Below are 56,760 nucleotides of genomic sequence, written 5' to 3'. Positions count from 1 at the left end.
TCGCGGGCGATCAGGTCCGTGATGTCGGCGATCTTCTTGCGCAGCGGCGTCGGGTCTATGCCGTGTTCCTTGTTGTAAGCCACCTGAATCTCGCGACGTCGGTTGGTCTCGTCGATCGCGGTGGTCATCGAATCGGTCATTTTATCGGCGTACATATGCACCTGCCCCGACACGTTACGGGCGGCGCGGCCGATGGTCTGGATCAGGGAGGTGGTCGAACGCAGGAAGCCTTCCTTATCCGCGTCCAAGATCGACACGAGGGACACCTCGGGAAGATCAAGGCCCTCGCGGAGCAGGTTGATGCCGACGAGCACGTCGAACTCGCCCAGCCGCAGGGATCGCAGGAGCTCGACTCGCTTCAGGGTATCCACGTCGGAGTGGAGATACTGCACCTTGACGCCGTGTTCCACGAGGTAATCCGTCAGGTCCTCGGCCATGCGCTTGGTCAAGGTGGTCACGAGCACGCGTTCGTCCCGTTCCGCGCGCTGGTTGATCTCGTCCAAGAGATCGTCGATCTGGCCCTTGGTCGGTTTGACGACGACCTCCGGGTCCACCAACCCCGTGGGGCGGATGATCTGTTCGACGTAGCCATCGGCCTGACCCAACTCGTATTTGCCGGGGGTCGCCGACATGTACACGGTCTGGCCGATCCGCTCCAGGAATTCGTCCCATTTCAGCGGGCGGTTATCCATCGCGGACGGCAGCCGGAAGCCGTGTTCGACCAGGGTGCGCTTCCGGGACATATCGCCTTCGTACATGCCGCCGATCTGCGGGATCGTCACGTGCGACTCGTCGACGATCAGCATGAAGTCATCCGGGAAATAATCCAGCAGACAGTGAGGCGCTGAACCGGCCTCACGACCGTCGATATGGCGCGAGTAGTTCTCGATGCCGTTGCAGAAACCCATCTGCTCCATCATCTCGAGGTCGTAGGTCGTGCGCATGCGCAGCCGCTGGGCCTCGACGAGCTTATTCTGGTCCTCCAGCTCCTTGAGCCGCTCCCCCAGCTCGTGATTGATGGAATCGACGGCCCGGGCCATGCGTTCCGCGCCGGCCACGTAGTGCGAGGCCGGGAAGACGTACATTTCGTTTTCTTCCCGGATCACCTCACCGGTCAGCGGGTGGAGGGTGTGAATCGACTCGATCTCGTCACCGAAGAACTCGATGCGGATCGCGTTTTCTTCGTACATCGGGATGATTTCCACGGTGTCCCCCCGGACCCGGAAGGTGCCGCGGTGGAAATCCATGTCATTGCGCGCGTACTGCATGTTGACGAACTGCCGCAGCAGCTGGTCGCGATCGATCTCGTCCCCCTGCTTGAGGGTGACCATCTGCGCGACGTACTCCTCCGGAGTGCCGAGACCGTAAATGCACGAGACCGTGGACACCACCACGACGTCACGCCTGGTCAGCAAGGCGTTGGTGGCCGAGTGGCGGAGCCGCTCGACCTCGTCGTTGACCGAGGAATCCTTCTCGATGAAGGTGTCCGTCTGCGGGACGTAGGCCTCGGGCTGGTAGTAGTCGTAATAGGAGACGAAGTATTCGACCGCGTTATTCGGCAAAAGCTCCCGCAGCTCATTGGCCAGCTGGGCGGCGAGCGTCTTGTTCTGGACCATGACCAGGGTAGGACGCTGCACCGATTCGACCAGCCACGCGGCCGTGGCCGATTTTCCGGTACCGGTGGCGCCCAGCAGGACGATGTCCTTCTCGCCGCCTTCGACGCGCTCGGTCAGCTCGGCGATAGCTTTCGGCTGATCACCTGCGGGCTGATAATCGGATATGACCTCGAAAGGCGCGACGACGCGGTGGATCTCCTGTGCCAGACTCATAGCCTCCAGGCTACCTCGATTCGCACGAATGTTCGATGAATCCCGCCCACGGCGTAGAGACTTCCCGACCGCCGCTCGCCCGGGCTACGCCAGGAACTCGTCTCGATACTGCCGCACGACGTCGTCGAAATTTTCGTCCCGGACGAATCCGAGGGCCAGCATCCGGTCCACCGAAAAATCCCCCGGCCACGAACACACGATGTCCATGACGGACGGATCGGCCCGGTCCCTGACGAGGTCCCGCGCCCCGGAACCGCCGACTCGTTCCAGGGCATCCAGCATCTCGGCCACGGTCACCGAGATCCCGGGGATGTTCATCCCGCGCCAGGACCCGAGGTCATCGCCGGGAATCTCCAGCGCTCGCACCAGGTTCGCCACGGCCGCCTGGGGCGAGGACAACCACATCCGCGTCTCGTGGGGCACGGGGCATTCGGCGGGCATTCCGTTCAGGGGCTCTCGGATGATCCCCGAGGCGAAGGACGAGGCCGCCGAGTTGGGCTTACCCGGTCGCACCGAGATGGTCGGAAGGCGGCAGATTCGGGCGTCGACAAATCCCTTCCTCGAGTATTCATTGACCATCAGCTCGCCGATGGCCTTGAACGAGCCATAGGTGGAGTCCGGCTGTTCGGCCCAGGTCTCTTCGACCACGCGAGGCATGGGGCCTCCGAAGACGGCGAGGGAGCTCGTGAAGACGATTCGTGGCCGGTTGCCCGCAGCCCGCAGGGCCTCGAGCAACTCGCGCGTGCCCTCGACGTTCACGCGCATCGCCTGATCGAAGTTTTCCGCCGATCCCCCGGACAGGACCGCGGCCAGGTGATAGACCGCGACGGTGTCCCGTCCCACCGTCTCGGCGAGAAGCTCGGGATCGGCCAGATCCCCGACCACGGAGCTGACCCTCGGATCGTCGACGCGGCTCTCGGCCAGGTCCACAGAGACGATGCGATCGAAGCTCACCCCCAAGTCGCCGGCGTCCTGTCGGCGTAATAGCTCCTCCGTCACACGATTGCCGAGAAATCCTGCGCCTCCCGTGACGATGATTTTCATGCCGTCTCCTCTCTGACCGCGTTCATGGTCTGGTTCATGTGTGATCTCATGGCCTCCCGGGCGCCCTCGGGGTCGTGCGACTCCAACCGTTCGAGGATTGCTCCGTGCCAATGAATCGCTTCGCGCCGCACCGACTCCGCGGCTGATGTCTCCAAGCGGACGGCCCGCAGAACCTCTTCCAGCGGCCGGTAGGTCGCCTGCAAAAATTCGTTTCCGGCGGCCTCGATGATGGTTCGATGAAAGGCGATATCCGCTTCCACAGCGCGTTCGACATCGGCGGCTCCGGTAGCCGATTCCGCGGCCTTCATCTCCTCGAGGTGCCGGCGGAGCACTCCGAGCCGCGACGGGGTGATCCTGACGGCCGCAAGCTCCGCCGCTCCAATCTCGACCACGTGACGCACCTCGGTGAGCTGTTCGACCAGGTTCCGTCGTTCGCCCCTCATCGAGCCCCTGAGCTTCATGAGTTCCACGTTCAGCAGGTCCCAGTTTTCCAAGGGGGCGAGCCGGTTGCGTTTGCCGTGCTGAACCAGAATCACGCCCCTGCCCGCGAGGTTCTTGATGGCCTCGCGGATCGTGAGCCGAGAGACGTCGAGCTCTTCCGCCAGCACGGCTTCCGAGGGCAATTCCTCGCCGATGCGATAGTCGCCCTCGGCAATGCGATCGAGAATCTTGCGACCGACTCGTTCGGCCAGATTCCTGGACATCTGAGACTCCTCGACAGGTCAGTGGACGGTGGGTTGATTGACAGTATGGCACAGATCATTACACTGATCAGATATCTGACCACTTCTGATGTGTGGCATCCACCACCGTCCAGAATGAGAAGTCGATGGAGATTTCATGTCCCCCTTAATCCTCGTGCTCCTGGGGCTCGCCTCGGTGGCCGTCATCTTGGCCCTGATCATCAAGGCCAAAGCCCATCCATTCCTCGCCCTGCTCCTGGTGTCCGTGGCCCTGGCCCTCGTCGCCGGAATCCCCTTCGACAAGATCGTGCCGATGCTCGAAGAAGGGATGGGGTCGACCCTCGGCTCGGTCGCGCTGATCGTGACCCTTGGGGCCATGCTCGGCAGAATCATCGAGGTGTCGGGCGGCGCGGACGTCCTGGCCAAGATGCTGCTCACCAAATTCGGTCCCGACAAAGCCCCGTGGGCCCTGGGCACCGCGGCATTCATCTTCGGCATCCCCGTCTTCGTCGACGTGGCCCTGATCGTGCTGATGCCGATCATCCTGTCGGTGGGGCGCCGGCTCAAGGGCAATATGCTCAATTACGCGCTACCGACGGTCATGGGCCTGCTCACGGTGCACGTGGTGCTCCCACCCCACCCGGGCATCGTCGGCGGCTCCCAGGTCCTCGGCGCCAATATCGGCATGGTGCTCCTGCTCGGCTTCGTCCCGGCCGTCATCATGTGGTTCGCGGCCCAATTGAGCATCCCGTTCATCACCCGGCGCATCTTCTCGCCGGTTCCCGCCCTCGACGGTGCCGATCACGCGGAGAACGAGGACGACGCCGAGGCGACCCAGTCTTTCCCCGTCGTGGACAACCCGCCGCGCCCCGGCGTCGTGATCCTCATGATCCTGATACCCCTGGTGCTGATCATGACGCAGACGATCACGTCCATGGTTCTTCCGAAGGACCATTCGGTCGTCCAGTTCTTCTCTTTCGTCGGGGCGTCCCCGATAGCGCTGGTCATCGGCGTGGTCATCGCGACCGTCACCCTCGGATACCGACGCGGCTGGGGCCTCGCGCAAGCCGAGGACGTCATCAACTCGTCCCTGCCCCCGGTCGCCGCGGTCATCCTCATCACGGGCGCCGGTGGCACGTTCGGTCACGTCCTCCAGGAAACAGGAGTCGCCGACGCCGTGGCCAACGCCCTGGCCGGAACCGGCCTGCACGTTCTGGTCCTCGCGTGGCTGATGGCGGCCCTGATCCGGGCGGCCCAAGGATCGGCGACCGTGGCCACGTTGACGACCGCTCCCCTGATCGCTCCCCTCGTGACATCGATGGGGCTCGCCCCAATCCAGGTGGCCTTGGTGGCTGTGACCATCGGAATCGGCTCCATGGCACTCTCCCACGTCAACGACTCCCTGTTCTGGGTGTGGGCCCGATACAACCAGGTCAGCACCGCGACCGGCCTGAAGTCTTACACGGTGCTGACCACCACGACCTCGATCGTCGGTTTCGTGGTGGCCCTGATCATGTGGCCGATCGTCTCGGTCATCGCCTAACAACCCGCTGAGGAGAAATCCATGAACACCAGTCCACGCCGGCTCCTCGTCCTCGACGACGACCCGACCGGATCTCAATGCGTCCACGACGTCCGCGTGGCCTTCGATCTGGATCCATGCCTGATTCGCTCTTCCCTCCGCGAGCCTGGTTCCACGTGCTTTGCCCTGACCAACTCGCGGTCCCTGAGCGAGGAGGACGCGGTGGAGATTAACCGGCGCACCCTCGCCGGGTATCTCGAGACGGCCGAGACCTCGGATGGGCCCCTCCACGTGGTGTCCCGTTCCGACTCGACCCTTCGCGGACACGTCATCGCGGAGCCGAATGCGCTCGCCGACACCCTGGCCGACCACGGGCTGACGGTCCACGGGTTCCTGTTCTGCCCCGCCATGATCGAAGCCGGGCGCTTCACCGAGGAAGATATTCACTACGCCGTCGTCGACGGCACCCCGAGGCCCGTGGCCGAGACGGATTTCGCCCGGGACGCCACTTTTGGCTACGGCCGGTCGGACCTCGCGCAGTTCCTGGAGGAGAAGTCCCACGGGGCCGTGAAGGCGGAAGATGTCCTCCGCATTTCGCTGGAGGACATTCGCACCGGAGGCACCCCGCGGGTCGCGGAGATCCTGGCGCGGGCGACGAACCGCCGATGGGTCGTCGTGAACGCGACCGATTACGCGGACATGGATATCGTCGCGGAGGCCGTGACCCTTCTGGAGGAACGAGGCCATCGGTTCATCACCCGGTCCGGTCCCTCGTTTGTCCGCCCCCTGTCGGGCCAGCGGGACCCCCGCATTCTCGGCCCGGACGATATCTGCATCGACCCTCGTCGCTCGACGCACGGTCTCGTCGTGGTCGGCTCCCACGTGGGCCTGACCACCGAGCAGCTGCGGGTCGTCCAAGAACGCGGCGATCTCGTGGAGATCGAGCTGAACGTCGCGGAGCTCTTGGACCCAGCCCGGCGAGAACGGCACCTCGAACACACCACCCGCGATATCCGCCGCGCGCTCGAGCACGATGACGTGGCCGTCTATACGAGCCGGTCGCTCGTCTCCGACGCCGACCCTGCGGAGTCGCTGAGGATCGCCCGAAGCGTGTCGGATGCCGTGGTCGAGGTCGTGCGCCGCACCCGTGACGCGCATCCCGCGTGGGTCATCGCCAAAGGCGGGATCACGTCCCACGAGGTCGCCGCCCGCGGGCTCGATATACGCGCCGCGAACGTCGCCGGGCAGTTCTTCCCCGGCCAGATCTCGCTCTTTGAGCCGGTCACCGCACCGGATGACATCCGGGCGTGCCCCTACGTCGTCTTTCCCGGAAACGTCGGCTCCACGGAAGCGTTGGCCGAGGTCATCGAGCGGCTGCAAACGGCCACGGCCTAGAAATTTCCACCACGCGAAGGAGAAAACTCCATGTCAGAGAGCATGAAAGTCGGTTGGATCGGACTCGGCGCCATGGGGGCGCCGATGGTCGCGGCGGCCTCCCGGGCCGGGCATTCCATCACCGCCTTCGACCTGAACCCCGAGGCCCTCGCCGGGCTTCCGCCCGAGGTCGGCCCGGCACGGTCCGCCAGGAAGGCCGCGGAGGGTGCCGACGTCGTCGTCATCATGGTCGCGACGGGAACACAACTGAATTCCGTGCTCTTCGGCGAGGATGGGATCTCCGAGGTCCTCTCCCAGCGGACCACGGTTCTCGTCATGTCGACGGTGGGGCCGGCGGCCCTCCAGGAGGCGGCGGACTCCCTCGCGCCCATCACCCGTCGAATCGTCGACGCGCCCGTCTCGGGCGGGGTGGCACGTGCCCGCACCGGCGAGCTGCTCGTCATGGTCGGCGGCGACGCCTCGGACGTGGCCACCGTGGCGCCCCTCTTGGAGGCCGTGGCGGCAACCTATCCCGTGGTCGGTGCTCAACCCGGTGACGGACAGAAGTTTAAGGTCGTCAATCAGCTGTTGTGCGGGGTTCACATCGCGGCGGCCGGGGAGGCCCTGGCCCTCGCGGACTCGATGGGGCTCGACGTGGAGCAGTGCCACCGGGTCTTGGGATCCGGAGCGGCCCAATCTTTCATGTTTCAGGACCGCGGGGCACGCATGCTCCGCGAGGAGTACGACGACGTCCGCTCGGCCCTGAACATCTTCGTCAAGGACATGGGGCTCGTGACCGACGCCGCCCGGCAATCCGATCAGCCGGTGCCTCTGGCCTCCGCGGCCGAACAACTCTACGTCAGGGGGCGCCGCGAGGGCCTGGGCCGCCTGGACGATTCCGTGATCTACCGGATGCTCCGGCAACGGTAACCCGGTGGGAGGCCGCGGGGCCCCGCCCGCGCTAGGACAACCGGTCCCAGAGCTCCGCGACCTGAGCCGCGGTTTCGTCCTGGGACCCGGAGTTATCGATGACCCAGGTGGCGGCCTCGCGGCGTTGCGCGTCCGTCGCCTGGGACGCGATGCGGGCCCTGGCGTCCTCGACCGACATCCCCCGGGCGCCGACCAGTCGATCAACGCGAACTTCCTCCGGGGCCTCGACCACGATGACCCCGTCGAAGGATGCGGCCTGTCCCGTCTCCACGAGGAGCGGAATGTCCTGAACGATGACTCCGGAGAATTCCGGGCTCGCCTGCGCATCGGCGACCTGACGGCGGGACTCGGCCCGCACGGCCGGGTGGACGATGCCGTTGAGAGTCTCTCGGGCCTCGGGATCCGCGAAGACGGTCTGGGCCAAGGCCGCGCGATCCAGGCGCCCCCGATCGTCGAGGAGGTCCCGCCCGAAGGCCTCAACCACACGTTCCAAGACCTCGGAGCCCGGCTCCATGAGCTGCCGTGAGATCGCGTCGGCGTCGACGACAACCGCTCCGTGCCCCGCGAGCAAACCCGCCACGGTGGACTTCCCCGACCCGATGCCACCGGTCAACGCCAGATGCCAGGTTTTCTCCGTCATTCTTGCCCTCCACGACCTCGATGGATATCCCACTCAGACTAACCGTTGCCCCGGCCGTTTCCGCACCCGGGCCTGCCCGTACACTGGTCGGGTGACCGAAACAGCCGACACGAGAGCCCGCGCCTACACCGTTCTGTCCTCACGCGAGCCCGCCGAGGCCCTGGTGGAGATCAAGCGCAGCGAATTCATCGGACATGTCCTGCGAGTCGAGACGGAACGCGAGGCGAGGGACTACATCGAGCTTCTGCGGAAGCGTTACCACGACGCCCGGCACGTGTGTTCGGCGTTCGTGGTGGGTGCCGACCGGGAGATTCAACGTTCCTCGGACGACGGCGAACCCGCGGGCACCGCCGGAATTCCCATGCTTCAGGCCCTGCTCTCCCACCGGACGGGACCTTCGGAGGCAGGACAAACCGACCTGTCGGACATTTGCGCGGTGGTCGTCCGTTACTTCGGCGGCATCAAACTGGGCGCGGGAGGGCTGGTGCGCGCCTACACCGAGGCCACCGTCGAGGCGTTGGGCGCCGCCCGGCTCGTGAGCCGACGCCGGATGCGGCACGGCGCCATCGAGGTCCCCCACTCGGAGGCTGGGCGGCTCGAAAACGAGCTGCGTCAGGCCAACATCAGCGTCCTCGGCACCGAATACACCTCGCGGAAGGCGGTGTTGAGCATCGCCGTTCCCGACCAGGAGGACCGTTTATCTCGCGCGGAAGCCCAGGTGGCGGCCACGTCGTCCGGAAGCCTCGACATTTCCTGGAAGGAGACCGGCTGGGTCGATCTCTGACGCGCAGGCTGCCCCACAGCTGACGCGCATCGTGCAGACACGCAAAAGGCCCCTCACCCGGCAGGGTGAGGGGCCTTTTATCAGCTATTCCCCGCAGGGAAACCGACCGGCTTAGTTGTTGCCGGTGAGCTTCTCGCGGAGGGCAGCCAGCGCCTCGTCGGAAGCGAGCGTGCCGGAATCGGCAGGCGCCTCGGAGGAGTAGCTGGCCGGAGCCGGGGCCGATGCGGAGGAAGCGGACGAGGAGGAAGAGGACGACGATCCGGTGGCCGCGGTAGCGGCGGCGTCGGCATCCTCGGCCAGGGCCTTGCGGACCTGCTCCTTGTGAGCCTCCCAGCGAGCCTGGGCGTCAGCGTACTGCTGCTCCCAGGTGGCACGCTGTGCTTCGTAGCCCTCGAGCCATTCGTTGGTCTCGGGATCGAAGCCCTCGGGGTACTTGTAGTTGCCCTGCTCGTCGTATTCGGCGGCCATGCCGTACATGGCCGGGTCGAACTCGGTGCCGTCCGGGTCGACGCCCTCGTTGGCCTGCTTGAGGGACAGCGAGATGCGGCGGCGGTCCAGATCGATGTCGATGACCTTGACGAAGAGCTCTTCGCCCACGGAAACGACCTGCTCGGCCAGATCCACGTGGCGAACTGCCAGCTCGGAGATGTGGACGAGGCCCTCGATGCCGTCTTCGACGCGAACGAACGCACCGAAGGGAACCAGCTTGGTGACCTTACCGGGAACGACCTGGCCCAGCGCGTGAGTGCGGGCGAAGGTCTGCCACGGGTCTTCCTGAGTGGCCTTGAGCGACAGCGAAACGCGCTCGCGGTCCAGATCCACCTCGAGAACCTCGACGGTGACTTCCTGACCGACCTCGACAACCTCGGAGGGGTGGTCGATGTGCTTCCAGGACAGCTCGGAGACGTGAACGAGTCCGTCGACGCCGCCGAGATCCACGAACGCACCGAAGTTGACGATCGAGGAAACGACGCCCGTGCGGACCTGTCCCTTTTCGAGCTTGTTGAGGAAGGAGGAACGGACCTCGGACTGGGTCTGCTCGAGCCATGCACGGCGGGAAAGGACCACGTTGTTGCGGTTCTTGTCCAGCTCGATGATCTTGGCCTCGATCTCCTGACCGATGTACGGCGCCAGATCGCGGACGCGACGCATCTCGACCAGCGAAGCCGGGAGGAAGCCGCGGAGGCCGATGTCGAGGATGAGGCCACCCTTGACGACCTCGATGACGGTGCCGGTGACGACGCCGTCCTCTTCCTTGATCTTCTCGATGTCGCCCCAGGCACGCTCGTACTGAGCGCGCTTCTTGGACAAGATCAGGCGGCCTTCCTTGTCCTCCTTGGTCAGGACGAGAGCCTCAACCTCATCACCAACGGCAACAACTTCACCGGGATCGACGTCGTGCTTGATGGAAAGTTCGCGGGACGGGATGACGCCTTCGGTCTTGTACCCGATGTCCAGCAGAACTTCGTCGCGGTCAACCTTGACAACTTCGCCAGAAACAAGATCGCCGTCGTTGAAGTACTTGATGGTCTCGTCAACGGCCTTGAGGAACTCTTCTTCGGTTCCGATATCGTTGATCGCGACCTGCGGGGTGTTGGTGGTCATGTAGTAGGGGCTCCGATGTGGATAGATTATGTACTCGGTCGACCCCGCCCTGTCCAGTGGACGTGTTGGGACGAAGCCGAACATTTATTGGACTGCGCGCAGAAAGAACGCGCCCTACTAGTGTATGGCTTGCGGCAAACCGGGTCAACGCTAGCCGCCGGGAAATTCACCGCGTGTCACGGTGTCCCGGGGCGCGCAACTGCCTGCCTCACCGGTCAAGGCGCCGCGTCGCGCCCGTGCCGCCGCGGAGATTCGACCTCTCACGGGACGCCGTTTAGAAATCGAAGTCGCAGTAAGGCTCGTCGTCGACCGAGAACAGGCGCGTGGCCTGCAGGACTCCTTCTCCGCGAAGCACGCCGAAACGGGCCTCCACGTGACAGCCCCGGAAGGCCGCCGAAGCCAACCGGTCCACCGACAGGCGGACGCGGGGTGCACCGGGTGCCAACTCGGCGTCGTCCTCGGACTGGGTTCCGCGCCGCCCCGACTCCGGGAGATATTCGGAAGCCGTCACGGTCCCGACGCCGTCCGTCACCCGCAGAGCGTAGGCTCCGGTCACCAACTCCACGGGGTCGTCGATCAGCAGGACCAATTCGCCGTCCGTGGGGTAACTGCGCGACTCCAGCACCGTCTTGACGTCAAGGATGCGGGTCCAGATCAGGTCGACGTCCTTGGTCAGGCGCACGTCGCGAGGATTCCTCACCAGATTCCCCAGCGGCTGGCCCGGGGCCCCCTCGAACGTCAAGTAGTCGATGAGGTCCAGCTGGAACAGGTGGTCCCAGAGGCCGGCCCACGCCGCGGTCGTCGCCACCTGAAAATCGACCACCTTGACCCGAGAGGACTCTTTATCCCACCCCTCATGTTCGATCACCGCGTAGCCGTCGACGCCCCGCGGGCCCCGATAGACGAAGGCCTCGCACGCGCGCCGCGGATCCAAGGATTCCTTGTCCAGCGAGACGATGCCGAGCCCGTCCTCCATGGTCGACGTCAATCGGGAAATCTGCCCCGGGATGATCTCGACACGTCGGCGGTTGAGATCCCGGGCCAGCTCCAGCAGGCCCCGGGGCTCCGCCTCGACGATCGATCCGCCGTCGGCCCCGGTGGCCTCGAGCACCTCGGTCAGAATCCGGGGCTTGGCCCGCAGATTGACCTCATAGGTGCACTGCCGGGAACTGATGCCAAAGCCGAATCGGCCGTAGATGCCGCCCTCGGTCGCGGTCAGGCCGGCCAGCGGAAAGCCGTTTCGCTGCGCCGTCTCCAGCTCCGAGTGCATCATGGAGCGCAAGAGCCCCTGCCGACGATGCGTCGGGGCGACCCCCACACCGGAGATTCCCCACAGGTCGATCACGTCCTTGCCCGCGTTGATGCGCAGGGGGAACCCCAGGATCGTCGCGACCGGCTTGGGCCCGGACCCGGCCCACTCGGGAAGATCGGTCGTGTCTTCGAAGCCTCGGAGCACGAATCCCGCGGCCTGATCCCGGCGGGCACGATAGTCCTGCACATCGGCGGCCCCGGGATCCTGGTGGAATCCGTGGGCGATGCGGGCCATCATCCGCCGATAGTCCTCGGTGGCCTTACCGTCCTTCCCCAGGAATTCGGTGATGTGGATCGGTTTCAGGGTCATCGTGGTTCTCCCTCGTGGTGTGGAAAGGTTCGGTCGCGTCGGCGGGGTCAGTGCGCGGCGTCGTTCCATGAACGGCCGTGCCCCATCTGGACCTCCAGCGGAACGGACAGATCGACGGCGCCGCCCATCTCGTCCTGCAGGATCTTCTCGGCCGCTTCGAGCTCCCCCGGCGCGACTTCCAGGATCAATTCGTCGTGAATCTGCAGGAGCATGCGAGATTGCAATGATTCCTCGCGAAGCCGGCGGTCCACGCCGAGCATCGCCTTCTTGATGATGTCCGCGGCCGAGCCCTGAATCGGGGCGTTGAGGGCGGCGCGTTCCGCCATTTCCCGGAGCTGACGATTATCCGACTGCAGATCCGGCAGATACCGGCGGCGCCCCAACATGGTTTGGGTGTAACCGTCCTTGCGCGCCTGATCGACGACGTCGCGCAAATACGTGCGGACGGCGCCGAAACGCTTGAAGTAATTGCTCATGAGCCCCCGGGCCTCGTCGACACCGATGCGTAGCTGTTTGGACAGACCGAAGGACGACAGGCCATAGGCCAACCCATAGCTCATGGCCTTGACCTTGGACCGCATCTCGCCGGTGACCTCGGAGGGATCGACGCCGAAAACCTGCGAGCCGACGAACCGGTGCAGGTCCTCTCCGGAACGGTAGGCCTCGATCAGCCCCTCGTCCCCCGAAAGGTGCGCCATAATCCGCATTTCGATCTGCGAGTAATCGGCGGTCAGCAGCGTCTCGAAACGCACCCCGTCGATCTCTCGGGGATCCACCACGAAGACGCCGCGAATCTTGCGCCCCTCATCCGTGCGGATCGGGATGTTCTGAAGATTGGGGTCCGTCGAGGAGAGTCGTCCGGTCGAGGCGATGGCCTGTTGGAAGGTCGTGTGGATCCGCCCGTCCGAGGCGACGGACTTTTTCAGGCCCTCGACCGTCTGCTTGAGCTTCGTCTGGTCGCGGTACCGCATGAGGCCGGTCAGGAACCGCTCCCCCGGCGACTCCGGGTCCGCGTTCTCCAGCAGGTTCTGCAGCGACTCGACGTCGGTCGAATACCCCGATTTGATCTTGCGGGTCTTGGGCATCTCCAGCTCGTCGAACAGAACGGTCTGAAGCTGCTTCGGGGAACCCAGATTGACCTCGTGACCCGCTGCCTGCCACGCGCCGTCCTGGGCCTGCTTCGCCTGCCCGGCAAAGTTGTCGATGAATCCATCGAGGGCTTGCTCGTCCACCGAAACGCCCAGCCGCTCCATCGAGCCCAAAACCTGGGTCAGGGGAAGCTCAAGGTCGCGCGAGAGCTCGGTCATGTCTTTCTCGGCCAGCTCGGCGTCGAGCCGCACGCTCAGGGCCTCGGTCAACGACGCGAGCTGGGCCTCGAAAGAGGTGTCCACGGCCGTGTCGAACAACGCCTCTTGAGCCTGCTGGCCTTCGGGCTCCGGAAGGGAGGTGCGAAGGTACTGCCCCACCAGGTCCTCGAACACGTGCTCACGGCGCCGCTGAAGAGGGATGAAACCGCACAGATAGGCCGACAGCCCCGGGTCGTCGACGACGCCGCCCAGGGAAACCCCCAGCTGAGCGAAGGACTTGTACGCGTCTTTGGCGTTGAAGACGATTTTGGGCTCGGATTCGTCTTCGAGCCACGCGGTCAGCGCCGACTGTGTGGCTTCGTCGAGTTCTCCCCACGGCAGCCACGCCGCGTGGGGACCCGAGACCAGGGTCAGGCCGCGGATTTCGCGCTCGTGGGCATGTCCCACCTCGCCGGTCCCGTAGAGGGGCCGCAGCGTGACCGCCGCGGCGGCTCGCGCCGATGCGTGCTCTTCGGCGGCGCTGGAGTCCTGCGCGGCGCGCCGCAACCACTCGGTCAGCTCGGCCGCGCTGCCCGGCTCGACGACCTCGTCGATCGCGCTCTCCGCGGCCGCCGGTTCCGAGGTGTCTTCGCCGTAGACGGCGAACAAGCGATCCCTCAGCGTATTGAATTCGAGTTTGTCGAAGAGCTCGTTGATGCGCTCGCGGTCGGGCCGCGGTTGCGCGGTCTCGTCGACCGTCAGCGGTAGCTGGACGTCGGTCACCAGCCGGTTGAGGCGGCGATTGCGGCGAACGTCCTCGACGTGGGCGCGCAACGATTCGCCCTTCTTGCCGGTGATCTCGTCCGCGTGGCTCAGGATCCCTTCGAGGTCACCGTATTTGGCGATCCACTTGGCCGCGTACCCGGGGCCCACGCCCGGAACACCCGGCAGGTTGTCGGCCTTCTCCCCCGTGAGGGCCGCCAGATCGGGGTACTTCTCCGGCGGAACGGCGTACTTCTCCTCGATGGCCGCGGCATCCATCCGCGGGAGGTCCTTGGTGACCCCCTGGCGTGGGTAAAGGACCGTGACCTTGTCGTTGACCAGCTGGAAGGCGTCGCGGTCACCCGAGACCACCAGAACTTCCATCCCGGCCTCGGCGCCCAGAACGGACATGGTCGCGATGACGTCGTCGGCCTCGAAGCCCTCGACGCTCACGCTGCGGATGTTCATGGCGTCCATGACCTGCTGGATCAGGTCGATCTGGCCGATGAATTCCTGCGGCGTCTCATCGCGTCCGGCTTTGTACTCCGGGTACTGCTCCGAGCGGAAGGTCGGTCCGGACAGGTCGAAGGCCACGGCGACGTGGGTCGGCTGTTGCCCCTTGATCAGATTGATCAACATGGCCACGAAGCCGTACACGGCGTTGGTGCATTGACCGGTCGAGGTCGAAAAATTCTCGGCCGGCAGGGCGAAAAACGCCCGAAAGGCCATCGAGTGTCCGTCGATGAGCAATAGGCGCTGGTTGGCGTTCTGGCTACTGGGCGTAGAAGATGAAGCGGAAGTCACCCCTCAATCCTAATCGCAGCCCGTCGACAGATGTGAGTCCCGCTATGACGAATAACCCCTATACAGAGTCCTTGACCCGCGCCGGGGTCCCAGAAGAATTCCACGAGCGCTTCCGCGAGCACGGTCTGGGCGGCCTCACCGAAAAGCTCGGCGTGGTGTTCGAGGTCATGACGCCCGAGAAATTCGTGGCCCGAATTCCCGTCGAAGGCAATGAGCAACCCTTCGGAATTCTCCACGGAGGGGCGCACCTGGTGCTCGCGGAGTCGCTGGGGTCGCTCGCGGCGGGACTCGCGGGAGGACCCAATAAGCAGCCCATGGGGATCGACATTAACGCCACGCACCAGCGCGCGGCCTCCCAGGGGTGGGTCACCGGGACCTGCACTCCTCTTCACATCGGCAAGTCGATGTGCGTCCACGAGATCGTGATGACCGACGAGCAGGGGCGCCGCCTGTCCACGGCGCGCATGACGAATATGCTCGTGGACCGCCGGCGGTAGTCGCCACCGGCCCGGCGCCCGTTCGTGCGAGCCGAGGCGCCGGGCCGGTGTTTCCGAGGCGCGTCGCCCCTTAGGCCACCTGGGAAACGATGGTCTCGGCGACCTCGCGCATCGAGAGGCGACGGTCCATCGATGTCTTCTGGATCCAGCGGAAGGCTTCGGGTTCGCTCAATCCCATCTTGGTGATCAGCAAGGACTTGGCGCGATCGACGAGCTTGCGCGTCTCGAACTGCTCCTTGAGGCCCGTGACCTCTTGTTCGAGGGCCTTGATCTGCTCGTAACGGCTGATCGCGACCTCGATCGAGGGAATGAGGTCGTTCTCGGTAAAGGGCTTGACCACGTAGGCCATGGCTCCGGCCTCGGTGGCCCGGTCCACGAGCTCCTTCTGGCTGAACGCGGTCAGCAACACGACGGGCGAAATGCGTTCCTTGGCGATGATTTCGGCGGCGCTGATGCCGTCCATCTTGGGCATCTTCACGTCCATCAGGACGACGTCCGGCTGGTGTTCCCTGGTCAGTTCCACGGCTTCCTCGCCGTTGCCGGCCTCGGCCAGGACCTCGAAGCCCTGGTCCTTGAGGATCTCCACGATATCGAGACGGATGAGCGCCTCGTCCTCGGCGACGACGACCGTGCGGGCCTCCGGGGATGATTCCTCGACCTGCGGCGTCGTCTCCAGGTCTGCCATGTCCTGCTCTGGCGTCGGCTCTGTCACCGTGCACTCCTCTGATACGCGCCCGCCTCGGGGAGGCGACCGCCGTGTATGGGTTGGCTCAGATGCCAGTTTACGTCCCCGCGTCGAATTCCGAGGCGTACCGCAGTCATCCGTGGATGACTATTCGCCCACACCCGCCCCGGGCGGACGCGGCGAAGCCCGGCTCTCCCCTCGGGAAGGAGCCGGGCTTCGTCATCGGCGGACCGATCGGGGCTTAAGCTCCCGAGACGGCGTTCGCGAGCAGTTCGAGAGACTGTTCGAGCTGATCTTCCTTGACCAGGGGCATGCCCAGGTCGGCGGCCGCCTGCGGGTCCATCGCGGACCAGTCGTAGGTCAGCGTCACGTCGGTCGAATCGGAGCCCGTGGACTCGAGGGCCCAGGTCCATTCCCATCCGGGAGGCTCCTCGCCGGCCGGCGCGGTCTTCCACGCGATCAGCTTGTTCTCGTCGTAGCCGGTGACGTAGTTGTCGGTCTTGTAGTCGCCGCCCATGTGTGCGCCGGTCATGTTCATGGTGAACTTCACGCCGGACTTCTGGATGCGATCGGTGCGGTCGTCCGAGACGACAAAACCCGAGCCGTCGAATTCGTGGTGGCGTTCCGGATTGCTCAGGAGATCAAAAATCGCCTTGGCGGGAGCATCGATGGAGCGGCTGACCGTAATCGAGGTTGTATCAGTCATGCGTCCTCCTGACTTTGACTGCGGTGGTTCTCCCCCGGTCGCACCGGGGAAACCCTGTCCCACCCAACCTTAGTGACGTGCACCCCACGAATCCCAGGGTCTTCCCGATGATCAGCCAGGAGCTGATTCCCTCCGTTCCCCTCCACCGTGGAGTGGGACCGTCAGTAGATCCCGTCCCCGCTCGGCCCGGAGAGATCCTTGGCGATCGTGGAGTCCAGCGGCAACGGGCCCGGCGACGAGACGATCGCCCCGGAGACGGAGGTGACCACGATCTTGTTGGTGACCCGTCCTCGGAACGAAAACCCGTCGCCGAAGGCGAGGGAGACGTCCGGGACGCCCAGCGACGTGCTGACCGTCGGGAAGTTGGTGCCCGCCGGGATCGCCCAGGTGAACGTGGTGGTCCGGGTCGCGGAGTCATAGGAGCCCCGCGTGATATCGCCGTGCGACGACGTGATGGTCATGGATCTCTCCGGGGCCCCATCGGTCATGTTGAGGCCCACCACGTCGAAGGTCACCGTGATGGTGGAGGCCGACGTATAAGGCGCGGCCGCCCCGGGTGCGACCCCAAAATTGAGGAACACAAGCTTGGGTATGCCGTTAGCAAAGGTCCCGCCGTCGAATTGGAAACCGAAGGTGGGACTGTCCGGGGTGGCGGCGTAGGCCGGCACGGCGCCGGCGGCCACGATCGTCGGAAGGGTCCACATTGTGGCTTTTCCCAGCCGACGCCGCGTGACCCGGACCGCGTCGTGGTTCGACGAAGCCTTGTGTAGGGGATAAGTGAGGTCGCCCTCGAGCACCATGATTCTCCTGAAGCATAGACCGGAAACGCCCCTCCAAAGGGCCCGGAAATTGGCGGCGCACTACCCCCGGAAATGCAGCGATCCCCATTCGCCTTTTCCCTCGATACGCCAGGTGGCACTCAGAGAATATCGATTCTTTCGCGATTTTGGTTAAAACTCACGTATGTGACGCCCGTCCATTTCCGGCGGGTGGCAACGCACTACTTTCCCGTTCGGCGGAATTACCGAAGGCGGCCAGACGGTACGATCGGGGCAATCGTGCGCCGCCGCCCGGCGCATAGTGCACACTCGAGGAAATGAGGAACCACCCATGTCGCGACGCGTCACCGCCAACCTCTTCACAACGCTCGACGGCGCCGTCGAGAACCCGTCCTCCTGGCAGGGCGACGCCTTCGACGAGATCCTCGGTGAGGTCATGACCGAAACGCTCTCCTCGGTGGACGACGTGCTGCTCGGTCGCGAGACCTACGATTTCTGGGCCTCGCACTGGACCCGGGAGGACGTCGAGGACCCGTTCAAGTCCTTCATCAACCCCGTGGCCAAACACGTCGCTTCCCGAACCCTGAAACAGCACGACGTGACCTGGGAAAACTGTTCCGTGATCGACGGGGACCTGATGGATTTCGTGCGCGGCCTCAAGGGGACCCAGGGTCGGGATATCTCGATCCAAGGCAGCCTGAGCATCATCGCTCAGCTGCTGGAGGCCGGCCTCCTCGACCGGTTGACCCTTTTCGTCCATCCGGTCTTCGCCGGACCGGAACGCCGGCTCAGCGACTCCATGAATCTGAACCGGGGCGCACTGCCACTGACGTTGCTCGATCACCGGGTCAATACAAAGGGGACCACGGTGTTGGTTTTTGGACCGGCGGAGCGGTCATTTCCCGCGAATTGTGGTGAAGAATCGCCCAATAAATGATCACGCTGCTCGGTGGAAGGCGCCGGTGAACCCACGGGATATCCCCCTGAGAATTTAATTCTTGCATTAAATACTCGCGAGTACGCTAGGCTGGGCGTGAGCGCTCACTCGCTGAATTCGAGTGACGGCTCCTCGTCGGCAATGTTCCGACCCGTACGTCAACTTCGGGAGAACCACATGGAACATCGGTCAATCGGTCGCAGAAAATTCGCCACGGCAGCGGCCTGGTCCGCGCCCACCATTATCGCCACGGCGGCCGTACCGGCCTATGCGGCGTCGCCCACCAATCCGGACTTGGGCGTACTCTTCGACGGCGGCGGCGGGGCCAACGGCGCGTACAACACCGTGACGGTCAACCTGGGTTTGGCGACGTCGTCGACCGTCAGCTCCATGACTCTTCAGGCACCCATGGTGGTCACCATCGATATCGTCGGACTGCTGAGCGCGGCGACCGACGAGAGAAGTTTTCGCGTCGTAACCAGTTACGGGTCGATCACCCGGGGCGCGTACAACGCCTCGACCCACCGCACGACGCTGACATGGACCATTCCGAACGGAACGGTCACCCCGAAACTGGCGCGCGGGTCGAGCATCCCCAATTTTCTTCTCACCTTTAACGACGGGGCCTCCGCAACGACCAGCGGGCGAATCACGAATAAGATCGTGATCACGAGCGTCACCGGCGGCACGATCGTCGAACCCAACGCCGTCCCCGTGGACTCGTCGATCGTCAAGGACTACACCTCCGGCATCAGCCCGGATGGCATCTATTAAGCCGCGGTGCGCGATCGCTTCTCGATCATTCATGCCACATTGGCGGGACGTGAGTTGGACGCGTTTCGTTTGCATCGGCGCGGATCGACGATAGACGGGTAGACAAAAGGCGGCCTTCGCGCGCTACGCAACGTAGCGCTCGAAGGCCGCCTTTTTGCTGGCTGGTGCCCAAGGTGGGACTCGAACCCACACTCCGTGAAGAACCGCATTTTGAGTGCGGCGCGTCTGCCAATTCCGCCACTTGGGCCAGTGATCGTGACGATCGTTCGTCGTCACGAGCCATGAACACTTTACACAACCGTCCGCCGGTTCGGAAATCAAGGGGCCGACGACCCGCCCTAGGCCAGCGGATGGGGCGGGGAAGAATCCCCGCCCCATCGACGCGCGCCGGCCTGCGTTGCCTGCCGCGGAAGATTCCGCGACGAGTCGCAGAGTCGTTAGTGCTTGTACGGCCCCAGCTTCTCGCGGCTCTCCGGCGTGCGGGAGCCCGAGTCGTCGAGATCTCCGACGCGGTGCACCTTGACCATGTTGGTCGAGCCCGCGACGCCCAGGGGCGTTCCGGCGGTCATGACCAGCAGCTCGTCCGGCTTCGCGAGGTTGTACTTCAACAGGTACTGGTCCACCGCTTCCGTCATGCTGTCGGTGTCCTTGTACTCGCTCTGCTGGACCGCTTCGATTCCCCAGAAGAGGGCCATGAAGGCGCGCACCTTGGGGTCCGGGGTGAAGGCCAGCACGGGCTTGGACGGACGCAACCGGCACAGACGACGGGCCGAGTCACCGGACTGCGTGAAAGTGCAGATGTAGTTGACGTTGAGCTGATCCGCGATATTCACCGCGGCCAAGGTCACGGCGCCACCGCGCGTCCGAGGGGAAGACCCCAGGGCGGGCACGCGATCCAAGCCGTGCTGCTCCGTGGATTCCACGATCCGGGCCATCGTCTGGATGGTGATGATCGGGTACTTACCCACCGAGGTCTCGCCGGAAAGCATCACCGCATCCGCGCCGTCGAGAATGGCGTTGGCGCAGTCAGAGGCTTCCGCACGGGTCGGCATGGGGTTGGTGATCATCGATTCGAGGACCTGGGTGGCCACGATGACCGGCTTGGCCCAACGGCGGGCCAAGGTGATGGCCTTCTTCTGGACCAGCGGGACTTCCTCGAGCGGGTACTCCACGCCGAGGTCGCCACGCGCAACCATGATGCCGTCGAACTTATCGACGATGTCCTGCAGGTTGTCGACGGCTTGGGGCTTCTCGATCTTGGCGATCACGGGGAGCCGAAGGCCCTCCTCTTCCATGATCTCGTGCACCCGCGTGATGTCGTCCCCCGAGCGAACGAAGGACAGGGCGATGATGTCCACGCCGGTCTTCAAGGCCCAGCGAAGATCCTTCTCGTCCTTCTCGGTCAGCGCGGGCACGGAAACCGCCACGCCGGGAAGGTTGATGCCCTTGTGATCCGAGACCTTGCCGCCGACGACGACGCGGGTGGTCACGGTCGTGGCGTCAACCTGCGTCGCTTCGAGACGGACCTTGCCGTCGTCGATCAGCAGCGCGTCGCCCGGCCGCACGTCTCCGGGAAGACCCTTATAGGTGGTGCCGCAGATCTCCTGATTACCGGGAACGTCCTCGACGGTGATTTTGAAGGTATCCCCGGCGGCGAGCTCAACGGGGCCGTCCGCGAAGGTCTCGAGGCGGATCTTCGGTCCCTGAATGTCCGCCAGAATGGCGACATTCTTGCCGAGGTGCTCGGCCGCTCGGCGAACGTTGTCGTAGTTATTGGTGTGAACCTCGTGGTCGCCGTGGCTCATGTTCAGCCGGGCGACGTTCAGTCCGGCGGAGATGGCCTCCGAGACTTTGTCGTAGCTGGAAAGGGCTGGTCCAAGGGTACATACGATTTTTGCGCGTCTCATATCGTCAACTCTAGTTCCCCTAAAGCCACATGAACAGTAAGACAGCCCCGGTTCCTCAGATTAAGAACAACGGGACACCACGCGGCCGGATGACCGAGGATGGGCGCAATTCCGCCTAGTCACGGCGGTATATGTGGGATCGGCGGCAGCCCTGCCCAGATTCGGTCCGCCGCCCGCGGGTGAGCACGATGACACCCGATTCCCAAATTTCCCACATCCACCCACATTCGCAAGGGCACGCGCGTCGGCTCGCCGGACGGTCACCGCTAGAGTGGAGACGTGCCGTGATGGGCACACCCGAGACTCAGCAAACGCGCATCCCCGCGGAATGGATCAAGAGGAGAACCTTTGGCCACGACCCTCGTGCTCTACGGATCGAATTACGGATACACCCGCTCCTACGCCGAATGGATCGCCGAGGACATGGGCGGCCGCGCACTCCCCCTGGAGGACGCGACCGAGCGGGAAATCTCCGAGGCGGACCTCGTGGTGATCGGCCAGAGCGACTACGCCGGCAAGCTCACGGGCGCCGACCAGGTCGGGGCCATCGCGGATGCGCTCTCGTCGAAGAAATTGGCGTACTTCACGGTCTCGTTCTCCGGGGATGTCTCCCAGCCCAAAGAAAAGCTCGACGACGTGATCGCCAAGAATCTCGGCGACGCCTACCGAGACGGCGCCCCCACCGCGCATTTTCGCGGCGGCATGGACTATTCGATCCTCTCGCGCTCCCACAGGACCGCGATGATGGGCGTCAAGACCTTTCTCAAAACCAAACCCCACAAATCCGAGACCGATCGCCAGATGATCGAGTGCTACGGAGGGTCGGCCGACTACCGTGATCGCTCGTCGATCACGCCCTTCGTGCAGAGACTCAAAACCCTCTGAGAATCGCATCTCACGCGGAAGGCCCCCGGATCCTGGGAGATCCGGGAGCCTTCCGCGTGGTGAGCCACCGACGGTCTAGAGCAGATTGATGGGACGATCCGTCGGAGCCACCGGCTCCGGCAGGACGGTGCTCCCCACCAGGTGTCGTTCCACGGCCGCCGCACAGGCGCGCCCCTCGGCGATCGCCCACACCACCAACGACTGGCCGCGCCCGGCGTCGCCGCAGGAAAAAATGCCCGGGACATTGGTCATGTATTGATCGTCCCGCGCGACGTTATCCCGCCCGTCCAGCTCGGCACCGGCCTGTTCGACGATCTCCGTCGAGTCCTGGCCGGTGAAACCCAAGGCCAGGAACACCAGATCCGCGGGGATCACGCGTTCGGTGCCGGGCTTCGGGGCCCGTCGACCGTCCTCGCGATATTCCGTATCGGCGATCTTCAGCCCGGTCAGGACGCCGTTCTCCCCCACGAACTCGATGGTCGACGCGAGGTAGTTCCTTTCGCCGCCCTCCTCGTGGGCGCTCGCGACCTCGAAGAGGTTCGGGAACATGGGCCACGGCTCGTGGTCGGCGCGCTCCTCCGGAGGCCGCTTGCCGATGGCCAAGGTCGTCACGGACGCCGCCTTCTGGCGGTTCGCGGTGCCGATGCAGTCCGCGCCGGTATCGCCGCCGCCCAGGATCACGACGTGCTTTCCCTCGGCGTCGATGTGGTCGGGAACGTCGTCGCCGGCCAAGAGCCGGTTCGACCGCACGAGGTAGTCCATCGCGAAGTGCACCCCCTCGAGGTCACGGCCCGGAATGGGCAGATCGCGAGGCTTCGTCGCGCCGGTGGCCACCACCACGGCGTCGTACCGACGGCGCAATTGGTCCCAGGTGATGTCCCGTCCGATCTCGACGCCCGCCCGGAAACGAGTTCCCTCTTCCCGCATCACATCGATCCGTCGGTCGACCACGGACTTTTCCATCTTGAAATCCGGGATTCCGTAGCGGAGCAGCCCACCGATGCGGTCGTCGCGCTCGTAGACCGCGACGGTGTACCCGGCCTGGGTCAGCTGCTGCGCGGCCGCCAGCCCCGCGGGGCCCGACCCGACGACGGCGACGGTCTTATCGACCAGACGCTCCGGAAGGTGCGGTTCGATCAGCCCTTCTTCGAAGGCCTTTTCGCCGATCGAGTACTCGACCTGCTTGATCGTCACGGCGGGCTGATTGATGCCGAGGACGCACGAGGCCTCGCACGGCGCCGGACACACACGACCGGTGAACTCCGGGAAGTTATTGGTCGCGTGCATGCGCTCGACCGCTTCGGCCGTCCGCCCACGCCACATGAGGTCGTTCCATTCCGGGATGAGGTTGCCCAGCGGGCAGCCCTGGTGGCAAAAAGGCACGCCGCAATCCATGCACCGGGAGGCCTGTTCCTTGAGGATGGCCGAGTCCTGCTCGACCTGGACCTCTTTCCAGTCCCTGATGCGCACCGGCACGGCCCGCTTCGGCCGGTCGACGCGATGATCGTATTTCAAGAAGCCGCGGGGATCAGCCACGAGCGGTCACCTCCAAAATGTCTTGCCAGACCGGATCTCCATCCGGATCTGTTCCGTCTGCTTCGGCCTTCGCCCTGATGTCCCGGACCGCGGCGAAGTCGCGCGGAAGAACCCGGGTGAGGCGTGCCAGCGATCCTTCGGGATCGGCGAGCATCGTGCGAGCGATCTCCGAATCCGTCTCCTCGACGTGCCTGCGCAAGAGATCCAGGACGAGCCGCTCTTCCTCGGGGTCGAGGCCCGAGAACGTCAGCTCGCCGGACTCCCGGGAGGCCTTGTTGACGTCCGTCAGGTCCAGATCGAGCACGTAGGCCACGCCCCCGGACATTCCGGCCCCGAAATTTCGACCCGTCGTGCCCAGGATCAGCGCGACGCCGCCGGTCATGTACTCACACCCGTGGTCGCCGATGCCTTCGACCACGGCCGTGGCCCCGGAGTTGCGCACCAAGAAGCGCTCCCCCACCTGGCCGCGCAGGAATATCTCGCCGCTCGTCGCACCGTAGCCGATCACGTTGCCGGCGATCACGTTGTCTTGAGCCGCGAACAGCGCGTCGGGCTCGGGACGGATGATGATCCGCCCGCCGGACAACCCCTTGCCGGTGTAGTCGTTGGCATCGCCGGTCATGCGGATCGTGATGCCTTGCGGAAGGAACGCGCCGAGCGATTGGCCCGCCTGACCGTGCAGGTTCAGCGTGATCGTGTCGTGATCCAGGAAATCCGGGCCGAAGGTTTTGGTCACGCGGTGTCCCAACATGGTCCCGACCGCGCGGTCGGTGTTGATCACGGTGTGATCGATCGCGACCTTGTCTCGGTTCCTCAGAGCGGGTTCGGACAGCCGAATCAATTCGTTGTCCATGTGCCGCTCCAGTTCGTGGTCCTGCGGCCGGGTGTTGCGGATGACCTCCGCACCGAACTCCTCGGCCGAAGACCTCAGGATGTCGCGCAGGTCGAGGCCATCGGCCTTCCAGTGCGCCACGGCCTTGCGGGTATCCAGATACTCGGCGTGACCGATGGCCTCTTTAAGGCTGCGGAACCCCAATTCCGCCAGGTATTCACGGATCTCCTGGGCGATGAATTCGAAGAAATTGACCACGTGGTCGGCCTGGCCCCGGAATCTCTCGCGGAGCTTCGGGTTCTGCGTGGCGATACCGACCGGGCAGGTGTCCAGGTGACATTTGCGCATCATGATGCACCCCTCGACCACCAGCGGCGCCGTCGCGAAGCCGTATTCCTCGGCGCCGAGCAGCGCCGCCACGACGACGTCGCGGCCGGTCTTCATCTGCCCGTCGGCCTGAACGACCACGCGGTCGCGGAGCCCGTTGAGAAGTAGGGTCTGTTGGGTCTCGGCCAGCCCCAACTCCCAGGGCGCTCCGGCGTGCTTCAAGGAATTCATGGGGGCCGCGCCGGTTCCCCCGTCGTGGCCGGAGACCAAAACGACGTCGGCCTTGGCCTTAGTCACGCCGCTGGCGACGGTTCCGATGCCCATCTCGGAGACGAGCTTGACGTGCACCCTGGCTTCCGGATTCGCACGCTTCAGGTCGTAGATGAGTTGCGCCAGGTCTTCGATCGAATAGATGTCGTGGTGCGGCGGCGGGGAGATCAGCGAAACCCCCGGCGTGGCGTGCCGGGTGCGCGCGACCCAGGGGTACACCTTGGCCGACATCAGCTGCCCGCCCTCGCCGGGCTTGGCTCCCTGGGCCATCTTGATCTGAATATCGGTGGCATTCGTCAGGTAGAGGCTCGTGACGCCGAAACGTCCCGAGGCCACCTGCTTGATGGCCGAACGGCGTTCGGGGTCGAGCAACCTCTCGAGGTCCTCGCCGCCTTCGCCCGTGTTGGACTTGGCGCCCAGCCGGTTCATCGCGATCGCGAGGGTCTCGTGGGCCTCGCGCGAAATCGAACCGTAGGACATCGCGCCGGTCGAGAATCTCTTGACGATCTCGCTGACCGGTTCGACCTCCTCCAGGGGAATCGAGGGACGCCGCGGGGAAAAGTCCAAGAGCCCTCGGAGCGTCATCAGGTCTCGAGACTGGTCATCGACCAGCTTCGTGTAGGACTTGAAGATGTCGTAGCTGCGGGTCTTGGTCGCGTGCTGCAACCGGAAGACCGTGTGGGGGTTGAACAGGTGCGGAGGCCCGTCGCGCCGCCAATCGTATTCGCCGCCGGTTTCGAGGCTGCGGTACGGCACCTGGACGCCATCCTGGGGATACGCGCGATCGTGCCGGGATTTGACCTCGGCCGCGATCACGTCAAGGCCGACGCCGCCCATTTGGGAGTGGGTACCGGTGAAGTATTCGTCCACGAGGGTCTGGGCCAGGCCCAAGGCCTCGAAGGTCTGCGCGCCGCAATACGAGCTCACGGTCGAGATCCCCATCTTGGACATGATCTTCTGCAAGCCCTTGCCCAAGGCCTTGATCAGGTTTTTGGTTGCTTCGGTCGGGGTGACCCCGGTCAGCTCGCCCCTCGCCACGAGCTGTTCCACGGACTCCATCGCGAGGTACGGGTTGACCGCCGAGGCACCGAACCCGATGAGCGCGGCCACGTGGTGGACCTCTCGGACGTCGCCGGCCTCGACGACCAACCCCACCTTGGTCCTCGTCGCGGATCGCAAGAGATGGTGGTGCACCGCGGCGGTGAGCAGCAGGGACGGGATGGGCGCCCAGTTGGCATTCGAATTGCGGTCCGACAGCACGACGTATTCGACACCGCGGTTGACGGCCGCCGAAACCTTTTCGCAGATTTCGGACAGGCGCGAGCGCAGCGCGGCCGCCCCACCGGCCGGGTTGTAGAGGCCACGCACCTTCAGCGCCGTCGACATGCCGTCTTCGTCTTCGATGTGCATGATCTTGTCGAGCTGATCATTGTCGATCACCGGGAAATCGAGCTCGAGCTGACGCGTCGGGACATAGCCGTTGCGCAGAAGGTTGCCGTTCGGCCCCAAGGAAGAGCGCAACGACGTCACGAGTTCCTCGCGGATCGAGTCCAACGGCGGGTTGGTAACCTGCGCGAATGACTGGATGAAGTAATCGAAGAGAAGCCGCGGGCGACCGGACAGGACCGCGATCGGGGTGTCCGTGCCCATCGCGTAGATCGGCTCCGCTCCCTTGGCGGCCATCGGTCCGAGAAGCGACTTCAGTTCCTCGTGTGTGTATCCGAAGGTTTGCTGACGGATCAGGATCGACTGGGCGGAGGGATTGCGGTGTTCGCGTTCAGGCAGGTCGGCGAGCGTCATGATGTTCTGATCCGCCCACTCCTTCCAGGGATTCCGGGCCGCAACCTCGTCCTTGACCTCCTGGTCGGGAACGATCCGTCCCTCTTTGGTGTCGACGAGGAAGATCTTGCCCGGAGCGACGCGGCCCTTCGAGACGATCTTGGTGTCCCCCAGATCGACCACGCCGACCTCGGAGGCAAAAATCACGAGCCCGTCCTCGGTCTCCCAGTACCGTCCCGGGCGCAGCCCGTTACGGTCCAGAACCGAGCCCACCAGGTCGCCGTCGGTGAAGGTCACCGCCGCGGGACCGTCCCACGGCTCCATGAGCGTGGAGTGATAGCGATAGAACGCGCGACGATCCTCGTCCATCGACTCGTGGTTCTCCCACGCCTCGGGGATCATCATCATGATCGCCTCGGGCATCGAGCGGCCCGAGAGCATCAACAACTCGACGACCTCGTCGAAGGACTGCGAGTCGGAGGCGCCCACCGAGCAGATCGGAAACAGTTCCTCGGGGTGCCGGCCGAGCACCGGGGACTTCAGCTGGGACTGCCGGGCGCGCATCCAGTTCCGGTTGCCCTTGACGGTATTGATCTCGCCGTTGTGAGCGATCGCCCGGAACGGCTGTGCCAGGGGCCAGGAGGGGAACGTGTTCGTCGAGAACCGCGAGTGGACGATCGCCAATTTCGTCACGAACAGCGGATCGGAGAGGTCCGGATAGAACGGCTCGAGCTGGGCCGTGGTCAGCATGCCCTTGTACGTGATCGTGCGGGAGGAAAAGGACGGGAAATAGATCCCGAGCTTGTGCTGCGCCCGCTTGCGCACGCGGAAAGCCTTGTGGTCGAGCTGTCGACGCTGCTGATCCGCGTCCAGATTCACCACCGGGATGTGGCCGGTGAACGCTTCACGGGTTTCGTCCGTCGTGGCCTCGGCGATGAACATCTGCACGAAGTACGGCATGACCGCCCGCGCCGAACCGCCGACCACGCTGGAGTCCACGGGCACCTCGCGCCAACCCACGACCCTGGCGCCTTCGCCTTCGGCCATCTCCGTCAGGGCTTCCTTGAGCTCCGCGGAGTTGACCCCGTCGGTCGGCAAGTATGCGGTTCCGACGGCGTACTTACCCAGCGGCGGAAGGTCAAAATCGACGTGGCGTCGGAAGAATTCGTCGGGCACCTGCGTCAGCAGGCCGGCGCCGTCACCGGTGCCTTCGTCCGCGCCGACCGCACCGCGGTGTTCGAGGGAGCGGAGGGCCGTCAGCGCCTTATCCACGACGTCGTGCGTCGCGTCCCCGGTCAGGCTCGCGATCATCGCCAGCCCGCACGCGTCTTTCTCGAAATCCGGGTCGTACAGTCCCTGTTTTTCCGGAATGTTCGCGAACGTGGTGAAGGGTGAACGTGCGTGGCCGCGTTCATCGGCGGATTCGGTCTGGTCGAAGTCATTCATCGTGAAGCCTCTCCTCCTCGTGTCAGTCCGTGAACTCGGGTCCGGTCGGAGCCGTTCGAGTTCTTCGGTCCGGGCGTCGGGGCGCGCGGGACCGCGGTCGGCGATCCGGAGGATGTCATCGACCTGCTGTAACGCGCGTCACCTCGGGGTGGGGAGATGCCGCCGTCGAACGAGCGATGAGGGGGCTCATGTACGTCTGCAACGAGCGTGCCCGACCGGGGCCTCGGCCCTAGCGATCCAACGGTCGCCGCTTCATTGCAGCTATTACGAGACAATTCGACGCGTCATTGTTCGCGCGTCGTATCGAATGGGGTGTCTCGCCTGTGATGTGATGCGGCGGCGAGACATTACGACTTGCCCATGTGTTGTTCCGCTAAATTACCACGACGTGACGCAGCTCCCTGCACCGCCGTCACAGATCCGCCCTTGTGACGTGCTAGTAACGGCAACGTTACGCATCGGGCGCGCAAAGGGCCGGTCCCAGTGTGGGAACCGGCCCTTGTGGTCTCTCGCGGGGTTTACCGGGCGTCGAGGCCTTCGCGAGCGTCTTCGGCCTCGTCATCGCCCGGCGCCTCGTCCCGTCGGCGGCTCGCCACCACGAGCATGACCGCCCCGAGGAGCACCAGGAATCCCGCGGTCCAGACGTGAATTCTCAGGCCGAGGAACTCGTCAGAATGATCGATGCGCAGGAAAAGCTCGATCAGGAATCGGCCGACGCCGTAGTACAGGACGTAGGTCCAGAGCACCTGGCCCCTGCGGTGCAGGATCTTTCGCGACAACCAGAGGATGATCAGACCGCCGAGAATGTCCCACAGGGACTCGTAGAGGAACGTGGGGTGGAACAGCGTCCCGGCCGGGTATTGAGACGGGAAATTATGCGAAGTTGGGTCGATCTCCAAGCCCCACGGAAGGGTCGTCGGCTTTCCAAAGAGCTCCTGGTTGAACCAGTTGCCCCACCGGCCGATGCCCTGGGCGATCAGAATTCCTGGGGCGGCGGCGTCCGCGAAGGCCGCCAGGGAGACCTGGTTCCGGCGGCACGCGATCCACGCGCCGACGGCACCCAGGGTCACGGCGCCCATGATCCCGATGCCGCCCTCCCAGATTTTCAGCGCGTCGACCGGATTTCGCCCCGGCCCGAAATAGTCTCCGGGGGCCGTGATGAAGACGTGGTACATGCGCGCGCCGACCAGCCCAAAGGGAATGGCCCAGATCGCGATGTCCCAGATATGTTCGGGGTCATAGCCCTTGGCCGCCCACCGGCGGGTCGTCAGCCAGAGGCAGATCACGATGCCCAAGAGGATGCAGAGGGCATACGCGTGGATGGTCAGCGGGCCCAGGTGAAAGGCCGACCAGCTGGGCGACGGGATGGCCGCCAGGAGAGGGGCCGTCGCGCTCATGCCGCCGCACCATCCCGACCGGACAGTTCTCGCGTCAGGGCGCCCACGGCCTCAGGGCCGCCCGCCCCGAGGGCCCGGACCAGGGCCGTGCCGACGATGACGCCGTCGGCATACTGCCCGATCTCCTCGACGTGTTCCCTGCGGGACACGCCGAGCCCGACGCACACGTTCGCAGCCCCCGCCGTGCGAAGATCCGCCACGAGCTTCTCGGCCACGTCGGAGACCGAGGACCGCGCGCCGGTCACGCCCATGACCGAGACCGCGTAGACGAATCCGCTCGAGGCCCGGGAAATCATCTCCAGCCTCTCGACCGTCGACGATGGCGCGGCCAAGAAAATGCGGTCCAGCCCGTGACGGTCGCTGGCCTCGAGCCACTCACCGGCTTCGTCGGGCACCAGGTCCGGGGTGATGATTCCCGAGCCACCCGCCTCGGCGAGCCGCCCGGCAAAGTCATCCACGCCCTTGCGCAGCACCGGATTCCAGTACGTCATGACGACCACGACGGCGTCGGTGGCCGCGGTGATTTCGCGAACGGCCCGGAACACGTCGTCCACGCGGAATCCGCGGGACAACGCCTCGGCTGTCGCTTCCTGAATGACCGGGCCGTCCATGACCGGGTCCGAATACGGGATGCCCAGTTCGATGATGTCGGCGCCGTTATTTCCGAGCTGGATACCGGCCTCGATCGAGGCATCGACGGTCGGATAACCGACCGGAAGATAGCCGATCAGGGCCGGTCGCGATTCTTCCCGGCACTTCTCGAGCCGGGCGGCCAACCGCGAGTCCGGGTTCGGCCGCGGGAAAGCCCTCGTCGCGGCGCTCAATTGTTCCGGCGACGGCGTAGCTGACGTGTTCATTTGGTCTCCTCCGAGGCATGGTCGCCACCAGATTCCTGGCTCTTGAGGGTCGAGGCGTTGACCTCCGAGCTCGGGATGGCCTTGCCCAACCCGAACCAGGAGACCGCCGTATCCATGTCTTTGTCGCCGCGGCCGGACAGGCACACGGCGATGATCTTCTCGCGAGCGGCCTCCGGGTCCTCTTCGCGCCATTGCTGCGCGAGGTTCAGTGCCCCCGCCAGGGCGTGGGCGGACTCGATGGCCGGGATGATTCCCTCGGTCTCGCAGAGGGTCCGGAGGGCGTCCATGGCCTCGGCGTCGGTAATGGGCAGGTACGTCGCCCGACCGATATCCGACAGGTAAGCGTGCTCGGGCCCCACGCCGGGGTAATCGAGACCGGCAGAGATCGAGTGGGACTCGACGGTCTGTCCGTCGTCGTCCTGCATGAGGTAGGTCCGGGCACCGTGCAAGACCCCGGGGCGACCCAGGTTAATCGTCGCGGCGTGTCGGCCGGTGTCCACGCCGTCGCCGCCGGGTTCGAGACCGAACAGTTCCACGGACTGGTCGTCCAGGAACGCGTGGAACATCCCGATCGCATTGGAGCCTCCGCCGACGCACGCGGCGACGGCGTCCGGAAGCCTCCCGGTCTGTTCGAGGATCTGTTGCCGGGATTCCGCGCCGATCGCATCGTGGAAGTACCGCACCATGGCCGGGAACGGGTGCGCCCCGGCGGCCGTACCCAACAAATAATGTGTGTCGTCGACGTGCGCGACCCAATCCCGCAGGGCCTCGTTGATCGCGTCCTTCAGGGTGCGCGACCCGTTCTGGACCGCGATGACCTTGGCCCCGAGCAGCTGCATGCGCGCCACGTTGAGGGCCTGCCGATCGGTGTCGACCTCGCCCATGTAGATGACGCATTCCATGCCGAAGTACGCGGCGGCCGTCGCCGTTGCGACGCCGTGCTGGCCGGCGCCGGTTTCGGCGATGAGCCGGGTCTTACCCATCTTCCGGGCCAGCAATGCCTGTCCGAGGACGTTATTGATCTTGTGGGAACCGGTATGGTTCAGGTCTTCTCGCTTGAGGAAGATACGTGCCCCGGCGACCTCGCTGAGGCGCTTGGCCTCGGTCATCAGGGACGGACGATTCGCGTATTCCCGGGAAAGACGCTCAAATTCTTCCTGGAAATCCGGGTCCGCTTTGGCCTTGTCGAACGTGTCCTCGAGCTCGTCCATCGCGCGGATCAAGGACTCGGGCATCCACTGGCCGCCGTATTCGCCGAAGTAGGGCCCGCTGGCGTTCTTCAGGGAATCCGTGCCGGCCAGAAAGGACTCTGCCAGCTCGGGACGTCCCGCGGATGATGGGGTTTTAGCCATTCTGCGCTTCCTTCTCTTCCAGGTAGGCGGCACGCGCCTTGCGACCCTGCTTCTTGAATACGCTCACGGCCTCGCGTGGGTCCTCGTGCTTGACCAGGGCCTCACCGACCAAAACCGCTTCGGCGCCCTGCCGGCCGTATTCGGCGACGTCCTCGGCCTCCGAGACACCGGATTCGGCGAGGATCACGGGGCCTTCCGGCAACCGCGAGGCGAGCTTGCCGAAGTGTGCCTTGTCCGTTTCCAGGGTCTTGAGATTCCGGACATTGACCCCAACGATCCGCGCCCCGAGCGCGGCCGCGCGCTTGACCTCGTCGCTGGTGTGGGTCTCGACGATCGCGTTCATGCCCAGCCGATGCGTCAGCTCGAGGTACTCCCGGAGCTGCTCATCGGTCAGCGCCGCCACGATCAACAGGACAAGGTCGGCGCCGTGGGCGCGAGCCTCCCAGATCATGTACGGGTCGATGGTGAAGTCTTTGCGCAGGATCGGGATCGAGACCTCGGCGCGCACGGCGTCCAGGTCCTCGAGCGATCCTTTGAAACGCCGCGATTCCGTCAGCACGGATATGGCCGCGGCTCCCCCGGCCTCGTACGCGTGGGCAAGGTCCGCGGGCGAAGCGATGTGGGAGAGATCTCCCGCTGAGGGGCTCGCTCGCTTAACCTCGGCCACGATCTCGATACTGGAGGCGTCGGGGCCGCGGAGGGCGGAAACGGCGTCCCGGGCCGGCGAGACCGAGGAAACCTTCTCTTTGAGTTCGTCGAGGCTCACCCTCTGGCGACGCTCCTCGAGGTCCTCGCGGACTCCGGCGATGATGTCATCCAATACAGTCATAAAAGCTGTGATCTCCGGTCTACTGCGATGTGTGGCACGACGCCACGAGTCATCATGACGAACAGCGCCCCACCGGGAGTCATTCCCCGAGGAGCGCTGTCGTCATGCATTCTTAGTGGTTGCTCTTGAGCCGGGAGCCGAGCTTCCCGTAGCCGGCGGCCTTGAGAATTCCGCCGACCACGCCGCCCACAACGATCACCACGATGCCGATGATGATCCACAGCATGCTTCCGCGGTCAAAGGCGATCGTGCCGATCAAGGTCCCGATCATCACCAGGGTGACCAAAGCCCATGCGGCCGGTGTGTTGCCGTGTCCCTCGACGGCGGTCGGCGTGAGTTCGAGATTCTGTTCAGAGCTCACTGGCCCTCCTTATATGAAGCGATCAGCACGGTTTCGTGCACAGTCTGCTAATAGTCTATGCCAAGGTTACCGTCGGGACAGGATGTTGCGCGGCCCTCAACGGGTCGGGTCCTCCCCCTCCGAGAGGGAGTCCCAGGCGTCGATGTCGTCCGCGTGAGGGTTCTCGCCCTTTTCGACCGAATGTTGCGACGTGCGCTCGTACCGCCGAGACGTGGCCTTCCACGAACGGCTGGACCACCAGAGCCACACCGCGGCCAGGATCGTCGCGACGCCCAGGACCAAGGTCAACCACGGCCACACGGTGACCACGTAGTCCCCGCCGGGCCCGGTGGTGCCCGTCGCCTCGCCAACCTTGGTCATGGCCGCGTCGGACGGCTTCAGGGCCGCCGTCAAGGCCGAGATGACCATTCCGGCGCCCGCCAGTGCGATGACGATGCTGATGATGAGGCGCAGGACTTTACCGGCGATGCGGACGGCCAAGACTCCGGCGAGCGCTACCAGGCCCAGCGCGGAGACCGCGGGCGCGGCGTCGGTGCCCTTGACGTCCACGTCCACCGTGGACATGACGCTCGACACATTCGCGTGGATCCATGGGAAGAGCGTCGTCACGAAAGCCAACGCCGGGATGAGGAGGCACACCAGGATCACGCGTCCGGAACCGGCCGCGCGCTTCTCCGAGGTCGTCGCCCCGGCCACTTCGGGCGTCGGCGACGATACTTCGTCGGAATCCTGGCTCATGAATAATCCTCCTCGGCGATGCTCGTCAGGTGACGGGCCCGTAACGCGGCGCGCATGGGCGCCGCGGCTTTGTTGACGGTTTCCTCGGCCTCGGTTTCGGGATCGGAATCGGCGACGATGCCGGCGCCGGCCTGCACGTACGCACGGCCGTGGCGTAACAGGGCGGTGCGGATCGCGATGGCCATGTCCATATTTCCCGCGAAATCGAAATAGCCCACCACGCCACCGTAGACGCCACGGCGATGAGGTTCGTAATCGTCCAGCAGCTGCATGGCCCGCGGCTTCGGCGCGCCGGAGAGCGTGCCCGCGGGGAACGTGGCGCGTAGGACGTCGTAGGCATTGGCGCCGTCGCGGATCTCGGCCTCGACCGTCGAGGAAATGTGCATGATGTGGCTGAAACGCTCGATGTCCATGAATTGCGTCACGGCGACGGTCCCGGGGGTCGCGATCTTGGACAAATCGTTGCGCGAGAGGTCCACGAGCATCAGGTGCTCGGAGCGTTCCTTCTCATCGGCGAGCAGCTCCTCCGCCAGCGCCACGTCGTGTCCGTGCGAATCCCCGCGGGGGCGGGAGCCTGCGATCGGGTGGGTGGTCGCCCGGTTGCCGTGCACCGTCACCAGCGCCTCGGGGGACGACCCAACGATCGAGTACGGCTCCCCCTCGGGGTCCTCGAACGTGTACAGGTACATGTACGGCGACGGGTTGGTCTGCCGCAGGACGCGATACACGTCCAGCGGCGGTGCATCGCATTCGGCCTCGAAACGACGGGAGATGACCACCTGGAAGATATCGCCGTCGCCGATCGCGTGTTTTCCCTCGACGATGGCGTTCATGTACTGCTGGCGACTCCACGTTTCGTGGACCCGCTCATCGAAACCGGCGGATTCAGCCTCGGTATCCCGGTAGACGGACACCGTGGTCTTCTCCAGCGGCTCGGCCAGTTGCCGGACCATGGAGCGAATGCGCTCGACGGCGTCGTCATAGGCCCAATCCACGCGATCCGAGCTGCCGTCCCAGTTGATGGCGTTGGCCACGAGCGTCACGGAGCCGTCCTGGTGGTCGTGAATCGCCATATCCGAGACCAGGTTCAGGGCGAATTCCGGCAGGTTGACGTCGTCGGTGGGCGGGTGCGGAAGCTTTTCCCAATGACGCACGGTGTCCCAGCCCAGGTACCCCACGAGACCTGAGGTCAGCGGGGGCAGGTCGGCCCAGGTCTCCGTGTGAAGCATCTCCAGGGTGCTACGAATCGCCTCGACCGGCGATCCGTCCGTGGGAGCCCCTTCCGGGACGGTCCCCTGCCAGTAGGGCTTGCCGTCCTTGGTCGTCAAGGTCGATCGGGAGGACACGCCGATAAACGAGTACCGGGACCACCGCGCGCCTTCGTTGGCGGATTCCATCAGAAAGGTGCCCGGGCGGCCGTGGCCGTTGCGGGCCACGAGAGACCGGTAGATGCCGATCGGAGTCAGGGAATCCGCGACGACCTTGACGGTCACCGGTACCACGCGGTGGTCGACGGCGAGCCGGCGAAACTCGTCCCGTGTGGGGTGGATTTCTCCCGGCAGAGACGGGGAATGGGTGTTCATCGAGGCTTCCTTACACAACGGCTCGTCACAGGGTCAGTTCTCGTCACGATGGCCCGTGACGCTCGGTAGGGATCTGTGGTCGAAGCAGGTTCTGCTGCCCGTATGGCAGGCTGCTCCCACCTGGTCCACTCGGACCAACAGCGCATCGCCGTCGCAGTCCAAGGCAACGGACTTCACGTACTGGCGATGCCCGGAGGTGTCTCCCTTGCGCCAGTATTCGCTCCGCGAACGGGACCAAAAGGTCACGCGGCCGCTGGTCAGGGTGCGACGGAGTGCCTCCTCGTCCATCCACCCGAGCATCAGCACCTCGCCGGTGTCATGCTGCTGGATGATCGCGGCGACAAGCCCCTGTTCGTTGCGCGTGAGGCGCTCGCGAATGCTATCGGGAAGGACGGAATCCTTGAGATTTGGCTGGCTTTTCATCGGCACCAGCCTACCGCGCATCGAGCCGGGTCCCCACGGAGCCGAACACGAATCTGGGTATGAATCCGTCCGTTCCGGTGGATTCATACCCAGACCCGATATTTTTCCTGGAAGAGGCTACCCCCCCCCCGCTAAATCGAGGTTGTGTCACCACGTGCCTCAACATGGGACGATGAAGGTCGTGGTGGTCAGCGTTTTGGTGAGAACCAGCGGTTTACTCGCTGGATAGGGATTCGTATACCCTCCCGGCACTGTGGTGACAATGGTGGCGTTCTCCACGGTCGAGGTCAGGGTGAACTGATTCCACCCGTAGGCAGTCTGGAAGAATACGGTCCCCGGCATGATGACAGCCTGGCCATAGTGTTGCTTCCCGTTATCCCGAACGAGCGCGTTCTCCGTGGTCTGGAAGGTTATGGTCCCGGTAAAGACCATGTCCCCGTTGGCGCCCGGAGTAACCGAGGGAGCCGAGGCGGTCCACGTCCCCTTCACGCCACCGAATGCCAGAGCGTTTCGCGCTCCGGGCAGGCGCACGAGGGGACCCGAGAGCCCGCCTTGACCCCATTTCTTCCTGTTTATGGTCACGTTGCTCAACGTCCACGACGCGTTCGCGCCGGCGGGAACGGTGAGCTTGACGGTCGTCACGAATTTCGCTCCAGCGTTCAGCTGAGCGGTGGCACCTTTAATGAAGTTGCCCGCATCGTCCTGCGGGGTCGCCCACCAGAAACCACTGGTCGAGCCGTACGAACCATCGGCCCCGCTAGTGGAATTGCTTCCGGGCGTGAAAATCCCTTCCCCGTGAGCGAAGCGCTGACAATTAGTCGGTTTCCCCGTCGCCGGATTCCAATTCAGAGAGCTGTCGGCCGTGTTGGTGGTCCCGTCGTCTGGGCCGTACCCGATGCCACCGTCCGTCTTAGAGGCCGTGACGTACAACCCGGCCCCCGGCAACGTCTGCTGAACACTCCGGCTAGCGGCTATGGCCGGGACTGCACTCGAAGCGCAGACCACGGGCACCGACCACATCGCTCCTCGCGCCACGCTGCGTCTTGTAAGTTCGGTTTTCACCATTTTTGCGTGTTCCATAATTCCTTTCATGTCGTGCCCAATCATCCGTCTTATCCGGACACAACGTTTAAAATTATAAATAAACGCCAGGAGTTCGTGACACCTTTGTGACGCTCCACATGGGACGCATATGCGCCTACAATCGAGACATGACTGCGATCACAGACCTCCGCCATGACCTTGTCACCGTCCTCGAACGTGTCGGCCCCGGGTTGCCCACCCTGTGCGAGGGCTGGAATACGGAGCACATGCTGGCCCACCTCATCCTGCGGGAAACCCGACCCGACATCGCGGCCGGAGTGGTGTTGCCGCCATTGTCGAAACGCACCGAGGCCAAGACCGAAGAGCTCGCCGAAGAGCTGTCCGACGGGCACGCCTTTTCGGATGGCCTGGCCACCTTCGAGGCGGCACGTCCCCTGACCCGGCGCCACGACACCGCCGATGAGAACGTCAATTACCTGGAATACATCGTGCATCGCGAAGATATCCTTCGCGGGTCCCCCGAGGCCGTCGAGATGAATTCCGGCCGGACCGCCGACCCGGAAGAACAGCAGAAGATCTGGAAGGCGCTGGACCGTCGCGCCGCGCTCATGGCCAAGGGCTACCCCGACGGGCTGACCCTGGTGGGAACCGACGACCAGGGTGCGCCCCGCTACGGAACCTCGGTGGTCCGGAAGTCGGCGGATTCATCGCGCGTCAGCGGACTCGTCCAGAAGGTCGTGCGGTCGCCCCGCACCGGAGACGCCGCGGTGCTGACCGGAGAACCGCTGGAACTGCTGATGTACCTGTTCGGCCGCCGGGACGCGGCGCGCGTGGAGGTCTCCTACTAATACCGCCGCGGGACGGGCGTCAGCGGACCTCGAATCCCGCCTCGCGAATCGCCGATTTCACGTCGCGAATCGCGTTGTCGGGCCCGAAATGGAAGATCGAGGCCGCCAAGACGGCGTCCGCCCCCGCCCGCACGGCCTCCGGGAAGTGCGCGGCCTCCCCCGCGCCGCCGGACGCGATCAGGGGAATGTCCACGACCCCGCGAACCGCTCGGATCATCTCCAGGTCGAAGCCCTCGCGGGTCCCGTCGGCGTCAATGGAGTTCACCAGGACCTCGCCGACGCCTCGATCCGCGGCCTCTCGCGCCCACTCGAGGGCGTCGATCCCGGTCGAGGTGCGCCCACCGTGTGTGGTGACCTCAAACCCCGACGGGGTCTGACCGCTCCTCTTCGCGTCCACGGAAAGCACCAGCACCTGGTTGCCGAAACGATCCGAGATCTCGCTGATGACATCCGGCCGGGCGATCGCGGCCGTATTGATCGACGCTTTGTCCGCCCCGGCGCGCAGGAGACGATCGACGTCCTCGGGGGTTCGGACGCCACCGCCGACGGTCAAGGGGATAAAGACCTCCTCGGCGGTCCGCGCCACGATGTCGTAGGTGGTCGCCCGGTAGGAAGATGAGGCCGTGACGTCGAGGAAGGTCAACTCGTCGGCCCCGGCCGCGTCATAGCGGCGCGCGAGCTCGACGGGATCTCCGGCGTCACGGAGTCCCTCAAAATTGACGCCCTTGACGACGCGCCCGGCATCGACGTCCAAGCACGGGATGACACGCACGGCAACGCCCATAATTTTTCCTTCCAGGCCCGCGAATCGAGTTACAACCGCGCGGCGGCGATCGGCGAGACCAGAATGGCCCGTGCTCCGGCCTCGTACAGGCTGTCCATGATCTGATTAGTGGATTTCTTCGGAACCATCGTGCGCACGGCGAACCAACCCTCGCGCTGCAAGGGTGAGACGGTCGGAGCCTCAAGCCCCGGGGTGACGGCGGTCGCGGCATCGAGGTTGTCTCCGCTGACGTCGTAATCCATCAGGACGTACTGCCGTGCCACCAGGACGCCGCGCAGGCGCCGGGACAGGACGTCGAGACCGTCCTGGTCTTCCAGCCCGTTGCGCTTGATGAGCAGGGCCTCCGAGCGCATGAGGGGCTCGCCGAAGGGCTCGAGTCCCGCGGCCCGCATGGTGTTGCCGGTTTCCACGACGTCGGCGATCGCGTCCGCGACCCCCAGGCGAATCGAGGATTCGATGGCTCCGTCAAGCCGGACCACCGACGCTTCGATGCCTCGCTCGTCCAGGAACTTCCTGACGAGGCTCGAATAGCTCGTCGCGATCCGTTTCCCCTGGAGCTGGCCGATATCGCTGAACTGATCCCGGGGCCCCGCGAAGTGGAAGGTCGAGCGCGCAAAATCGAGGCCCAGGGCCTCCTCCGCGTTCGCCTCGGAATCGATCAGCAGGTCGCGTCCGGTAATGCCGACGTCCAAGGTTCCGTGACCGACGTACACCGCGATGTCGCGGGGACGAAGGTAAAAGAATTCGACGTTGTTGACCTCGTCGACGATCACCAGCTCGCGGCTATCACGCCGTTGCAGGTACCCCGCTTCGGTGAGCATGGCCTGGGCGGCTTGGGAGAGGGCGCCTTTATTCGGCACGGCAATACGCAGCATGAGGGTCCTTCTGAGGGGGTCGGTCGAGGTGGTGAGGCGGACTCGTCCGCGGTCAGAGGTAGGCGTAGATGTCCCGCGGCGAGAGGCCGCGGGCGATCATCATGACCTGCAGGTGATAGATCAGCTGGGAGATCTCCTCGGAAAGCTCCTCATCGGTCTGATATTCACCGGCCATCCACACTTCAGCGGCCTCCTCGACCACTTTCTTTCCGATCCCGTGAATTCCGGAGTCCAATTCGGCCACCGTTGCGGATCCGGCGGGCCTGTCAGCAGCTTTGGCGGTCAGCTCGGTGAAGAGCTCTTCAAACGTTTTCACCCGTTCAGGTTACCCCGACGGGATCAGAGTTGGGACAGTGTTACCGCGGTGTGGACGGCCGCGGCCGTGGCTTCGTATCCTTTGTCCTCCGATGACTCCTCGATACCCGCGCGGTCCAGGGCCTGTTGCTCGTCATCACAGGTCAACACGCCGAAGCCGACCGGTGTGCCGGTCGTGACGCTGACCTGGGTCAGGCCCTGGGTCGCGGCTTCACACACGTAGTCAAAATGCGGGGTTCCGCCGCGAATCACCACGCCGAGGGCGACGACCGCGTCGTGGCTCGCGGCCAGGCGGGCCGCCGCGACGGGCAATTCGAACGAGCCGGGAACCCGCACGATGGTCGCGCTCTGGTGCAGTCCCGCGTCCTGAAGGGCCCGCTCGGCTCCGCCGAGCAACCCGTTCATGACCCGGTCGTGCCACGAGGCCGCCACGACGGCGACCTTCAGTCCCTCGGTCTTCAGCTCGGTCAAGTGTGTCTCGGCTGCGCCGGCTCCGCTCATGATGTCTCCTCAGATGTCGTGATGTGTGGTGTGGTCGTGGTCGGTGAGGTCCTCGCCGGGCTGGGCCGTGCGAAGTTCGAGGCGGTGATTCATGCGGTCCCTCTTGGTCGCCAAATACCGTGCGTTCTCCTCGCGCGGTGGCACCTCGTCGGGCTCGATCGAGGTCACGTCGAGGCCGAGTCCAGCCAATGCCTCGGCCTTGGCCGGGTTGTTGGTCATGAGCCGCAACGTCGTGACCCCCAGTTCCCTCAAGACGCATGCGGCCTGACGATAGGCCCGCGGATCCGGGTCGAATCCCAGGGCGACATTCGCGTCAACGGTGTCGAGCCCGCGATCTTGCAGGGCGTACGCCTTGAGCTTGTTGACCAAGCCGATGCCGCGCCCCTCGTGCCCCTTGATATAGATCAGTTTTCCGCCGACGCGGGCGATCTTTTCGAGCCCCTGATGCAATTGCGGACCGCAGTCGCAGCGGAAGGACCCGAAGACGTCGCCGGTGAGACACTCGGAATGGAGCCGCACCAGGGGTGCGGGGTTCGCGGCGTCGATCACCGTCCCATCGTGATCGATAGCGGTCGCGCTGAGGATCTCGTTGCCGTCGGGGAAGGACCACGCGCGCATCTCAAAGGTGCCGTGCGGGGTGGGCACCCGGACGGGTGCGGAACGGGTCACCGGCCGGTCGGCCGAGCCCATCTCGGCCGAGGGTGACGGTTCGGCGCTCATGCGGTGCGCTCCTCCTCCGCCGCTTCCTCCAAAACCTCCTGGAGGTCGGCGATCGAAATCATGGGCAGACCGTGGGTCGTCGCGAACTCCCGGAGGGCCTCGAAACGCATCATCGATCCGTCGTCGTGGACCACCTCGGCGATGTAACCGACCTCGGGGAGCCCCGCCAAACGGGCCAGATCGACGGCGGCCTCGGTGTGTCCCTGCCGCTCACGCACCCCGCCGGAAACCGCTCGGAGCGGCAGAATGTGCCCGGGTCGGGTCAGTTCCGCCGGCGTCGAGGACGAGCCGGCGAGGACGTTCAACGTCCTGGCCCGGTCGCTCGCGCTAATGCCCGAGGTGATGCCGTGGGCGGCATCGCACGTGACGGTGTAGGCGGTCGCCTTGGGATCCTCGTTGACGTTGGTCATGGGCGGCAGATCCAACGCATCCGCGCGTTCGGGGGTCATGGGGGCACAGACCACGCCGGAGGAATGGCGCACCATGAATCCCAGGCGCGCCGGGTCGGCGAGCGCCGCGGCGCCGATGAGGTCGCCCTCGTTCTCGCGGTCCTCGTCGTCGACCACGACCGCGAGGCCCCCGGCACGGATCGCGCGCACGGCGTCGTCGACCGTATCGAGCCCCTTCCCGGAATCTTCCACGGTGACCGTGGGCTCCACGGCGAGGCCGATCGCCTCCGGCTCGCCCGTGATGACGTCGAATTCCCGCGCGCGAGCCAAGTATTTCGCCACAGCGTCGGTCTCGAGGTTGACGGGGTCGCCGGCGTGCGCGGCGCCGAGGGTGGTCGCCCGCAGGGTCGTGGGGATGATGCCCACCTCGAACCACGGCTGGGCCTCATCCGCCGCGCTGACGGCGGTCACGGTCAACGAGATGCCGTCGACCGCGATCGAGCCCTTCTCCGCGAGGTACGGGGCGAGGTCGCGCGGAACGGCGATGCGCACGATGGACCAGTCGGGCAGGTCTTCGATCGCGAGGATCTTGCCCGTCCCGTCCACGTGGCCCTGGACGATGTGCCCGTCGAATCGCCCGTCGGCCCGAAGGCACCGTTCGAGGTTGACCCGGGATCCGGGGTGCAGGGTCTTCAGGGTGGTTCGGGCGAGCGTCTCCCCGATGACGTCGGCGGTGAAGAGTCCCGGTTCCTCCCGGTTGGGGGTCGCCGTGAGGCACACGCCGTTGATCGCGAGGGAGCCGCCGTCGGCGAGATCAGCGACGAGATCGCCGGCTCGGACGGAGAGCACGGCCGAGTCCGCGCGGAGATCCAGGTGCTCCACGGTTCCGAGGGATTCGATGATTCCGGTGAACATAGGTGGCTACTTTCTGTCGTGTGTCGGTTTCGCGGCGCGGGGCGCGAGGTGAGTGAGCGTGTCGGTCCCGAGCCGGCCGATGCCTTCCCGGGTCCCGTCGATGTCGGCCCCCGCGGGGTCGGCCAGGAAACGGTGGGCCTCGGACAGGGTCGAGATCTTCAGGCCGTGGGTCGCGGACCGGCCGCCGCCGAGGAGGAGAGGCGCGGCGTACCAGTACATCTCGTCGACCAAATCGGCGGTCAGGAAGGCCGCGAGGATCTGCGGGCCGCCTTCGATCAACAGGTGTCGCACGCCGTCCTCGGCCAGCCGCTCGAGGGCCTCGTGCGGGTCGTGCGTGTCCAACCGGACGTGGCCCGGGGGCCGGTTCAGGTTCGCTTCCTGAGGAAGGGTCCGTGACCCCATGACGGCCCGCAGCGGCTGTTGTTCCGTCGGCGCACCGCGGTGATCGCGGGCGGTCAGTCGAGGATCATCCGCGAGCGCGGTGCCCGTCCCGACGAGGATCGCGTCCGCCCGCGCGCGCAGGGCGTGGCCGTGCGCCCGGGACTCAGGCCCGGTGATCCATTGGCTCGTGCCGTCCGCGGCGCTGACGCATCCGTCCAGGGACGCGGCGACCTTGGCCGTGACGAAGGGTCTGCCATCCCGCCGCGCGGCCCACCAGCGATGGTTGAGGGCGTGAGATTCTTCCGTCAGGAGCCCGGAGCGGACGTCGACGCCTCGAGACCTCAGGTACTCGCCTCCCCCGGCGGCCTCGGTACCATCCGATGCGGCGTAGACGACGACCGGAATGCCCGCGCGCGCGATCGCCAGCGAGCACGGCCCGGTGCGACCCTGATGATGACAGGGCTCCAGGCTCACGTAGAGGCGGGTGTCGCTCAGGTCGGTGCCGGCCCGTCGGGCGGCGTCGAGGACATCGACCTCGGCGTGTGGCGTCCCGCTGCCCCGATGCCAACCGACATGCAGGATGTCCCCCGAACCGTTCGTCAGGACCGCCCCGACAAGGGGATTCGCACCGCGGACCCCGTGGAGCGCCGCCGTCAGGGCCGTCTGCATGGCCCTGGTGTCTGCCGCTGAATTCATGGCCGTTCCTTCCCGGTGACCTCGATCGTGGGATCGGGGAACTGCGTCTCGAGCTCAACCCGTTGTGCGCGGTTGCGCGTGCGCCACCAGATGAAGAATCCGGTCAGCGTGAAGCACCCGTAAAAGAGATACATGAGTCCGGAGGCGTAGTAGCCGGCCGAGAACAGCAACGGGACGCCGACGACGTCGACGGCCACCCAGATGAGCCAGAATTCCACCCAGCCGCGGGCCATGCCCCAGGTCGCCAGCAGGGAGCCCACAAAGATCCACGCGTCCGACCACACGGGTTCGTACGAGCCGAGCGCCCGAAACAGCGGGGTGAGCAGCGCGGTGCCGCCACCGAGCGCGATCACCAGGACGACGCGTTCCTTCCAGCTTGCCCATCGGGGCGAGACGGCGGCGCGGCCCTGGTTCTTCGCGGTTTTCCACTGGTACCAACCGTAGACAGAAACGATGATGAACATGACCTGTCGCCCGGCCTGTCCAAACAGGTTCACGGGGTGCGGCGAGCCGAAGACGGCGCCGAGGAAGACCGTGAAGAGTAAGAGGTTTCCGGCGATACCAATGGGCCAGGCCCAGACTTTGCGCCGCATGCCGCCGAGCGCCGAGGCCAGTCCGAAGAGATTGCCCAGGACCTCGCGCCAGAGGATAAAACCCCCGCCGATGGATAGCTGAGCGTCGAAGAGCCACCGCAGAATACTCATTGTTCTCCTTCCGGGCTGCGGAGGCTCCGGGGAGAACACAACGATCGGCCCCGTCCGGCTGCCGTTCCCCTCCGGGAACCGCTCGATGGACGTGAGCCGCGTTCTGCTCGTGCGCCTTTATCCAGACTGTGACTGTCGGTACCGGAATTTCACCGATTCGGCCGAGCCGTTCACGTGGTGAAACGGTTCGGGTCGCGGACTTTAACCGCCGGTTCGGAATTTCACCGACCCCCGGAGCACGATTGCGTGAGAACGATTATCGCACATGCTCCGTGACGGACGGACGATTGTCCATGCTGTAAGACGCAACGCGGCGCAACGAGGCGATCGCCGCGGCGGCATCCTCCGCGCCGTAGACCGCGGAACCGGCGACGAACACGTTGGCCCCGGCCTCCGCGGCGCGCCCGATGGTTTCTTCCGAAATCCCGCCGTCGACCTGGAGCGCGATCTGCGCCTCGGAACCGTGAATCGCCTCCGCCGCACGGCGCAATTTCGGGAGGGTCACATCCAGGAATTTCTGGCCGCCAAATCCGGGTTCGACCGTCATGACCAGGAGCAGATCCAACTCTTCGAGCATGTCCAGATACGGCTCGACCGGGGTCGCGGGGCGCAGGGCCATGCCGGCGCGGGCTCCCTGCGCGCGCAGCTCCCGGGCGAGCTTGATCGGCGCGATCGCGGCCTCGGCGTGGAAGGTGACCGATTCGCAGCCGATCTCGGCATACCGCGGCGCCCAGCGATCGGCGTCGTCGATCATCAGGTGGACGTCGAAGGGCACGGGAGACACCTCATGGAGTCGTTCCACGACGGAGGGGCCCCACGTCAGATTAGGCACGAAATGGTTGTCCATGACGTCGATGTGCGCGGCGTCCGCGGTTTCGATGGCCCGGAGTTCCTCGCCCAGCCGCGAGAAATCGGCGGACAGTATGGAGGGATTGATCTGAAGATGGCTCACGGGGCCTCCTGTGGTCGAAGCGCTGGGTACGCACGCGGCTGAGGCGTGCGTACCCAGCTTACCGTGGGTCGGCGGGGTCTACTTCTTGCGGAGAAGCGCCATGAACATGGCGTCGGTGCCGTGAACGTGCGGCCACAGCTGCGCGGTGGTCGCCGCTTCCTGGCCTTCGGCGGCGGATACGCCCGGCACGGCGACGCCCGGATCGGCATCGCCGTCGAGGGCTCCGGGAAGCGCGGCGGCGCGCATCGCCGCCGCGGTGTCCAGGAGTTCGACGTCGCCGTCGGCCAGGAGGTCCAACAGAATGTTCTGGGTCTCCGCGGGATGGGGCGAACACGTGACATAGGCGACGACGCCGCCGGGCCGAGTCACGGAAACGGCCGCCCGTGCGAGATCCAGCTGCAGTGAGATCAGATCCGCGATGTCCCCCGGCTTCTTCCGCCACCGGGCTTCGGGACGACGCCGCAAGGCTCCCAGCCCGGAGCACGGGGCGTCGACCATAACCCGGTCGAAAATCTCGCCCGTCTCGCCGAAGGCCTCGGCGGCCAGGGAGATGTCCTCGGGCAAATCCGCCGTCCGAAGGGTCTCCGCGATGTTCCGCCCGTCGGAGGTGAGCACGGTGTAGGACCCTGCGGGAAGGGGGGTGAGCGCGTTGCGTACCAGCTCGGCGCGGTGCCCGGCCGACTCGTTGGCCACCAGTTGCCCGCCGCGCTGAGCCGCCAGCGCACCCAACAGGGCCGCCTTACCCCCGGGGCCCGCGCACAGGTCGAGCCACGCCGTGTCCGTTCCCTCAAGATCCACCGCGGCCAGGGCCCTCGCCACGAGCTGCGAGCCCGCATCCTGGGCCCGAACCGTTCCTTCACGAACGCTTTCGAGCCGGCCGAGGTCGCCGTGCCGGTAGACCGCCGATCCGGTCACGAGGCCGCCCGGTTGAGCGTCGTTGTTCAGCGCCTCGGAGAGATCGCCGATCCCGGGGAGGGCGATGAGGTGGACCGAGGGGCTTGCGTTGTCCGCGGCGAGCAGTCGTTGAATCTCGGCGGAGGTTCGCCCGTGCGCGGCCAGACCCTGCCGAAACGCGCGAACGATCCACACCGGGTGGGATTCTTCGATCGAAAGTCTTTTGACCTCGTCGCTCACGTCGGCGGTCAGCTGGGCGATCCAGTCCTCCCGGCTCTTTTCGCTCACGCGGCGCAAGACGGCGTTGACCATGGTGGCGGGTCCCGCACCGATGACCCCGCGGGCCAGGCCCACGGTCTGGTTCAGGGCCGCGTGGGCGGGCACCCGCATGCCGAGGATCTGGTGAGCCCCCAGGCGGAGGGCCGTGACGATCTTGGGGTCCGTGGAAGCGAGCGGTCGATCGACGCACGTGGCCAAGACGGCGTCGTAAACACCGCGTTCGCGCAGGGTCCCGTAGGTCAGTTCCGTCGCGAAGGCCGCCTGGCGTCGATCCAGACCATGTTTCCGGATGGTCTGAGGCAAGACCAGGTTCGCGTAGGAATCCTGGGTCTCGACGGCCTGCAGGACCTCGAAAGCGACGAGTCGCTCGGGGTCGGCCACGCGACGTCGCTGGCTCGGCGCCGAGGCGGAAAAGGTGCGGGCCCCCTGGGACTGGCGGTTTCGCTCCCGGCCCTGTGCATCGCGACGCGGCGCGCCTCCGCGGCCCGAAGACCCCGACCGCTGGCCGTCGGATCGACGGCCCCCGGTTCCTCGGCCCCCGCCCGACCCTCCTCGGCCACGCGAGGGTCCGGCGCCGTGGCCGCTTCCGCGTTCTCCGCCGTGTCGGCCATGCGATTCGCTCATTGAAAGACCACCGTCTCCTGCTCGAGTTGTCCTGCGCCCCGCGCCCAGTCGGCCGCGTTCATCATTTTCTTGCCCGCCGGTTGAAGACGGTCGATCTCGACTCTGCCGCGTCCGCAGGCAACCGTCACCGTGCGCCCGTCCAGGCGCGCGCTTCCCGGCACGGATTCCGGGCCGTCCGGCCCGTCCGCCGTGGCTCGAACGCCCTGCATTTTGACCCGCTGGCCGTTGAGTTCGGTCCATGCCCCGGGCTCCGGCGTGATCCCCCGGACCCGAGCCTCGACGGCCTCGGCCGACGCGCTCCAGTCGATCCGGCCGTCCTGAAGGGTCAGCTTCGCGGCGTAGGTGGGCTCCCCCCGTTGGGGCGTGGGCCTGATCGAGCCGTCCACGATCCCCGGGAGGATCTCCGCCAAGAGCGCGCCGCCCTCGACCGCCATGGTGTGCAGCATGCTCCCGGCGGTGTCCCCGTCACGCACGGGTTGGGTGAAGCCCCGGTACACGGGGCCGGTATCCATGCCTTCCTCGATCCGGAAGATCGACGCACCGAGGCTCCGTTCCCCCGCCATGAGGGCCCGTTGAACCGGCGCCGCCCCACGCCACTCGGGCAGCGTCGAAAAATGGAGGTTGATCCAGCCGTGCGGGAGGGCGTCGAGCGCCCGTCGCGGAAGGAGCGCGCCGTACGCGACGACCACGGCGATGTCGGGGGCCAGAGACGTGACCGCCTCGTGGGTGTGCTCGTCGTAGGAACCGCTCTTGATGACCCGCAGGCCCAGCTCCTCCGCGCGCTGGGCGACGGGCGAGGCGGTCAGGACCCGCTTGCGCCCTCGGGGCGCGTCGTTCCTGGTCAAGACGCCCACGACGTCGAGCCCTGCATGAACCAGCGCATCCAACGGAGGGACAGCCGTCTCGGGAGTTCCCGCGTACAGCACCCGCATCAGGAGGCACCGCCGAAGGAGGAGCCGGCACCGAAGGCCGAGCCCGAGGCGAAGCCGCTGGAGACGGTGCCCGCACGGCGACGCTCGACGCCCGCGGTGACCTCCCGGTAGTCGAGGGCGCGGATGGCCTTCATGACCCTCTTCCTGTCCTCCCCGACCAACCGGTCGATGTAGAGCTTCCCGTCCAGGTGGTCGGTCTCGTGCTGCAGGCATCGGGCCAACAGGCCCTCACCTTCGACCACGATGGGCCGGTTGTGTCGATCCACCCCGGTGACCCGGGCCCACTTCCGACGTGGCGTGTCGCTGCTCAGCCCGGGCACGGAAAGGCATCCCTCGCCGCCCTCTTGCGGCTCGTCCCCGAGGTCCAGGACGGGGTTGATCACGTGGCCGACCTCGCCGTCACGGCCTTCGATGCCGTAGGTGAACAGCCGGAGCGAGACCCCGACCTGGGGAGCGGCCAAGCCGACGCCCTCGACCTCGAACATCGTCTCGATCATGTCGTCGATCAACCGGCCGAGTTCGTCGTCGAATTCGGTCACGGGATCACACACGGTGCGAAGCACGGGGTCGCCAATGGTGCGCACGGTCAGTACGGTCATCGATGTCCTTTGGTCTACGGGTCAGCTGGCGTTCTGTTCGGGAAGCTCGATTCGCGGCGGAGGCGGCACCACGGGCATGAGGGCCTGGACCGACTTGTCGGCCGCGATGGAATCGACGCTCCGGTGGTATTCCCATACTTTACGGAGGGCGCAGAACTTGAACCAGCTGTCCTTGAGAAGTGCCGGGTTGGCTTGCTGAGGCTTGACCTCGGTCTCCCCCAGCGCGACGCCCAGCAACACCGGCGCGTCTCCGTAGTCCCACGGGGCCCATTCGCCGGTCTCGGGGTCGACGAGAGATTCTTCGGCTTTGACCCCGGCCACCAGCTGCATAATGACCTTGCTGTCCAGGGGTTTCACGCGGTTTTTCCGGTCCGTGCCCTTGGTCTTGTAGTCGATGATGCACACCCGACCGCCGATGCGCGCCACCAGGTCCAACGTGCCGGCATACCCCACGGTGTGGTTCCACACCGTGACCTCGGCGGCCAGCGGTTCGGGGTGGTAGAGATCCCACCACTCGTCGAATCGGTCGGCCCAGGCGCTCTCGCCGTTCAGTTCCAGAAGCTCACGGGTTTTCTCGAGGTCGTGCTCCCGACCCATGGCATGCAGGGCCACCGCCTGGCAGTAGTTGTGCACCCTGTCGCCGCGGGCGGCGGCCTGATCTCGGTAGCGCTCCGCCGCGGAGGCGGCATCGCGGATGACCGCGTGCTTGAGGCCCGCCGAACGACCCGCACGCAGGATCCTGTCGTCTTCCAACGCGGCCTTGGCCGCCATGTAGCCGTGCCACCCGCCGAGGTCCTGGGCGAATTGTCCGATCACGGTCGTGATCGACGGGACCGTGGGGTCGCCGCCCACGGACCGCGCGTACATCCGCCCGTAGTCCGTGGCGGTCGCCAGCCTCGGTTGGGTCATCGTTGAATCAGTCCTTAGTGCCAGCAGGTTGGGGCCTGTCTTGCGGCCGAATCCCGCTGGCGTCGCGTCACGTTCCCGAGTCGGCCCGGAAAGCTTCCCTCCAGTGTGCGTCCGAGAGAGCCGATCGCCCGGCACCAACACCGCCCTACGACGCATCTCACGAAAAAGGCCCCCGACCGGATCATCCGGCGGGGGCCTTGATCGAGCTGTGAACAGCTTCGGTGTGCGCGATACTGGGTTCGAACCAGTGACCTCTTCGGTGTGAACGAAGCGCGCTACCACTGCGCCAATCGCGCTCGGCACTCGATACATCTTAGGCAAGGGTGCCATGTGAGTCAATTCGGCCCACCCGGAAAAGCGGTGATGCACAACACACCGTCGAATTTGACGGCCATCCGGCGTTTCGGACCGCATATCGCCCCGCTGTCTCCCGGAATTCCGGGGATCGAGGCCCTCGAAACCCAGGATTTTGCAAGACCCCCAAAGGTGTGTAGAGTATTCATCTGTCAGCGCGACGGGCTGAAAGAATTCACCCGCCGGAAGTCAGAGTGTCACTCACGACGTGCTAGACATGCGGTTGTAGCTCAGTTGGTAGAGCACCACCTTGCCAAGGTGGATGTCGCGGGTTCGAGTCCCGTCAACCGCTCGCAGCTTGCTTCACCTCGTGAAGCGAAGGCCCTGAGTCGCTTGATCAGGAACATGGTGAGGTGGTCGAGTGGTTAGGCAGCGGCCTGCAAAGCCGTGAACGCGGGTTCGAATCCCGTCCTCACCTCGCAGTACATAATAAAATGATGTATCTAGCGCGATTGGCGCAGCGGTAGCGCGCTTCCCTGACACGGAAGAGGTCACTGGTTCGATCCCAGTATCGCGCACAGATAAAAGGCCCCGGTTCTTCGGAACCGGGGCCTTTGTGCTGTATTGGGGGCTTGGTGCTGTGCTGGGCCTTTGCGTTGTGTTCGCGCCGCGTCGAATGCCGCGGGATTCTTCACGGGCCATTCCCCCACGGTGTGGTTGATTCCCCGGGGGAATTAACTGAGCAGGCCCACCAGGCCCTTCACGATCGCCATCACGGCGCCCGCGCCGGCCAGGACCAGGGCGAGGGTCCTTGCCGATCCGGAGGACACCCGCCTCACCAGAAGGCGTCCCAGGGCCAGGCCAGCCACGACGCCGAGCGCCACGCCAACCAGGAGCCACCACGGCGGCGTCGTCGCCCCGTCCACGGCGCCCACGGCCATCTTGGCCGCCAGAGACATCAATCCGAGGGTCATGAAGACCGGTTGCATGGTCGCGGCGTATTCGGTCTGTTTCCACGAGGTCACCCGCGAATAGATGACCATCGCCGGGCCCGCGACGCCGGCCGTGACATTGAGCAGGCCTCCCGCGGCGCCCGAGGCCACCGTCACGGGCCGTCCCGTGAGCTCACGGGTGCGCCTGCCGGCCAGCGTCACGACCATGGCACCGGCGACGACCACCCCCACGACGATCTGCAGGACGGAACCGGGGGTGTATCTCACGATCAGGGCTCCAGGCACGGTGCCGATCACGGCGGAGCCGCACAGCAGTGCCCACTGTCTCCAATTCACGGCACGCCACAGGGCGCAGGTAAGCAACGCCCCGGACATCGCCGTGGTGGCATTCGTGAGGAAGACCCCGTTGGATCCCCCAAGAATGATGGTGAACACGGGGGCCACCACGAGGCCAACCCCCGTGCCGGAAATCCTTTGCAGAACGGTTCCGATCACGACGGCGGGAAGAATCCACCACAGCATCGGACGGAACCTTTCTCTGGGACGGAGGGGCTACTTCGGGTTCGACTCCTCGAGCAGGCCCTCGCGTGCCAGCGCGGTCAGTCGGGACACCGCGCGGTAGTACTTCTTCTGGTATCCGCCCGCCATCATCTCTTCGGTGAACACCCGATCGAAGGGCACCCCCGAGGAGATGATCGGCAGGTCGCGATCGTAGAGGCGGTCCGCCAGGACGACGAACCTGAGGGCCACGGCCTGTGAGGTGATCGTCGAGACGTTACGCCAGGCGATGCCGTCCAGCCCGGCGACGAGCTGTCGGTAGCGGCTCGGGTGGACTCGGGACAGGTGCTCGATCAACTGGTCGAAGTCGTCGACAGCCACCGCGGAGGAGGACCCGAAACGATGCCCCAGGGCGGCGTCGAACTCCGCGTCCGAGATCGGTTGCGGCGCATCCGGCAGTCCACGATGCCGGTAGTCCTCCCCGTCCACTCGGATGACCTCGAACTGATCGGCCAGCACCTGGATCTCACGCTTGAAGTCGGCCGCGGCGAATCGCCCCTCGCCCAACGAACCGGGAAGCGTATTGGAGGTCGCGGCCAGTTTGACGCCGGCATCGGACAACTCTCGCATCAGCCGGGACATCAACACGGTATCGCCCGGATCGTCGAGTTCGAATTCGTCGATGCAGACCAGCTGGTAGGAGGACAACGCCTCGACCGTCTTGCGGAAGGTCAGCGCGCCCACGAGGTTGGTGTATTCCACGAAGGTTCCGAAGGCCTTGGGCCCGGGAACCGCGTGGAACAGCGAGGCCAGCAGGTGCGTCTTTCCGACGCCGAAGCCGCCGTCCAAATAAATTCCGGAGGTCGAGCTATCCTTGGCTCCCTTACCGAAGAGCTTCGAGAAGAACCCGGATTTCCCGGAACCTCCCACGGTCTGGGAAAAATCCCGGAGTGCCTCGACGGCGTGCGCCTGTGACGGCTGATTCGGATCGGGAATGTAGGTGTCGAAAGAGACTTCGCCGAAGCGTTCGGAGGGTGTGAATCCCTCGAGAAGCTCCTCGGCGGAGACGTTGGGACGACGATCAACCAGACGGATGGGGGCTTGGGGCACCGTACTCCTTCGACAAGAATGTCTCGCTCGCGGGTCGCGGCCGACCTGACCGAGACGTCACGCGGGACGTCACCGGGATCGGCGACCCATAGCGAGTGTAGTCTCTTCGCTACACCCGCGTGCAATGCCGCGCCTGGGCACCCGCGGCGGTCCGGCCAGGGCGCTCGTGCGGTCTGGCCGGCCTCAGGACGAGGGGCCGATCAGTAGTCGGCCTGCCGCCGCGAGACGTCGAGGGGGGAATCACCTTCCGGAAGCGCCGGTTGCTCGGTCCGGTAGGAGAGGTGGTCAGGGAGCCACTCCGTGACGGATGTGTGCCACCGCTCGGGGTCCACGTTCCATTCCTTCGTGTGTCGGGCCTTGTGGAAGGGCACGAGATCCACGAGCTTATTCCGGGCGGCGAGCTCCACGGAGGTGTTTACCGGAACGAATTCGTCGTCCACGGAGTGCAGGATCAGGGTCGGCGTCAGCAGTTCGTCGCTGCGAGACAGCCAGTCCAAATCCGAGAGCAGAATGGGGGCTCCCAGCCCGGTCATCATGGCCGCCCGCGGTTCCGCGAGCAGATCGGAGACGAGCTGTCCCAGCCTCAATGGGAGGCGCTGCAGGCGGGAGTGATACCGAATCAGCTCGAACCAGTCGACCACCGGGCCGTCCAGCACGAGCGCCCTGATGAGGTGCTGGTACTGGGACTTGTCGGCCGCTTGCAACGCGATCGCCCCGCCCATCGACCAACCAAAGAGGACGACGTCGTGCGCCCCGTGGTCCAGGGCGTAACGGATCGCGACCTCCACGTCTTCCCATTCGGTGAAGCCCAGCCCGTACCGTCCGTCCTCGGAGGGCGGCGCGTCCCGATCGTTCCGATAGGCCACGTGGATGCTCGTCATCCCCAGGGCCTGCGTCGATTCGAGGGAGCGAAGGGTCTCCTGCCGGGCGGCGCCGCGGCCGTGGACCATCACGGCCCACGTCCGGCACGTCGAGGATTGGGGCCCCGGAACCACCCACGCCGGGGCGTCCCCGACCGGCAGCTCCAGGATGACGTCCTGGTAGTCGTAGCCCGCGTCCGCCGGATCATCGAAGATGGCCCCGGACCAACGGCCGCGCTTGGCCTCCCTGAGGTCTCCCTCGTGGACCTCGACCACGCGCCGCGTCACGGTCTCAAGGCGGGGCGAATACGCCACCACGTCTCCGACCACGGCGTATCCCCGACCACCGTCGAAGAAGAGCATGTATTTGCCGGAGACCAAGGTTTCGTCGTTGGCGGGCAAGGTCACGGTGGTGGGGACGTCGGTCTCGGTCGGCTCCGCGGTCTCGTAGCCGACGCCGAGGATCCGCAGCGATTCGTTCCCCTGCTTCGGCGGCGTGACGATGGTGCGGGCGTAGAACCCCGCCACGGCCGCGACCGCCCCGACGGTCAGGCCCGTCACGGACGCGCCGGCCACGATGCCGGTGCGCAGGCCAGACAGCCAAGGCCTCCGAGCCTCCGGAGACACTCCGGGAATATGGCCCCACACGGAGGATCGGCGGGCACCCCCACCGACCGCAGACTCCTTCGACGCCACCAGGTACCGCCCTTTCTCAGCCCATTCGTCTCCCCATCATCCTCGCTGACCGATCCGCAGAAAACTAGGTCATTCGGGGCGCGTCACGCGTAGAATCCGACCATGAGCAAATTGCTGGTGGTGACCGAGGCTACTCTCGGACCGACGGAGATCGAGAACATCAATATCGTGGCCCCGCGTGACGAGGACGGCGACGAGGTACGTGTCCTTGTGCCGACGGCCCTACCCAAACACCTGTGGCTGGAATTTTTGGACCAGCTCGCGCTGTTGGACTTTGAGGAAGCACTGCACGTTGTCTCTCACGCGGAAAAGGGCCCGGCGACGTTGGAATCCGATGCCCGCGAGATCCTCGAGGGGTCGTTGACGGTTCTCAGCGATGCCGGCTTCGATGCCCGCGGACGGGTGGCTCAGGGGGACCCCTTGGCCGCCATGCGAGAAGAGGTCGCCAACGGTATCGATCAGGTACTGATCATCACCGAGCCTCACCCCGTGGAGGACACGTTGAATATTCACTGGTCGAACGAGGCGGAAAGGACCCTGGGGGTGCCGGTGCTGCACCTCTACTGGGGCACGGGACATGTCGATGACTGACAAGAATCCATTCAAGAATTCGGCTCTGGGAGCAGACGGAAACGATTCCGGGACCGCGAGCCAACGCACCGAGGTCGAATGGCAACAGGTGCTGAGCCCCGAGGAATATGCGGTCCTGCGTCAGGCGGGCACCGAGCGCCCCTTCACCGGCGAGTACTGGGACGAAGACTCCCCCGGAACCTACTCGTGTCGCGCCTGCGGTGCGGAGCTGTTCGCCGCCGACACCAAATTCGACGCCCAGTGCGGGTGGCCCTCCTTCTTCGCACCGCTCGCGGAGGACCGCGTCCGGTACATCAAGGACACCACGATGGGCATGGAGCGCATCGAGGTGCAGTGCGCGAGGTGCCACTCGCACATGGGGCACGTCTTCCAGGGCGAGGGCTTCGGCACGCCGACGGATCTTCGGTACTGCATGAATTCGGTCTCCCTGAAGTTCACCCCCGCGAATTCGTAGTACTGGTTAACGATTGCTCCAAGACGTGGGCCGACGGCGTGCCTGACGGATGCTTCCGGCGGCTCACCGTAGCCTGGCATCGTGACGACGCGACAGGATGACGTTCAGACTCCGGCCCCGTTTCAGGAGGCCCTCGATTCGTTGCGTCGTGCCCGTTTCCAGCCCGAGCTGACGTTGTCGACCATCGACACGCCCAAGCACCTCGCCCCGTTCGGGGTTGGCCTCGGGGCCGGGGTAGCGGATCCCGATTCCCCGGACCAAGAATTGGCTCTGGGCCGGTTCATTCTGCTCTACGACCCCCGGTCCCCCGAGGCCTGGGACGGCTGCTTTCGCGTCGTCAGTTACATCAGGGCGGCCATCGAGCCCGATGTCGCGGCCGAAGAATTGCTGTCCTCGGTGGCCTGGGACTGGCTCGTGGAATCCCTCGATTCCAAGGGTGCCCTCCGCAAGAATGCGGGCGGAACCGCCACCCGGGCGTTCTCCCAGGGTTTCGGCGTCCTCGCGGAGAACGGCGAACGCAACGAGATTGAGCTCCGCGCCTCGTGGACCCCCACCGGGCCGGATATGCGGCGACACCTGGAGGCGTGGTCGGATATGGTCTGCACCTACGCCGGCCTACCGCCCCTACCCGATGACGTCGCCCGGTTTCCCGGAAGCGGCATCTAGCCTCGTCCCGGGGAGCCCCCAGGCCGCAGCGCGGCCGTGAACTAGACTGGATGAGCACGTATGACGAGGACAAAGACCCGAGGGACTCCAGGCCCCGCACCAGCACGAAGGATGGACGACCGGCCCGTGATTGAGCCATGACAAAGGATACGGCCAACATCGACGTCGGGGACCAGCAGGCCTACGGGGAAGGGTTGAGCGCCGACGAGCTCGAAGAGCAGAGTATCGATCCGGAAGATCTGGGTCTCAGCCCTGAGCTCGTCATCCCGCCGTCGGTCCCCCTGAACGAACCGGCCGGCGGCGTCCCTCCGGTCATCGACACCCTGCCGGAATTGGAGTCGGCCGCGGCGACCCTTCGCTCGTACGACGGGCCCGCGGCGATCGATACCGAACGGGCCTCGGGGATTCGCTACGGTCAGCGTCCGTTTCTGGTGCAGATCAAACGCGGCGAGTCGCCCATCGTGCTGATCGACCCCGAGGCCTTCGACGACCTCGGGATCATCAACGATGCCCTCGGGGATGCCGAGTGGATCATCCACGCGAGCACCCAGGACCTTCCCAGCCTCCGCATGGTCGGGATGCGTCCGACCAAACTCTTCGACACCGAACTGGCCGGCCGGATCGCCGGATTGCCGCGCGTGGGCCTGGGTGCCATGACCGAGGAACTGCTCGGATATTCCCTCGCCAAGGAGCATTCGGCCGCCGACTGGTCGACCCGTCCGCTGCCTGCCCCGTGGCTGATCTATGCGGCGCTCGACGTCGAGCTCCTCGTCGACCTGCGTGATGCGGTCTCGGATGAGCTGCGGGAGCAGGGGAAACTCGAGTGGGCCCTGGAAGAATTCGACGCGATCTGCAACGCGCCCGAGCCGGCGCCCAAGCCGGATCCGTGGCGCAAGACCAAGGGAATCCGGCAGGTCCGGTCCGCCCGTCAGCTCACGGCGCTGAGAAACCTCTGGTACGAACGCGACATCCTGGCCCAGAATAAGGACCTCGCACCCAAAAGGCTCCTGCCCGATTCGGCCCTGATCGCCGCCGCCAAGGCGATGCCCTCCACGGTCCCGCAGCTGCAGCGCATCCCCGGATTCCACGCCAAACTCATCAAACGCGAGTCCGTCCGTTGGGTCCGCGCCATCCGGCAGGCGGCCCATGAAGACGATCCGGTCCCCTACAGCGTTCCCAGCACGACTCCCCCGCCGATCAAGGCGTGGGACCACAAGCGCCCCGATTCCGCCGAGTCGCTACGGATCGCGAAGGAGGTCATGGCGGACCTCGCCGAACGGTACGCGCTTCCCACGGAGAACCTCCTGACCCCCGAGCATCTCCGGCGGCTCTGCTGGGACCTGCCCTTCCCGAGCGAGGACGAGGTGGTCCAGGCCTTGAACGATTACGGCGCCCGCCCCTGGCAGATCGGGATCGTGGCCGGGCCTCTCGCCGAGGCCCTCGCGACCGACGACTGACTCGACACGCCGAACCGATACCAACGGTACCGAGTA

The 56,760-nt window shown here is 65.4% G+C and carries 51 protein-coding genes, 5 tRNA genes and 1 riboswitch (1 of these 57 running past the window's edge); of the genes, 16 read left to right on the top strand and 40 right to left on the bottom strand.

What is annotated here, in order from left to right; genetic code table 11:
• The 3 genes from uvrB to CURSPS6_RS03270 form a co-directional block, all read right to left on the bottom strand.
• Nucleotides 1–1,829, bottom strand: partial view of an excinuclease ABC subunit UvrB gene (gene uvrB, locus CURSPS6_RS03280; RefSeq protein ID WP_030014111.1) — the 5' portion only. It extends 316 nt beyond the left edge of the window; only the first 1,829 of its 2,145 coding nucleotides appear in the window; it begins with the start codon at nt 1,827–1,829; its stop codon lies off the left edge, out of view.
• 84 nt (nt 1,830–1,913) lie between these two features.
• Complete coding sequence (gene denD / locus CURSPS6_RS03275) at nt 1,914–2,873, bottom strand: D-erythronate dehydrogenase (protein WP_030014110.1); 960 nt, start codon at nt 2,871–2,873, stop codon at nt 1,914–1,916.
• Entirely contained in the window at nt 2,870–3,577 is a 708-nt protein-coding gene (locus CURSPS6_RS03270; RefSeq protein WP_030014108.1) for a FadR/GntR family transcriptional regulator, read from the bottom strand. The genes denD and CURSPS6_RS03270 overlap by 4 nt, the downstream gene beginning before the upstream one ends.
• A gap of 136 nt (nt 3,578–3,713) precedes the next feature.
• Here CURSPS6_RS03270 and CURSPS6_RS03265 point away from each other — a divergent pair, with 136 nt between their 5' ends.
• Genes CURSPS6_RS03265 through CURSPS6_RS03255 form a run of 3 tightly spaced genes read left to right on the top strand, consistent with a single transcriptional unit; the run spans nt 3,714 to nt 7,382 of the window.
• The gene (locus tag CURSPS6_RS03265) at nt 3,714–5,099 is read left to right on the top strand and encodes a GntP family permease (protein ID WP_030014106.1); all 1,386 of its coding nucleotides are present in this window, start codon (nt 3,714–3,716) and stop codon (nt 5,097–5,099) included.
• Between the two features lie 21 nt (nt 5,100–5,120).
• Nucleotides 5,121–6,473, top strand: a complete 1,353-nt coding sequence (locus tag CURSPS6_RS03260) for a four-carbon acid sugar kinase family protein (protein ID WP_030014105.1) — start codon at nt 5,121–5,123, stop codon at nt 6,471–6,473.
• Nucleotides 6,474–6,503: 30 nt separating this feature from the next.
• Nucleotides 6,504–7,382 (top strand): NAD(P)-dependent oxidoreductase, encoded by an 879-nt coding sequence (locus CURSPS6_RS03255; protein WP_030014104.1) that lies wholly within the window; start codon nt 6,504–6,506, stop codon nt 7,380–7,382.
• Nucleotides 7,383–7,413: 31 nt separating this feature from the next.
• Here the strand turns inward: CURSPS6_RS03255 and coaE are convergent, their stop codons facing one another.
• Nucleotides 7,414–8,022 (bottom strand): dephospho-CoA kinase, encoded by a 609-nt coding sequence (gene coaE / locus CURSPS6_RS03250; RefSeq protein WP_030014102.1) that lies wholly within the window; start codon nt 8,020–8,022, stop codon nt 7,414–7,416.
• A gap of 91 nt (nt 8,023–8,113) precedes the next feature.
• Here coaE and CURSPS6_RS03245 point away from each other — a divergent pair, with 91 nt between their 5' ends.
• Entirely contained in the window at nt 8,114–8,806 is a 693-nt protein-coding gene (locus CURSPS6_RS03245; protein ID WP_030014101.1) for an IMPACT family protein, read from the top strand.
• Between the two features lie 111 nt (nt 8,807–8,917).
• Here CURSPS6_RS03245 and rpsA read toward each other — a convergent pair whose 3' ends face one another.
• The 3 genes from rpsA to polA all read right to left on the bottom strand — a co-directional run bounded on the left by rpsA (nt 8,918) and on the right by polA (nt 14,884).
• Entirely contained in the window at nt 8,918–10,411 is a 1,494-nt protein-coding gene (gene rpsA / locus CURSPS6_RS03240; protein ID WP_030014099.1) for a 30S ribosomal protein S1, read from the bottom strand.
• A gap of 274 nt (nt 10,412–10,685) precedes the next feature.
• Complete coding sequence (locus CURSPS6_RS03235) at nt 10,686–12,032, bottom strand: GNAT family N-acetyltransferase (RefSeq protein ID WP_030014098.1); 1,347 nt, start codon at nt 12,030–12,032, stop codon at nt 10,686–10,688.
• Nucleotides 12,033–12,079: 47 nt separating this feature from the next.
• Entirely contained in the window at nt 12,080–14,884 is a 2,805-nt protein-coding gene (gene polA / locus CURSPS6_RS03230) for a DNA polymerase I (RefSeq protein ID WP_235503664.1), read from the bottom strand.
• 44 nt (nt 14,885–14,928) lie between these two features.
• Between polA and CURSPS6_RS03225 the strand changes: the two genes are divergently transcribed.
• Nucleotides 14,929–15,381: a hotdog fold thioesterase gene (locus CURSPS6_RS03225; protein WP_035810149.1), complete on the top strand. Its 453-nt coding sequence runs from the start codon at nt 14,929–14,931 to the stop codon at nt 15,379–15,381.
• Nucleotides 15,382–15,451: 70 nt separating this feature from the next.
• Here the strand turns inward: CURSPS6_RS03225 and CURSPS6_RS03220 are convergent, their stop codons facing one another.
• The 3 genes from CURSPS6_RS03220 to CURSPS6_RS03210 form a co-directional block, all read right to left on the bottom strand.
• The gene (locus CURSPS6_RS03220) at nt 15,452–16,066 is read right to left on the bottom strand and encodes an ANTAR domain-containing response regulator (protein WP_030014094.1); all 615 of its coding nucleotides are present in this window, start codon (nt 16,064–16,066) and stop codon (nt 15,452–15,454) included.
• Between the two features lie 241 nt (nt 16,067–16,307).
• A complete protein-coding gene (locus CURSPS6_RS03215; protein ID WP_030014092.1) occupies nt 16,308–16,772 on the bottom strand; it encodes an SRPBCC family protein in 465 nt (154 codons plus the stop codon).
• Nucleotides 16,773–16,933: 161 nt separating this feature from the next.
• Complete coding sequence (locus tag CURSPS6_RS03210; protein ID WP_030014091.1) at nt 16,934–17,572, bottom strand: hypothetical protein; 639 nt, start codon at nt 17,570–17,572, stop codon at nt 16,934–16,936.
• 310 nt (nt 17,573–17,882) lie between these two features.
• Here CURSPS6_RS03210 and CURSPS6_RS03205 point away from each other — a divergent pair, with 310 nt between their 5' ends.
• Both CURSPS6_RS03205 and CURSPS6_RS03200 read left to right on the top strand, forming a co-directional pair.
• The gene (locus tag CURSPS6_RS03205; protein ID WP_030014090.1) at nt 17,883–18,488 is read left to right on the top strand and encodes a dihydrofolate reductase family protein; all 606 of its coding nucleotides are present in this window, start codon (nt 17,883–17,885) and stop codon (nt 18,486–18,488) included.
• A gap of 177 nt (nt 18,489–18,665) precedes the next feature.
• A complete protein-coding gene (locus CURSPS6_RS03200) occupies nt 18,666–19,262 on the top strand; it encodes a hypothetical protein (protein ID WP_030014089.1) in 597 nt (198 codons plus the stop codon).
• 162 nt (nt 19,263–19,424) lie between these two features.
• Here CURSPS6_RS03200 and CURSPS6_RS03195 read toward each other — a convergent pair.
• Nucleotides 19,425–19,509 (bottom strand) — tRNA-Leu (locus tag CURSPS6_RS03195).
• Nucleotides 19,510–19,699: 190 nt separating this feature from the next.
• Nucleotides 19,700–21,169: a pyruvate kinase gene (gene pyk, locus CURSPS6_RS03190; RefSeq protein ID WP_030014088.1), complete on the bottom strand. Its 1,470-nt coding sequence runs from the start codon at nt 21,167–21,169 to the stop codon at nt 19,700–19,702.
• A 348-nt stretch (nt 21,170–21,517) separates the two neighbouring features.
• Between pyk and CURSPS6_RS03185 the strand changes: the two genes are divergently transcribed.
• Nucleotides 21,518–22,054 carry a flavodoxin domain-containing protein gene (locus CURSPS6_RS03185; RefSeq protein WP_030014087.1) on the top strand — a complete coding sequence of 179 codons (537 nt, stop codon included), beginning with the start codon at nt 21,518–21,520 and terminating at the stop codon, nt 22,052–22,054.
• 75 nt (nt 22,055–22,129) lie between these two features.
• On the opposite strand, the gene CURSPS6_RS03180 is transcribed toward CURSPS6_RS03185, so the two are convergent.
• From CURSPS6_RS03180 to CURSPS6_RS03130, 11 genes are all read right to left on the bottom strand, one after another.
• Complete coding sequence (locus CURSPS6_RS03180; protein WP_030014086.1) at nt 22,130–23,590, bottom strand: glutamate synthase subunit beta; 1,461 nt, start codon at nt 23,588–23,590, stop codon at nt 22,130–22,132.
• Entirely contained in the window at nt 23,583–28,244 is a 4,662-nt protein-coding gene (gene gltB, locus CURSPS6_RS03175; RefSeq protein ID WP_030014084.1) for a glutamate synthase large subunit, read from the bottom strand. Before gltB ends, CURSPS6_RS03180 begins: the two co-directional genes overlap by 8 nt.
• A gap of 518 nt (nt 28,245–28,762) precedes the next feature.
• Nucleotides 28,763–29,641 (bottom strand): prolipoprotein diacylglyceryl transferase, encoded by an 879-nt coding sequence (gene lgt / locus CURSPS6_RS03170; RefSeq protein WP_030014082.1) that lies wholly within the window; start codon nt 29,639–29,641, stop codon nt 28,763–28,765.
• Nucleotides 29,638–30,498, bottom strand: a complete 861-nt coding sequence (gene trpA, locus CURSPS6_RS03165) for a tryptophan synthase subunit alpha (RefSeq protein WP_030014081.1) — start codon at nt 30,496–30,498, stop codon at nt 29,638–29,640. The genes lgt and trpA overlap by 4 nt, the downstream gene beginning before the upstream one ends.
• Nucleotides 30,495–31,850, bottom strand: coding sequence for a tryptophan synthase subunit beta (trpB, locus tag CURSPS6_RS03160; RefSeq protein ID WP_051687579.1), 1,356 nt, complete (start codon nt 31,848–31,850; stop codon nt 30,495–30,497). Before trpB ends, trpA begins: the two co-directional genes overlap by 4 nt.
• A complete protein-coding gene (gene trpC / locus CURSPS6_RS03155; RefSeq protein WP_030014078.1) occupies nt 31,843–32,679 on the bottom strand; it encodes an indole-3-glycerol phosphate synthase TrpC in 837 nt (278 codons plus the stop codon). The genes trpB and trpC overlap by 8 nt, the downstream gene beginning before the upstream one ends.
• Before the next feature lie 112 nt (nt 32,680–32,791).
• Entirely contained in the window at nt 32,792–33,040 is a 249-nt protein-coding gene (locus CURSPS6_RS03150; RefSeq protein WP_030014077.1) for an HGxxPAAW family protein, read from the bottom strand.
• A gap of 96 nt (nt 33,041–33,136) precedes the next feature.
• Complete coding sequence (locus CURSPS6_RS03145) at nt 33,137–33,778, bottom strand: Trp biosynthesis-associated membrane protein (RefSeq protein WP_051687578.1); 642 nt, start codon at nt 33,776–33,778, stop codon at nt 33,137–33,139.
• On the bottom strand, nt 33,775–35,361 hold the full coding sequence (locus tag CURSPS6_RS03140; protein ID WP_030014075.1) for an anthranilate synthase component I: 1,587 nt from the start codon (nt 35,359–35,361) through the stop codon (nt 33,775–33,777). Before CURSPS6_RS03140 ends, CURSPS6_RS03145 begins: the two co-directional genes overlap by 4 nt.
• A gap of 33 nt (nt 35,362–35,394) precedes the next feature.
• Nucleotides 35,395–35,784 (bottom strand): phosphoribosyl-AMP cyclohydrolase, encoded by a 390-nt coding sequence (gene hisI, locus CURSPS6_RS03135; RefSeq protein WP_030014074.1) that lies wholly within the window; start codon nt 35,782–35,784, stop codon nt 35,395–35,397.
• 159 nt (nt 35,785–35,943) lie between these two features.
• Nucleotides 35,944–36,864: a hypothetical protein gene (locus CURSPS6_RS03130; RefSeq protein ID WP_152978045.1), complete on the bottom strand. Its 921-nt coding sequence runs from the start codon at nt 36,862–36,864 to the stop codon at nt 35,944–35,946.
• Between the two features lie 131 nt (nt 36,865–36,995).
• Between CURSPS6_RS03130 and CURSPS6_RS03125 the strand changes: the two genes are divergently transcribed.
• Nucleotides 36,996–37,676 carry a hypothetical protein gene (locus tag CURSPS6_RS03125; protein WP_035810145.1) on the top strand — a complete coding sequence of 227 codons (681 nt, stop codon included), beginning with the start codon at nt 36,996–36,998 and terminating at the stop codon, nt 37,674–37,676.
• A 19-nt stretch (nt 37,677–37,695) separates the two neighbouring features.
• Here CURSPS6_RS03125 and hisF read toward each other — a convergent pair whose 3' ends face one another.
• The 14 genes from hisF to CURSPS6_RS03055 form a co-directional block, all read right to left on the bottom strand.
• A complete protein-coding gene (hisF, locus tag CURSPS6_RS03120) occupies nt 37,696–38,460 on the bottom strand; it encodes an imidazole glycerol phosphate synthase subunit HisF (protein WP_030014069.1) in 765 nt (254 codons plus the stop codon).
• 29 nt (nt 38,461–38,489) lie between these two features.
• Nucleotides 38,490–39,335 (bottom strand): ATP phosphoribosyltransferase, encoded by an 846-nt coding sequence (hisG, locus tag CURSPS6_RS03115; RefSeq protein WP_030014068.1) that lies wholly within the window; start codon nt 39,333–39,335, stop codon nt 38,490–38,492.
• 52 nt (nt 39,336–39,387) lie between these two features.
• Nucleotides 39,388–39,651, bottom strand: a complete 264-nt coding sequence (locus CURSPS6_RS03110; RefSeq protein WP_030014067.1) for a phosphoribosyl-ATP diphosphatase — start codon at nt 39,649–39,651, stop codon at nt 39,388–39,390.
• A gap of 23 nt (nt 39,652–39,674) precedes the next feature.
• Nucleotides 39,675–40,151 (bottom strand): 6,7-dimethyl-8-ribityllumazine synthase, encoded by a 477-nt coding sequence (ribH, locus tag CURSPS6_RS03105; protein WP_030014065.1) that lies wholly within the window; start codon nt 40,149–40,151, stop codon nt 39,675–39,677.
• A gap of 9 nt (nt 40,152–40,160) precedes the next feature.
• On the bottom strand, nt 40,161–40,871 hold the full coding sequence (locus CURSPS6_RS03100) for a GTP cyclohydrolase II (protein WP_082470009.1): 711 nt from the start codon (nt 40,869–40,871) through the stop codon (nt 40,161–40,163).
• A complete protein-coding gene (ribB, locus tag CURSPS6_RS03095; RefSeq protein ID WP_030014062.1) occupies nt 40,868–42,175 on the bottom strand; it encodes a 3,4-dihydroxy-2-butanone-4-phosphate synthase in 1,308 nt (435 codons plus the stop codon). The genes CURSPS6_RS03100 and ribB overlap by 4 nt, the downstream gene beginning before the upstream one ends.
• A 6-nt stretch (nt 42,176–42,181) precedes the next feature.
• Nucleotides 42,182–43,252 (bottom strand): bifunctional diaminohydroxyphosphoribosylaminopyrimidine deaminase/5-amino-6-(5-phosphoribosylamino)uracil reductase RibD, encoded by a 1,071-nt coding sequence (ribD, locus tag CURSPS6_RS03090; protein ID WP_152978044.1) that lies wholly within the window; start codon nt 43,250–43,252, stop codon nt 42,182–42,184.
• Nucleotides 43,249–43,956 (bottom strand): nicotinamide riboside transporter PnuC, encoded by a 708-nt coding sequence (pnuC, locus tag CURSPS6_RS03085; RefSeq protein WP_030014059.1) that lies wholly within the window; start codon nt 43,954–43,956, stop codon nt 43,249–43,251. The genes ribD and pnuC overlap by 4 nt, the downstream gene beginning before the upstream one ends.
• Nucleotides 43,957–44,062: 106 nt before the next feature.
• Nucleotides 44,063–44,199, bottom strand: a riboswitch (FMN riboswitch).
• 13 nt (nt 44,200–44,212) lie between these two features.
• The gene (gene rpe / locus CURSPS6_RS03080; protein ID WP_051687577.1) at nt 44,213–44,908 is read right to left on the bottom strand and encodes a ribulose-phosphate 3-epimerase; all 696 of its coding nucleotides are present in this window, start codon (nt 44,906–44,908) and stop codon (nt 44,213–44,215) included.
• 78 nt (nt 44,909–44,986) lie between these two features.
• Nucleotides 44,987–46,705, bottom strand: coding sequence for a transcription antitermination factor NusB (locus tag CURSPS6_RS03075; protein WP_030014056.1), 1,719 nt, complete (start codon nt 46,703–46,705; stop codon nt 44,987–44,989).
• Nucleotides 46,702–47,637: a methionyl-tRNA formyltransferase gene (fmt, locus tag CURSPS6_RS03070; RefSeq protein ID WP_030014055.1), complete on the bottom strand. Its 936-nt coding sequence runs from the start codon at nt 47,635–47,637 to the stop codon at nt 46,702–46,704. Before fmt ends, CURSPS6_RS03075 begins: the two co-directional genes overlap by 4 nt.
• Entirely contained in the window at nt 47,637–48,236 is a 600-nt protein-coding gene (gene def / locus CURSPS6_RS03065; RefSeq protein ID WP_030014053.1) for a peptide deformylase, read from the bottom strand. Before def ends, fmt begins: the two co-directional genes overlap by 1 nt.
• 21 nt (nt 48,237–48,257) lie before the next feature.
• The gene (locus tag CURSPS6_RS03060; protein WP_051687576.1) at nt 48,258–49,145 is read right to left on the bottom strand and encodes a PD-(D/E)XK nuclease family protein; all 888 of its coding nucleotides are present in this window, start codon (nt 49,143–49,145) and stop codon (nt 48,258–48,260) included.
• A gap of 224 nt (nt 49,146–49,369) precedes the next feature.
• Nucleotides 49,370–49,441 (bottom strand) — tRNA-Val (locus CURSPS6_RS03055).
• 277 nt (nt 49,442–49,718) lie between these two features.
• Between CURSPS6_RS03055 and CURSPS6_RS03050 the strand changes: the two genes are divergently transcribed.
• The 3 genes from CURSPS6_RS03050 to CURSPS6_RS03040 all read left to right on the top strand — a co-directional run bounded on the left by CURSPS6_RS03050 (nt 49,719) and on the right by CURSPS6_RS03040 (nt 50,017).
• Nucleotides 49,719–49,791: transfer RNA gene (locus tag CURSPS6_RS03050), tRNA-Gly, on the top strand.
• 55 nt (nt 49,792–49,846) lie between these two features.
• A tRNA-Cys gene (locus tag CURSPS6_RS03045) sits at nt 49,847–49,917 on the top strand.
• A 28-nt stretch (nt 49,918–49,945) separates the two neighbouring features.
• Nucleotides 49,946–50,017 (top strand) — tRNA-Val (locus CURSPS6_RS03040).
• 156 nt (nt 50,018–50,173) lie between these two features.
• On the opposite strand, the gene CURSPS6_RS03035 is transcribed toward CURSPS6_RS03040, so the two are convergent.
• The 3 genes from CURSPS6_RS03035 to CURSPS6_RS03025 form a co-directional block, all read right to left on the bottom strand.
• Entirely contained in the window at nt 50,174–50,914 is a 741-nt protein-coding gene (locus CURSPS6_RS03035; RefSeq protein ID WP_030014051.1) for a TSUP family transporter, read from the bottom strand.
• Nucleotides 50,915–50,944: 30 nt separating this feature from the next.
• Nucleotides 50,945–52,000, bottom strand: a complete 1,056-nt coding sequence (gene zapE / locus CURSPS6_RS03030) for a cell division protein ZapE (protein ID WP_030014049.1) — start codon at nt 51,998–52,000, stop codon at nt 50,945–50,947.
• Nucleotides 52,001–52,200: 200 nt separating this feature from the next.
• The gene (locus tag CURSPS6_RS03025) at nt 52,201–53,487 is read right to left on the bottom strand and encodes an alpha/beta hydrolase family protein (RefSeq protein ID WP_152978043.1); all 1,287 of its coding nucleotides are present in this window, start codon (nt 53,485–53,487) and stop codon (nt 52,201–52,203) included.
• Between the two features lie 171 nt (nt 53,488–53,658).
• Between CURSPS6_RS03025 and CURSPS6_RS03020 the strand changes: the two genes are divergently transcribed.
• From CURSPS6_RS03020 to CURSPS6_RS03005, 4 genes are all read left to right on the top strand, one after another.
• Nucleotides 53,659–54,147, top strand: coding sequence for a hypothetical protein (locus tag CURSPS6_RS03020; protein ID WP_030014046.1), 489 nt, complete (start codon nt 53,659–53,661; stop codon nt 54,145–54,147).
• Nucleotides 54,140–54,601 (top strand): peptide-methionine (R)-S-oxide reductase MsrB, encoded by a 462-nt coding sequence (msrB, locus tag CURSPS6_RS03015; RefSeq protein ID WP_082470007.1) that lies wholly within the window; start codon nt 54,140–54,142, stop codon nt 54,599–54,601. The genes CURSPS6_RS03020 and msrB overlap by 8 nt, the downstream gene beginning before the upstream one ends.
• Nucleotides 54,602–54,682: 81 nt before the next feature.
• Nucleotides 54,683–55,267 (top strand): DUF3000 domain-containing protein, encoded by a 585-nt coding sequence (locus CURSPS6_RS03010; RefSeq protein ID WP_030014044.1) that lies wholly within the window; start codon nt 54,683–54,685, stop codon nt 55,265–55,267.
• Nucleotides 55,268–55,404: 137 nt separating this feature from the next.
• A complete protein-coding gene (locus CURSPS6_RS03005; protein WP_082470005.1) occupies nt 55,405–56,724 on the top strand; it encodes an HRDC domain-containing protein in 1,320 nt (439 codons plus the stop codon).
• Nucleotides 56,725–56,760 lie beyond the last annotated feature (36 nt).

Source organism: Curtobacterium sp. S6 (assembly GCF_000710345.2).
In the GTDB taxonomy this organism is placed as follows: Bacteria; Actinomycetota; Actinomycetes; order Actinomycetales; family Micrococcaceae; genus Rothia.
Note: the sequence above shows the minus strand (reverse complement) of the source record. Positions and strands in the feature narration are given on the sequence as shown.

Coding starts and splice junctions, on each gene's coding strand:
- CURSPS6_RS03035 (WP_030014051.1), bottom strand. CDS start 50,914: ATGCTGTGGTGGATTCTTCCCGCCGTCGTGATCGGAACCGTTCTGCAA.
- hisG (WP_030014068.1), bottom strand. CDS start 39,335: ATGCTGCGTATTGCCGTGCCGAATAAAGGCGCCCTCTCCCAAGCCGCC.
- coaE (WP_030014102.1), bottom strand. CDS start 8,022: ATGACGGAGAAAACCTGGCATCTGGCGTTGACCGGTGGCATCGGGTCG.
- CURSPS6_RS03235 (WP_030014098.1), bottom strand. CDS start 12,032: ATGACCCTGAAACCGATCCACATCACCGAATTCCTGGGGAAGGACGGT.
- hisF (WP_030014069.1), bottom strand. CDS start 38,460: ATGGGCGTTGCCGTGCGTGTCATCCCGTGCTTGGACGTCGATGCCGGG.
- CURSPS6_RS03060 (WP_051687576.1), bottom strand. CDS start 49,145: ATGACCCAACCGAGGCTGGCGACCGCCACGGACTACGGGCGGATGTAC.
- pnuC (WP_030014059.1), bottom strand. CDS start 43,956: ATGAGTATTCTGCGGTGGCTCTTCGACGCTCAGCTATCCATCGGCGGG.
- CURSPS6_RS03265 (WP_030014106.1), top strand. CDS start 3,714: ATGTCCCCCTTAATCCTCGTGCTCCTGGGGCTCGCCTCGGTGGCCGTC.
- CURSPS6_RS03270 (WP_030014108.1), bottom strand. CDS start 3,577: ATGTCCAGGAATCTGGCCGAACGAGTCGGTCGCAAGATTCTCGATCGC.
- fmt (WP_030014055.1), bottom strand. CDS start 47,637: ATGCGGGTGCTGTACGCGGGAACTCCCGAGACGGCTGTCCCTCCGTTG.
- CURSPS6_RS03005 (WP_082470005.1), top strand. CDS start 55,405: ATGACAAAGGATACGGCCAACATCGACGTCGGGGACCAGCAGGCCTAC.
- trpC (WP_030014078.1), bottom strand. CDS start 32,679: ATGACTGTATTGGATGACATCATCGCCGGAGTCCGCGAGGACCTCGAG.
- trpA (WP_030014081.1), bottom strand. CDS start 30,498: ATGAACACGTCAGCTACGCCGTCGCCGGAACAATTGAGCGCCGCGACG.
- CURSPS6_RS03220 (WP_030014094.1), bottom strand. CDS start 16,066: ATGGCAGACCTGGAGACGACGCCGCAGGTCGAGGAATCATCCCCGGAG.
- CURSPS6_RS03145 (WP_051687578.1), bottom strand. CDS start 33,778: ATGAGCCAGGATTCCGACGAAGTATCGTCGCCGACGCCCGAAGTGGCC.
- CURSPS6_RS03260 (WP_030014105.1), top strand. CDS start 5,121: ATGAACACCAGTCCACGCCGGCTCCTCGTCCTCGACGACGACCCGACC.
- def (WP_030014053.1), bottom strand. CDS start 48,236: ATGACCGTACTGACCGTGCGCACCATTGGCGACCCCGTGCTTCGCACC.
- CURSPS6_RS03020 (WP_030014046.1), top strand. CDS start 53,659: ATGAGCAAATTGCTGGTGGTGACCGAGGCTACTCTCGGACCGACGGAG.
- CURSPS6_RS03200 (WP_030014089.1), top strand. CDS start 18,666: ATGGAACATCGGTCAATCGGTCGCAGAAAATTCGCCACGGCAGCGGCC.
- msrB (WP_082470007.1), top strand. CDS start 54,140: ATGACTGACAAGAATCCATTCAAGAATTCGGCTCTGGGAGCAGACGGA.
- CURSPS6_RS03210 (WP_030014091.1), bottom strand. CDS start 17,572: ATGGTGCTCGAGGGCGACCTCACTTATCCCCTACACAAGGCTTCGTCG.
- CURSPS6_RS03225 (WP_035810149.1), top strand. CDS start 14,929: ATGACGAATAACCCCTATACAGAGTCCTTGACCCGCGCCGGGGTCCCA.
- ribB (WP_030014062.1), bottom strand. CDS start 42,175: ATGTTCACCGGAATCATCGAATCCCTCGGAACCGTGGAGCACCTGGAT.
- CURSPS6_RS03215 (WP_030014092.1), bottom strand. CDS start 16,772: ATGACTGATACAACCTCGATTACGGTCAGCCGCTCCATCGATGCTCCC.
- ribH (WP_030014065.1), bottom strand. CDS start 40,151: ATGAGCGGAGCCGGCGCAGCCGAGACACACTTGACCGAGCTGAAGACC.
- CURSPS6_RS03255 (WP_030014104.1), top strand. CDS start 6,504: ATGTCAGAGAGCATGAAAGTCGGTTGGATCGGACTCGGCGCCATGGGG.
- trpB (WP_051687579.1), bottom strand. CDS start 31,850: ATGGCTAAAACCCCATCATCCGCGGGACGTCCCGAGCTGGCAGAGTCC.
- denD (WP_030014110.1), bottom strand. CDS start 2,873: ATGAAAATCATCGTCACGGGAGGCGCAGGATTTCTCGGCAATCGTGTG.
- CURSPS6_RS03205 (WP_030014090.1), top strand. CDS start 17,883: ATGTCGCGACGCGTCACCGCCAACCTCTTCACAACGCTCGACGGCGCC.
- hisI (WP_030014074.1), bottom strand. CDS start 35,784: ATGAAAAGCCAGCCAAATCTCAAGGATTCCGTCCTTCCCGATAGCATT.
- CURSPS6_RS03140 (WP_030014075.1), bottom strand. CDS start 35,361: ATGAACACCCATTCCCCGTCTCTGCCGGGAGAAATCCACCCCACACGG.
- ribD (WP_152978044.1), bottom strand. CDS start 43,252: ATGAATTCAGCGGCAGACACCAGGGCCATGCAGACGGCCCTGACGGCG.
- pyk (WP_030014088.1), bottom strand. CDS start 21,169: ATGAGACGCGCAAAAATCGTATGTACCCTTGGACCAGCCCTTTCCAGC.
- rpsA (WP_030014099.1), bottom strand. CDS start 10,411: ATGACCACCAACACCCCGCAGGTCGCGATCAACGATATCGGAACCGAA.
- CURSPS6_RS03130 (WP_152978045.1), bottom strand. CDS start 36,864: ATGGAACACGCAAAAATGGTGAAAACCGAACTTACAAGACGCAGCGTG.
- CURSPS6_RS03075 (WP_030014056.1), bottom strand. CDS start 46,705: ATGAGCGAATCGCATGGCCGACACGGCGGAGAACGCGGAAGCGGCCAC.
- lgt (WP_030014082.1), bottom strand. CDS start 29,641: ATGAGCGCGACGGCCCCTCTCCTGGCGGCCATCCCGTCGCCCAGCTGG.
- CURSPS6_RS03100 (WP_082470009.1), bottom strand. CDS start 40,871: ATGAGCGCCGAACCGTCACCCTCGGCCGAGATGGGCTCGGCCGACCGG.
- CURSPS6_RS03125 (WP_035810145.1), top strand. CDS start 36,996: ATGACTGCGATCACAGACCTCCGCCATGACCTTGTCACCGTCCTCGAA.
- gltB (WP_030014084.1), bottom strand. CDS start 28,244: ATGAATGACTTCGACCAGACCGAATCCGCCGATGAACGCGGCCACGCA.